At 66.6% G+C, this 57,671-nt stretch carries 48 protein-coding genes and 3 tRNA genes (2 of these 51 running past the window's edge); 24 read left to right on the top strand and 27 right to left on the bottom strand.

Annotation, left to right across the window (positions count from 1 at the left end; all coding sequences use genetic code 11):
- The 5 genes from FOB72_RS04735 to mfd form a co-directional block, all read right to left on the bottom strand.
- Positions 1–85 carry the 5' portion of a hypothetical protein gene (locus FOB72_RS04735; protein ID WP_150371465.1) on the bottom strand. The gene continues 203 nt to the left of window position 1, outside the view, so only the first 85 of its 288 coding nucleotides appear in the window; the start codon lies at positions 83–85; its stop codon lies beyond the left edge, outside the window.
- On the bottom strand, positions 82–384 hold the full coding sequence (locus FOB72_RS04740) for a hypothetical protein (protein ID WP_150371466.1): 303 nt from the start codon (positions 382–384) through the stop codon (positions 82–84). The genes FOB72_RS04735 and FOB72_RS04740 overlap by 4 nt, the downstream gene beginning before the upstream one ends.
- Positions 385–511: 127 nt before the next feature.
- Entirely contained in the window at positions 512–1,363 is an 852-nt protein-coding gene (gene serB, locus FOB72_RS04745; protein WP_150371467.1) for a phosphoserine phosphatase SerB, read from the bottom strand.
- A gap of 101 nt (positions 1,364–1,464) precedes the next feature.
- Positions 1,465–2,676, bottom strand: a complete 1,212-nt coding sequence (gene argE, locus FOB72_RS04750; protein ID WP_150371468.1) for an acetylornithine deacetylase — start codon at positions 2,674–2,676, stop codon at positions 1,465–1,467.
- Between the two features lie 60 nt (positions 2,677–2,736).
- Complete coding sequence (gene mfd, locus FOB72_RS04755) at positions 2,737–6,189, bottom strand: transcription-repair coupling factor (protein ID WP_150371469.1); 3,453 nt, start codon at positions 6,187–6,189, stop codon at positions 2,737–2,739.
- 199 nt (positions 6,190–6,388) lie between these two features.
- Between mfd and ispD the strand changes: the two genes are divergently transcribed.
- Entirely contained in the window at positions 6,389–7,180 is a 792-nt protein-coding gene (ispD, locus tag FOB72_RS04760) for a 2-C-methyl-D-erythritol 4-phosphate cytidylyltransferase (protein ID WP_223851413.1), read from the top strand.
- Positions 7,181–7,213: 33 nt separating this feature from the next.
- Positions 7,214–7,720: a 2-C-methyl-D-erythritol 2,4-cyclodiphosphate synthase gene (gene ispF, locus FOB72_RS04765; RefSeq protein WP_150371470.1), complete on the top strand. Its 507-nt coding sequence runs from the start codon at positions 7,214–7,216 to the stop codon at positions 7,718–7,720.
- 6 nt (positions 7,721–7,726) lie between these two features.
- Here ispF and FOB72_RS04770 read toward each other — a convergent pair whose 3' ends face one another.
- From FOB72_RS04770 to ompR, 6 genes are all read right to left on the bottom strand, one after another.
- Positions 7,727–8,311, bottom strand: coding sequence for a GNAT family N-acetyltransferase (locus FOB72_RS04770; protein WP_150371471.1), 585 nt, complete (start codon positions 8,309–8,311; stop codon positions 7,727–7,729).
- 210 nt (positions 8,312–8,521) lie between these two features.
- A complete protein-coding gene (locus tag FOB72_RS04775; protein WP_150371472.1) occupies positions 8,522–9,043 on the bottom strand; it encodes a carboxymuconolactone decarboxylase family protein in 522 nt (173 codons plus the stop codon).
- A 94-nt stretch (positions 9,044–9,137) separates the two neighbouring features.
- Complete coding sequence (locus FOB72_RS04780; RefSeq protein ID WP_109580860.1) at positions 9,138–9,686, bottom strand: peroxiredoxin; 549 nt, start codon at positions 9,684–9,686, stop codon at positions 9,138–9,140.
- Positions 9,687–9,934: 248 nt separating this feature from the next.
- The gene (locus tag FOB72_RS04785) at positions 9,935–11,254 is read right to left on the bottom strand and encodes an MFS transporter (protein WP_150371473.1); all 1,320 of its coding nucleotides are present in this window, start codon (positions 11,252–11,254) and stop codon (positions 9,935–9,937) included.
- A 174-nt stretch (positions 11,255–11,428) separates the two neighbouring features.
- The gene (locus FOB72_RS04790; RefSeq protein WP_150371474.1) at positions 11,429–12,781 is read right to left on the bottom strand and encodes an ATP-binding protein; all 1,353 of its coding nucleotides are present in this window, start codon (positions 12,779–12,781) and stop codon (positions 11,429–11,431) included.
- 24 nt (positions 12,782–12,805) lie between these two features.
- Entirely contained in the window at positions 12,806–13,528 is a 723-nt protein-coding gene (ompR, locus tag FOB72_RS04795; protein ID WP_006576352.1) for a two-component system response regulator OmpR, read from the bottom strand.
- A gap of 270 nt (positions 13,529–13,798) precedes the next feature.
- Here ompR and FOB72_RS04800 point away from each other — a divergent pair, with 270 nt between their 5' ends.
- Positions 13,799–14,125, top strand: a complete 327-nt coding sequence (locus FOB72_RS04800; RefSeq protein ID WP_223851414.1) for a hypothetical protein — start codon at positions 13,799–13,801, stop codon at positions 14,123–14,125.
- 21 nt (positions 14,126–14,146) lie between these two features.
- Here FOB72_RS04800 and FOB72_RS04805 read toward each other — a convergent pair whose 3' ends face one another.
- Together FOB72_RS04805 and hpnD are read right to left on the bottom strand one after the other, a co-directional pair.
- Entirely contained in the window at positions 14,147–15,418 is a 1,272-nt protein-coding gene (locus tag FOB72_RS04805; RefSeq protein WP_150371476.1) for a Zn-dependent hydrolase, read from the bottom strand.
- A gap of 67 nt (positions 15,419–15,485) precedes the next feature.
- Positions 15,486–16,328: a presqualene diphosphate synthase HpnD gene (gene hpnD, locus FOB72_RS04810; RefSeq protein WP_150371477.1), complete on the bottom strand. Its 843-nt coding sequence runs from the start codon at positions 16,326–16,328 to the stop codon at positions 15,486–15,488.
- A 285-nt stretch (positions 16,329–16,613) separates the two neighbouring features.
- Between hpnD and FOB72_RS04815 the strand changes: the two genes are divergently transcribed.
- From FOB72_RS04815 to FOB72_RS04835, 5 genes are all read left to right on the top strand, one after another.
- Positions 16,614–17,777, top strand: a complete 1,164-nt coding sequence (locus tag FOB72_RS04815; RefSeq protein ID WP_223851475.1) for an efflux RND transporter periplasmic adaptor subunit — start codon at positions 16,614–16,616, stop codon at positions 17,775–17,777.
- A gap of 10 nt (positions 17,778–17,787) precedes the next feature.
- Positions 17,788–20,910 carry an efflux RND transporter permease subunit gene (locus FOB72_RS04820; RefSeq protein ID WP_150371479.1) on the top strand — a complete coding sequence of 1,041 codons (3,123 nt, stop codon included), beginning with the start codon at positions 17,788–17,790 and terminating at the stop codon, positions 20,908–20,910.
- Between the two features lie 56 nt (positions 20,911–20,966).
- Positions 20,967–21,902, top strand: coding sequence for a LysR family transcriptional regulator (locus tag FOB72_RS04825; RefSeq protein ID WP_150371480.1), 936 nt, complete (start codon positions 20,967–20,969; stop codon positions 21,900–21,902).
- An 86-nt stretch (positions 21,903–21,988) separates the two neighbouring features.
- Complete coding sequence (locus FOB72_RS04830) at positions 21,989–22,420, top strand: CidA/LrgA family protein (RefSeq protein ID WP_150371481.1); 432 nt, start codon at positions 21,989–21,991, stop codon at positions 22,418–22,420.
- Position 22,421: 1 nt separating this feature from the next.
- Positions 22,422–23,132: an LrgB family protein gene (locus tag FOB72_RS04835; protein ID WP_150371482.1), complete on the top strand. Its 711-nt coding sequence runs from the start codon at positions 22,422–22,424 to the stop codon at positions 23,130–23,132.
- Positions 23,133–23,139: 7 nt separating this feature from the next.
- Here the strand turns inward: FOB72_RS04835 and FOB72_RS04840 are convergent, their stop codons facing one another.
- The 7 genes from FOB72_RS04840 to FOB72_RS04870 all read right to left on the bottom strand — a co-directional run bounded on the left by FOB72_RS04840 (position 23,140) and on the right by FOB72_RS04870 (position 30,587).
- The gene (locus FOB72_RS04840) at positions 23,140–23,550 is read right to left on the bottom strand and encodes a DUF3830 family protein (protein WP_150371483.1); all 411 of its coding nucleotides are present in this window, start codon (positions 23,548–23,550) and stop codon (positions 23,140–23,142) included.
- 55 nt (positions 23,551–23,605) lie between these two features.
- Positions 23,606–24,796, bottom strand: a complete 1,191-nt coding sequence (locus FOB72_RS04845; RefSeq protein WP_150371484.1) for an amidase — start codon at positions 24,794–24,796, stop codon at positions 23,606–23,608.
- A 29-nt stretch (positions 24,797–24,825) separates the two neighbouring features.
- Positions 24,826–25,851 (bottom strand): ABC transporter ATP-binding protein, encoded by a 1,026-nt coding sequence (locus tag FOB72_RS04850; RefSeq protein ID WP_150371485.1) that lies wholly within the window; start codon positions 25,849–25,851, stop codon positions 24,826–24,828.
- 15 nt (positions 25,852–25,866) lie between these two features.
- A complete protein-coding gene (locus FOB72_RS04855) occupies positions 25,867–26,949 on the bottom strand; it encodes an ABC transporter ATP-binding protein (RefSeq protein WP_150371486.1) in 1,083 nt (360 codons plus the stop codon).
- 2 nt (positions 26,950–26,951) lie between these two features.
- Positions 26,952–27,839, bottom strand: coding sequence for an ABC transporter permease (locus FOB72_RS04860; RefSeq protein WP_150371487.1), 888 nt, complete (start codon positions 27,837–27,839; stop codon positions 26,952–26,954).
- Positions 27,840–27,870: 31 nt separating this feature from the next.
- On the bottom strand, positions 27,871–28,821 hold the full coding sequence (locus FOB72_RS04865) for an ABC transporter permease (RefSeq protein WP_150371488.1): 951 nt from the start codon (positions 28,819–28,821) through the stop codon (positions 27,871–27,873).
- Positions 28,822–28,892: 71 nt separating this feature from the next.
- A complete protein-coding gene (locus tag FOB72_RS04870; protein WP_411859811.1) occupies positions 28,893–30,587 on the bottom strand; it encodes an ABC transporter substrate-binding protein in 1,695 nt (564 codons plus the stop codon).
- Between the two features lie 146 nt (positions 30,588–30,733).
- On the opposite strand from FOB72_RS04870, the gene FOB72_RS04875 reads away from it, so the two are divergent.
- Positions 30,734–31,981, top strand: coding sequence for a Zn-dependent hydrolase (locus FOB72_RS04875; RefSeq protein ID WP_150371489.1), 1,248 nt, complete (start codon positions 30,734–30,736; stop codon positions 31,979–31,981).
- A 40-nt stretch (positions 31,982–32,021) separates the two neighbouring features.
- Here FOB72_RS04875 and FOB72_RS04880 read toward each other — a convergent pair whose 3' ends face one another.
- The gene (locus FOB72_RS04880) at positions 32,022–32,795 is read right to left on the bottom strand and encodes an IclR family transcriptional regulator (protein WP_150371491.1); all 774 of its coding nucleotides are present in this window, start codon (positions 32,793–32,795) and stop codon (positions 32,022–32,024) included.
- Between the two features lie 246 nt (positions 32,796–33,041).
- Here FOB72_RS04880 and FOB72_RS04885 point away from each other — a divergent pair, with 246 nt between their 5' ends.
- The 6 genes from FOB72_RS04885 (at position 33,042) to FOB72_RS04910 (ending at position 37,977) form a co-directional block, all read left to right on the top strand.
- Complete coding sequence (locus FOB72_RS04885; RefSeq protein ID WP_150371493.1) at positions 33,042–33,752, top strand: GntR family transcriptional regulator; 711 nt, start codon at positions 33,042–33,044, stop codon at positions 33,750–33,752.
- A 32-nt stretch (positions 33,753–33,784) separates the two neighbouring features.
- Positions 33,785–34,462, top strand: coding sequence for a DUF2848 domain-containing protein (locus FOB72_RS04890; RefSeq protein ID WP_150371495.1), 678 nt, complete (start codon positions 33,785–33,787; stop codon positions 34,460–34,462).
- 45 nt (positions 34,463–34,507) lie between these two features.
- Complete coding sequence (locus tag FOB72_RS04895; RefSeq protein ID WP_150371497.1) at positions 34,508–35,839, top strand: amidase; 1,332 nt, start codon at positions 34,508–34,510, stop codon at positions 35,837–35,839.
- A 99-nt stretch (positions 35,840–35,938) separates the two neighbouring features.
- Positions 35,939–37,264, top strand: a complete 1,326-nt coding sequence (locus tag FOB72_RS04900; RefSeq protein WP_150371499.1) for an MFS transporter — start codon at positions 35,939–35,941, stop codon at positions 37,262–37,264.
- Between the two features lie 95 nt (positions 37,265–37,359).
- Positions 37,360–37,446, top strand: a tRNA-Leu gene (locus tag FOB72_RS04905).
- A 171-nt stretch (positions 37,447–37,617) separates the two neighbouring features.
- Positions 37,618–37,977 carry a VanZ family protein gene (locus tag FOB72_RS04910; protein WP_150371500.1) on the top strand — a complete coding sequence of 120 codons (360 nt, stop codon included), beginning with the start codon at positions 37,618–37,620 and terminating at the stop codon, positions 37,975–37,977.
- On the opposite strand, the gene FOB72_RS04915 is transcribed toward FOB72_RS04910, so the two are convergent.
- Entirely contained in the window at positions 37,974–38,822 is an 849-nt protein-coding gene (locus tag FOB72_RS04915) for a 23S rRNA (adenine(2030)-N(6))-methyltransferase RlmJ (RefSeq protein WP_150371502.1), read from the bottom strand. The two genes, FOB72_RS04910 and FOB72_RS04915, sit on opposite strands and share 4 nt — an antisense overlap.
- Positions 38,823–38,934: 112 nt before the next feature.
- Here FOB72_RS04915 and mnmC point away from each other — a divergent pair, with 112 nt between their 5' ends.
- The 8 genes from mnmC (at position 38,935) to FOB72_RS04955 (ending at position 50,076) form a co-directional block, all read left to right on the top strand.
- Positions 38,935–41,040, top strand: coding sequence for a bifunctional tRNA (5-methylaminomethyl-2-thiouridine)(34)-methyltransferase MnmD/FAD-dependent 5-carboxymethylaminomethyl-2-thiouridine(34) oxidoreductase MnmC (gene mnmC, locus FOB72_RS04920; protein ID WP_150371504.1), 2,106 nt, complete (start codon positions 38,935–38,937; stop codon positions 41,038–41,040).
- A gap of 187 nt (positions 41,041–41,227) precedes the next feature.
- A complete protein-coding gene (gene tig, locus FOB72_RS04925; protein WP_150371506.1) occupies positions 41,228–42,583 on the top strand; it encodes a trigger factor in 1,356 nt (451 codons plus the stop codon).
- Positions 42,584–42,690: 107 nt separating this feature from the next.
- Positions 42,691–43,341 carry an ATP-dependent Clp endopeptidase proteolytic subunit ClpP gene (gene clpP, locus FOB72_RS04930; RefSeq protein ID WP_150371508.1) on the top strand — a complete coding sequence of 217 codons (651 nt, stop codon included), beginning with the start codon at positions 42,691–42,693 and terminating at the stop codon, positions 43,339–43,341.
- Positions 43,342–43,505: 164 nt separating this feature from the next.
- The gene (gene clpX, locus FOB72_RS04935; RefSeq protein WP_150371510.1) at positions 43,506–44,786 is read left to right on the top strand and encodes an ATP-dependent Clp protease ATP-binding subunit ClpX; all 1,281 of its coding nucleotides are present in this window, start codon (positions 43,506–43,508) and stop codon (positions 44,784–44,786) included.
- Positions 44,787–45,073: 287 nt separating this feature from the next.
- Positions 45,074–47,485, top strand: coding sequence for an endopeptidase La (gene lon, locus FOB72_RS04940; RefSeq protein ID WP_150371512.1), 2,412 nt, complete (start codon positions 45,074–45,076; stop codon positions 47,483–47,485).
- A gap of 178 nt (positions 47,486–47,663) precedes the next feature.
- A tRNA-Val gene (locus tag FOB72_RS04945) sits at positions 47,664–47,739 on the top strand.
- A 27-nt stretch (positions 47,740–47,766) separates the two neighbouring features.
- Positions 47,767–47,843 (top strand) — tRNA-Asp (locus tag FOB72_RS04950).
- Between the two features lie 292 nt (positions 47,844–48,135).
- Positions 48,136–50,076, top strand: coding sequence for a SurA N-terminal domain-containing protein (locus FOB72_RS04955; RefSeq protein WP_150371514.1), 1,941 nt, complete (start codon positions 48,136–48,138; stop codon positions 50,074–50,076).
- A gap of 90 nt (positions 50,077–50,166) precedes the next feature.
- On the opposite strand, the gene FOB72_RS04960 is transcribed toward FOB72_RS04955, so the two are convergent.
- Positions 50,167–50,775 carry an arylesterase gene (locus tag FOB72_RS04960; RefSeq protein WP_223851477.1) on the bottom strand — a complete coding sequence of 203 codons (609 nt, stop codon included), beginning with the start codon at positions 50,773–50,775 and terminating at the stop codon, positions 50,167–50,169.
- A gap of 103 nt (positions 50,776–50,878) precedes the next feature.
- Between FOB72_RS04960 and FOB72_RS04965 the strand changes: the two genes are divergently transcribed.
- Complete coding sequence (locus FOB72_RS04965) at positions 50,879–51,577, top strand: ABC transporter ATP-binding protein (protein WP_150371516.1); 699 nt, start codon at positions 50,879–50,881, stop codon at positions 51,575–51,577.
- Here the strand turns inward: FOB72_RS04965 and pgi are convergent.
- From pgi to FOB72_RS04985, 4 genes are all read right to left on the bottom strand, one after another.
- On the bottom strand, positions 51,553–53,223 hold the full coding sequence (gene pgi / locus FOB72_RS04970; RefSeq protein ID WP_150371518.1) for a glucose-6-phosphate isomerase: 1,671 nt from the start codon (positions 53,221–53,223) through the stop codon (positions 51,553–51,555). The genes FOB72_RS04965 and pgi overlap by 25 nt on opposite strands.
- Before the next feature lie 258 nt (positions 53,224–53,481).
- Complete coding sequence (locus FOB72_RS04975) at positions 53,482–55,740, bottom strand: NAD(P)H-hydrate epimerase (protein WP_150371520.1); 2,259 nt, start codon at positions 55,738–55,740, stop codon at positions 53,482–53,484.
- 132 nt (positions 55,741–55,872) lie between these two features.
- Entirely contained in the window at positions 55,873–57,168 is a 1,296-nt protein-coding gene (locus FOB72_RS04980) for a D-amino acid dehydrogenase (RefSeq protein WP_150373748.1), read from the bottom strand.
- A 45-nt stretch (positions 57,169–57,213) separates the two neighbouring features.
- Positions 57,214–57,671, bottom strand: partial view of a TRAP transporter large permease gene (locus tag FOB72_RS04985; RefSeq protein WP_109580896.1) — the 3' end only. 853 nt of this gene lie beyond the right edge of the window; the window shows 458 of its 1,311 coding nt (coding positions 854–1,311); its start codon lies off the right edge, out of view; it ends in the stop codon at positions 57,214–57,216.

The following is a 57,671-nucleotide window of genomic DNA, read 5'->3' on the forward strand; positions in this document are numbered from 1 at the left end:
GCAGCCAGAGGATGCCCAGCGTGCAGAGCGCCATCGCGAGCGGCAGGCCCAGCAGCGCGCCCGCGAGCCATTTGGTGCCCATCATGATGCGGTCCCTTCGTCGGCGGTGTCGCGCACCCCGCGCCGGTGGTTGACCCAGGTGCCGAGGAACGGCCACAGCGACAGGCAGCAGGTGAGGGTGATCAGCGTGGCGGCGATGGCCACGGCCCAGCCCTCGGGCACGCTCATGATCCACGCCGACGCGACGGTCAGCCCCAGCGCAAGCAGGCAGAGCGCGCGCGGCGACAGCGGCCGGCGCGAGGCGGGAATCAGGACCTGGTTCGGCGCGGCCAGATACAGGCACGCGGCGGCCACCAGTCCAAGCAGGACAGCAATGCCTTGCATGAACATCCGTTCATTGGAAATCGGGAAGCTGAAATAGTAATGATTCCCATTAATTTCCACAAGGAAATCAAGGCAATGCGACAATTTTGTAATGTTCGAGGCGCGCCGCTGGCGCCCCGAAAAGGCGCTATTTCAGCAGTTCCAGCAGGCCGTCCAGCCCGACGTGATTGAACGCGACGCTGGCCTGCGCGCGGACCACGGGTTTGGCGCGGAACGCCACCGAGAGGCCGGCGATGGCCATCATCTTGAGGTCGTTGGAGCCATCGCCCATGACGATGGCCTGCGACGGGTCGGCGCCGATCTGCGCGCAGACTTCGCGCACGGTGCGGGCCTTGACGTCGGCGTTGACGATCTCGCCGACGACATTGCCGGTGAGCTTGCCATCGACGATCTCGAGCGTATTGGCGCGCGTGAAGTCGAGGCCCAGGCGCGGCTTGAGCTGGTCGGTGAAGTGGACGAAGCCGCCCGACACCAGCAGGGTGCGGATGCCGGCCGCCTGCACGCCCGCCAGCATGCGCTCGGCACCGGGGGACAGGCGCAGGCGCTCCGCATAGACGCGGTCCAGCACGGACGCGTCGAGCCCCTTGAGCAGGGCCACGCGGCGGCGCAGGCTTTCGTTGAAATCGGTGATCTCGCCACGCATCGCGGCTTCGGTGATGGCCGAGACTTCGGCCTTGAGCCCGCAGAAGTCCGCGATCTCGTCGATGCACTCGATGGTGATCAGCGTCGAGTCCATGTCCATGGCCACGAGCCGGAAATCGGACAGCTTGCGCGCGGTGGCGAGGATGGCCCAGTCGATGCCGCGCGGCACGCAGTACGCGTCGAGGCTCTCGTGCAGCGCCGGCGTCAGCGGGGCGCTGGTCTCGGCCACGGCCACGGTATCGCTGCGGGGGACCAGCGGCGAGGCGCTGGCCAGCGCGCGCACGGCGTCGAGGTCGGCGGTGGCGATCGGGGAGAGGCTCTGAAGAATCAACGGCATGGCGAAAAAGCGGATGGGGCTGGCGAAGGCGCTATTGTAACGGCCCGCCAGCAGCCCACCAGCGGCCCGCCGCGCCCATCGTGCCCCCGGGCCCTGCGCGCTTATGCCGCGCGCAGGCTGCCCACCACCTTGTGCAGGAAGCGCTCGCACGCCTCGAGCTGGTCCAGCGCGACGAATTCGTCGGGCTTGTGCGCCTGCTGGATATCGCCGGGGCCGCAGACCACGGCCGGCACGCCCATTTGCTGGAACAGGCCGGCCTCGGTCGCATAGGCCACCTTGTTGATCTCGCGATCGCCGGTGAGCGCGCGCACGAGCTGCGTGATCGCATCCTGCTCCGCGGCATCGAGCGACGGCGCCGTGGCGATCTCCGTGATCACGAGGTCCGCATCGGCGTGCTCGCCGCGCATGCGCGGCAGCAGCACGTCGCCCGCGTAGGCCTGGATGCGCGAGATGATGCCCTTGGGATCCACGCCCGGCAGATTGCGGAACTCGAACACGAACTCGCACAGCGCGGGAATCGTGTTGATGGCGATGCCGCCCTGGATCGTGCCCGTGGAGGCCGTGGTGAACGGCACGTCGAACGCCTGATCGTACGGACCCTGCGCCTTGAACTCGTCGGCGATATCGCGGATGAAGCAGATGAGCCGCGCCGCGTACTCGATGGCATTGACGCCCTTGGGCGTCAGCGACGAATGCGCGGCCTGGCCCGTCACGCAGCAGCGATAGGCATTGATACCCTTGTGCGCGACGATCGTGCGCATGCTCGTGGGCTCGCCCACGATGCAGCCCGCGGGCTTTACGCCGAGGTCGCGTAGTTGCGCGAGCATGAACGGCGCGCCCATGCAGCCCACTTCCTCGTCGAACGAGAGCGCGTAGTGCACGGGCTCGCGCAGGCGCGTCTCGAGCAGCGTGGGCAGCAGCGACAGCGTGGTGCCGATAAAGCCCTTCATGTCGCAGGTGCCGCGGCCATAGAGCCTGCCATCGCGAATCACGGGCTGGAACGGATCGCTGGACCAGTCCTGGCCGTCCACGGGCACCACGTCGGTATGGCCCGACAGCACGATACCGCCATTGGTCTCGCCATTCGCGGCCGGCACCGTCACGAACAGATTGGCCTTGTTCTTCTGCGGGTTGTAGCTCAGGTGTGGCTTCAGGCCGCGCGCGGCAAAGTGGTCGCGCACGGTCTCGATCAGGCCGAGGTTGGAGTTGCGCGAGGTCGTATCGAACGCGACCAGTCGCCTGGTCCATTCCAGCGCGCCGATGGCCGCATCGGTAGTGGTGGGGGCGTTCTCGCTGAGCGTTTCGGCTGACATTGGGGCGGTGTCCGGTTGAGTCGGTAGGAATAATGGTCGATGCTACACCCGCGGCGGCCGTCAGGCCAACTGACGCAGCGTGTGCTTGATCGTCTGGGCGCGCACGGCGACATCGGGCATCTTCGCCTCGATGCGCAGCTTGTCCTGCCCCGCCAGCTTGATATGGCGGTTCTTCTGCACGAGGTCGATGATGCGAATGGCGTCGATGGGCGGGTTCGGCACGAACTGCATGCTGATGCTGGCCTCGCCCGCATCGATCTTGCGCACGCCGAGCGGCGCGGCCGCGATGCGCAGCCGGTGCGTTTCCACGAGCGCCTGCGCCTGCGCGGGCAGCCGGCCGAAGCGGTCGATGAGTTCTTCCTGAATATCGTCCACGCGCTCGGCCGTCTCGCAGTTGGCCAGGCGCTTGTACAGCGACAGGCGTTCGTGCACGTCGGCGCAGTAGTCGTTCGGCAGCAGCGCGGGCGTGCCGAGGTTGATCTCGGTGGTCGCCGCGAGCGGCGCCATCAGGTCGGGTTCCTTGCCCGCCTTGAGCGCCTTGACCGCGGCGTTGAGCATATCCGTGTACAGCTGGAAGCCGATCTCGTGGATCTCGCCCGACTGCTTGTCGCCGAGCACTTCGCCCGCGCCGCGGATCTCCAGATCGTGCATGGCGAGGTAGAAGCCCGCGCCGAGTTCCTCCATCTGCTGGATGGCCTCGAGGCGGCGCTGCGCCTGCTTGGTCAGGCCCTCGGGGTCGTGCACGAGCAGATACGCATAGGCCTGATGGTGCGAACGGCCGACGCGGCCGCGCAGCTGGTGCAGCTGCGCAAGGCCGAACTTGTCGGCGCGGTGGATCAGGATCGTGTTGGCCGTGGGGTTGTCGATACCGGTCTCGATGATCGTCGTGCACAGCAGGATATTGTCGCGCCGCGCCACGAAGTCCCGCATCACGCGCTCGAGCTCGCGCTCGTGCATCTGGCCATGCGCGACCGCGATGCGCGCTTCCGGCACCAGGTCCGCCAGCTTCGCGCGCTTGTTTTCGATGGTCTCCACCTCGTTGTGCAGGAAGTAGACCTGGCCGCCGCGCTTGAGCTCGCGGAGTATCGCCTCGCGAATGACGCCGTCTTCCTCGCGGCGCACGAACGTCTTGATGGCCAGCCGCTTCTGCGGCGCCGTGGCGATGACCGAGAAGTCGCGCAGGCCTTCGAGCGCCATGCCGAGCGTGCGCGGAATCGGCGTCGCGGTCAGCGTCAGCACATCGACCTCCGCGCGCAGCGACTTCAGCGCTTCCTTCTGCCGCACGCCGAAGCGGTGTTCCTCGTCGATGATCACGAGCCCCAGGCGCTGGAATTTGACTTCCTCCGACAGCAGCTTGTGCGTGCCGATGACGATATCGACGGTGCCTTCGTTGATTTGCTTGATGGCGGCGTCGATCTCCTTCTTCGTCTTGAAGCGCGACAGCTCGACGATGCGCACCGGCCATTCCGCAAAGCGGTCCGACAGCGTCTGGAAATGCTGCTCCGCGAGCAGCGTGGTGGGCGCGAGCATCGCCACCTGCTTGCCGCCAAGCACGGCCACGAAGGCCGCGCGCAGGGCGACCTCGGTCTTGCCGAAGCCGACGTCGCCACAGACCAGGCGATCCATGGGCTTGCCCGAGGTCATGTCCGCGATGACGGCGGCGATCGCGGCCGCCTGGTCGGGCGTTTCCTCGAAGCCGAAGCTCTCGGCAAACGTCTCGTAGTCCTTCGGCGACAGCGGGAATGCAAAGCCCTCGCGCAGCGCGCGGCGCGCGTACAGGTTCAGCAGTTCGGCCGCGGTATCGCGGATCTGCTGCGCGGCGCGGCGCTTGGCCTTGTCCCACTGGCCGGAGCCGAGGTGATGCAGCGGCGCGGTATCGGGATCCGCGCCCGAATAGCGCGAGATCACGTGCAGCTGATGCACGGGCACGTAGAGCTTCGAGCCCTTGTCGTAGTCGAGGTGCAGGAACTCTTCCTCGCCATTGCCCATGTCGAGCGTGACGAGTCCCTGATAGCGGCCGATGCCGTGCTCGCTATGCACGACGGGGTCGCCCACCTTGAGCTCGGCGAGGTCGCGCACCATCGAGTCGACGGCGCTCGCCTGCTCCTGCTTGCGGCGGCCCGCGCGGCGCGCGGTGCCCGCGTACAGCTCGGCCTCGGTGACGAACGCGAACGGTCCCGCGGGTAGCGCGAAGCCCGTCTGCAGCGGCGCCACCGCGATCGAGAAATGCGCATCGCCGGCGAGGAACGCGGCGAAGTCATCGACCGGTTGCGGCCGCAGGCCGCTTTCCGCGAACAACTGCAGCAGCGTTTCGCGGCGGCCGGCCGAATCCGCGCACATGAGCACGCGCGTGGCCTTGTTCAGCAGCAGCGATTCGAGGTTGACGAGCGGATCTTCGGCGCGGCGATTGACCGAGACGTCGGGCAGGGCGGTAGCCGGGGACGGCACGCCAGCCTCGGCCTCGCGCTGGAGCACGAGGCGCGCGAGCGGCTTGGCGCCGACGAAGAACTGCTCCTCCGAGAGGAACAGGTCCGACGGCGGCAGCAGTGGGCGCTCGCGGTCGTGCCGCATGAACGTATAGCGCTGCGTCGTATCGGCCCAGAACCGGCGGATCGCCTCATCGACATTGCCCGAGAACGCGAGCTGCGTATTCGCGGGCAGGTAGTCGAACACCGTCGCGCTCGATTCGAAGAACAGCGGCAGGTAGTACTCGATACCGGCCGACGGCACGCCGTTGCCGATGTCCTTGTAGATCGGGGACTTCGTGGGGTCGCCCTCGAACAACTCGCGCCAGCGGCCGCGGAACGCGGTGCGCGCGGCCTCGTCGAGCGGAAACTCGCGGCCCGGCAGCAGCCGTACTTCCTTGACCGGATAGAGGCTGCGCTGCGTATCGGGATCGAACGCGCGGATGGTCTCGATCTCGTCGCCGAACAGGTCGATCCGGTACGGCAGCGCGGAGCCCATCGGATACAGGTCGATCAGGCCGCCGCGCACGCTGTATTCGCCCGGGCGCATCACCGCGCTCACATGCTCGTAGCCCGCGAGCGTGAACTGCGCCTTGAGCGCGGATTCGTCGAGCCGCTCGCCCTGCTTGAAGAAGAATGTGTACGCCGCGAGGAACGACGGCGGCGCCAGCCGGTACAGCGCCGTCGAGGCGGGCACGATCATCACGTCGCACTGGCCGCCCTGGATATCGTGCAGCGTCGCCAGCCGCTCCGAGACCAGATCCTGGTGCGGGGAGAAGCTGTCGTACGGCAGCGTTTCCCAGTCTGGCAACAGCCGCACGCGCAGTTCGGGCGCGAACCATGGAATTTCCTCGGCCAGCCGCTGCGCGTCCGTGGCATTGGCGCAGACCACGGCGAGCATCGGCACCTGCGCGCGATGGGCGCGCATGTACGCGGCCACGAGCAGGGCATCGGACGACCCGGTCAGGCCGGTCACGGCATGACGCATGCCGGGCTTGATCAGCGGCAGCGGGAGAAAACCAAACGAAGCGGATGTGGTGTCGGGCATTGGCAACTGGGGCGCAACCTGGGTGAAGCAAAAGGGGCGATACAAAACGACAACGCCCCGCCGGCAGTGCGGGCGGGGGGTCATCGATTCGGCGTGCCCGGGGGCGCCGGTGTGGCGGCGGGCGAAGGCCATATTATAGAATGCGGACCGGCCACACTGCTGGCCGCTACCGAACCCGAACATCGCCCCCCGGAGAACCGTGTCCCATCCGCGTCCCGATAGCCGCCCCGAGCGCCCCGACCGAAGATTCGCCCTGATTCCCTGCGCGGGCACCGGCAGCCGCGCGGGCGGCACGGTCGCCAAGCAATACCAGACGGTCGCCGGGCGTCCGATGATCTGGTATGCGCTGGCGGCCTTCTCGGCATGCGACGCGATCTCCGCCACGGCGCTGGTGCTCGCGCCCGACGATATGCCGCTGGAATCGCGCTTCGGCGCGGCCACGTTTGCCGGCCTGCGCTTCGACACCGCGTTCGTCGGCGGCGACAGCCGCCATGCATCGGTGCTGGCGGGCCTGCATCACCTCGCGCAACTGGGTGCCGTCGATACCGACTGGGTGCTCGTGCACGACGCCGCGCGGCCGGGGCTGACGCCGGCCATGATCCATGCGCTCGTGCGCGCCGTGGAAGCCGATGGCGACGACGATCCCGATGCCGCCATCGGCGGCATTCTCGCGGTGCCCGTGCCGGATACGCTCAAACGCGCGGACGATGCCGGTATCGGGGCCAGCGTCGGTGCCAGAATCGGCACCACGGTCCCGCGCGACGGCCTGTGGCAGGCGCAGACGCCGCAGATGTTCCGCGTCGGCGTCCTGCGCGAGGCATTGCGCGACGCGATGGCGGCGGGCGCGGTGGTGACCGACGAAGCGAGCGCGATCGAACGGCTGGGGCTGCATCCGCGCCTCGTCAACGGATCGCTGCGCAATTTCAAGGTCACGTATCCCGAAGATTTCGCTTTGGCAGAAGTCCTGCTTGGCACCGGTGCCTCGCAGTAAGCTGCCCATTTTCAAGATTCGCAAGGAGTTGCATTGAATCCGTTCGATATCCGCGTGGGGCAGGGCTATGACGTGCACGCCCTGGTGCCGGGACGCAAGCTGATTCTCGGCGGCGTGGACATTCCCCACGATCGCGGCCTGCTGGGCCATTCCGATGCCGACGCGCTGCTGCACGCCGTCACCGATGCGCTGTTCGGCGCGGCGGGGCTCGGCGATATCGGCCGTCATTTCCCCGATACCGACGCGCAGTTCAAGGGCGCGGACAGCCGCGTGCTGTTGCGCGAGTGCGCGAAGCGCGTGCGCGCGGCGGGCTACGAAATCGGCAACGTGGACGCCACCGTGATCGCGCAGCAGCCGAAGCTCGCACCGCATATCACGGGCATGGTCACCAACCTGGCCGAGGATCTCGGGATCGATCCGACGCGTTGCAACGTCAAGGCCAAGACCAACGAGAAGCTCGGCTTCGAGGGCCGTCAGGAAGGTATCGTCGCGCAGGCCGCGGTGCTGATCTGGCGCCGCGGCGGCGACGCGCAGGACTGAGCCGCGTCAGGGAGCGGGCGCCGGCGATGGCGCCGCCGGCTCCTCGGGCGTGATCGGGTACACGTAGTCGATCAGACGGGCCATCGCGCCGCTGCGCGCGCCGGCCTCGGTCCGCTTGGTGAAGCCCATCTGCTGGCAGAGCCGGTTGGCCGATTCCATCTCCGGCATCGCGCGCACGACCAGCGTGGTCGCGCCGATATCGCGCGCGCGCTGGATGCAGATCTGCATGAGTGTATGGCCAAGGCCCAGTCCGCGTGCCTGCGGACTGACCGACAGCAGCCGCGCCTCGGGCTGCGTCAGCGTGATCGTGCTGCCGTCGAGCGCGGGCAGCGTGGCGCCGGGATGGCAGAACAGCACCGCGCCGCTGATGCCGTGATCGCTCTCCGCGACCCACCACTCCATATCGGCGTTCTTCGACGCCGCCAGCACGGACTGCATGCCGCGCTGGAACGACGCACGGCAGTCTTCCATGATCTCGAGTTCGTACTGCGCGTAGGCCTGCTGCGTGACCGCGGCAATATCGCCCCAGTCGTGCGCGGCCGCGAGGCGGTACCGGAAACGGGGCGAGTTATGCGAAGGCAGGGTGCTCATGGTGAGGTGGTTTTGCCAGTCGTGCCGTCGATTGTATGCCTATCGACATGCCCGTGCAGCCTCGCAAAAACCTGTATTGCGAGAGAAAACAAAAAAGCCCGCTCCCCAATGCGGGGGCGGGCTGCGGGGGCCGCTCTGTGGCGGAGCGCTCGTTGTGCCGGGCGCCGATTGTGACGTACGTGACTGTGACGTCGATTACTGTGACGTCGATTACTGTGCGGCAATGACGTTGGCGGCCGCGCCGATCACGGCGGCGATGCGGCCCACGTCGCGCAGCTGCTGCGCGGACATGCCTTGCTCGTTCTTGAGCAGGTGATAGTGCGACTTCACGCAGAAATGGCACTTGCCGATGATCGACGCCGACAGGGCATACATCTCGAAGCGGCGCTTGTCCACACCACCATGGGTAGCGTAGGCATTCATGCGCAGGCCGGCCGGCTGGCTCGCCAGATCGGGATCGTCGGCCATCTCGATATACGGATACCAGACGTTGTTCATGCCCATCAGCGCGGCCGCGGTCAGCGCGGCGTTGGTTTCCTCGGGCGACAGCACGTTCGCGTTGCGGATCGCATCGACGATCACACGGCTTTGCGCGGCAAACGCGGCGGCCAGCGCCACGCCCACGGCATCGTTGCCTTCCAGCGACGAACGCGCGATCGTTCCGTCGATGTTCAGGCGGATGTCCTTCGCGTAATCGGGAATCAGGTTCTTAATCGTGCTAAGGAATTCCATTTATTTCTCCTATCGGCAAGGGCTCAAAAAACCCGCATGTAGCGGGTTTCCGCGCGTGAAGCGGTCGGAGACCCCTTCACGCGATCGATGGCTATTACAGCGTGGCGCCGCCAACAGCGCGGTTGCACGGGCACAGCTCGTCCGTTTGCAGACCGTCCAGGATACGCAGCACTTCTTCCGGGTTGCGGCCGACGTTCAGGTTGTTCACCGAAACGTGCTGGATCACATTGTCCGGATCGACGATGAACGTGGCACGCAGGGCCACGCCAGCAGCCTTGTCACGCACGCCCAGCTGGTCGATCAGCGAGCCGGTCACGTCGGCGAATTGCCATTGGTCCAGCTTGTTCAGGTCCTTGTGTTCACGACGCCATGCGAGCTTCACGAACTCGTTGTCGGTCGAACCGCCCAGGACGATCGCGTCGCGGTCGGCGAAGTCGCCGTTCAGCTTGGCGAAGGCCACGATTTCGGTCGGGCACACGAAGGTGAAGTCCTTCGGGTAGAAGTAGATGACCTTCCACTTGCCTTCGAACGACTTTTCGGTGATGTCTTCGAACGCCGATTGGCCGTTCTCTTCGTGGTTGTTGAAACCAGGCTTCACACCAACGATCTGGAAGGCTTCGAGCTTGTCACCAACGGTCTTCATCAGACTTCTCCTAAATACGGTTGAAAAGAGAGGCTAGCGTTACGCGATTCGGTGAAATTCTCATGAATCGTGACACGCAACAGGGCCGAATTATGCGCGGTCCTGCACCGGGGGGCCAATTGATAATCTCAAACAGGCCGATAGGCGCTGCACAATGACACCGCGCCGAGGCGATGTCTTGCGGCTTGCGAAGAGGGAAGTATGCCATGTGCGGACGCACATGGCATGGCTGCGAGGGAGGGGGAGATTCAGGCGGCGCGGAAGGCCTGTGCCTGGTTGCGCTGGCGGAAGATCGCCAGCGTGGCCCCGAGGCCGCACGCGGCGGCGAACATCAGCCAGAGGCCCGGCGCGGCCTTGTTGCCGGTGGCGTGGATCAGATACGTCGAGACGGCCGGCGTGAAACCGCCGAACAGCGCCGTGGCGAGGCTGTAGGCCAGCGAGAAGCCCGTCGTGCGCACCGCGGGCGGCATGACCTCGGCCAGCGCCACGACCATCGCGCCGTTATAGCTGCCGTACAGGAACGAGAGCCAGAGCTCTACCGTGAGCAGGCGGCCGAACGATGGTTCGGCGACGAGCCACGTCACGGCCGGATACGCGGTCAGCAGCGTAAGGATCGTGAACGTCACGAGCAGCGGCTTGCGGCCGATGCGGTCGGACACGGCGCCCATCAGCGGCAGCCAGATAAAGTTGGACAGGCCCACGCACATGGTCACGACGAGGTTGTCCACCTCGTCGAGATGCAGCACGGTCTTGCCGAACGTCGGCGTGTAGGCGGTGATCATGTAGAACGACACCGTGGTCATCACGACCATCAGGCAGCCCGCGATGATGATGCGCCAGTTGTCGAGCATCGAGCGGTAGATCTCGCGCGGCGTCGGGCGATGCTTGCGCGCGCGGAACGCTTCGGTTTCCTCGAGCGAACGGCGAATCAGGAACAGGAACGGCACGATCAGGCAGCCGATGAGGAACGGCACGCGCCAGCCCCATGCATCCATTTCGGCGGGGGCGAGCGTCGCGTGCAGCAGCACGCCGAGCAGGCCCGCGAAGATCACCGCGACCTGCTGGCTGGCCGACTGCCAGGCCACATAGAAGCCCTTGTGGCCGGGCTTGGCGATCTCCGACAGATACACGGACACGCCGCCGAGTTCGACGCCGGCCGAGAAGCCCTGCAACAGGCGGCCGGCCAGGACGAGCAGCGGCGCGGCCACGCCGATCGTCGCGTATCCGGGCACGAGCGCGATCAGCAGCGTGCCGGCCGCCATCATGATCAGCGTAAGGATCAGGCCCTTGCGGCGGCCGTGATGGTCGATATACGCGCCGAGCACGATGGCGCCGAGCGGCCGCATCAGGAAGCCCGCGCCGAACGTCGCGAGCGACAGCATGAGCGAGGCGAACTCGTTGCCGCTGGGGAAGAACGTACGGGCGATGGCGGCGGCGTAGAAGCCGTACACCATGAAGTCGTACATTTCGAGGAAGTTGCCGCTGACGACACGGAATACGGTGCGGAAACCGTGCTGCGGTGCGGACGTGGCGGGGGTGTCGGCGGTGCCGGGGGTGCTGATTGACATGGGAGCGTCTCTCGCCATCGTCGGGACCGATGGCATCGTTATGTTGATGCCATGCAGTCTGCGCGCCGCCGCTGTCATTCCGCTGTCAACAGCCTTTCAACTTGATTTCAATGGCTGTCGAAAACCTGTCAATGGGCACGAATGTGCGCAAGACCGGTGCCCAACGCCAGGGGCTCAGGCGCGCCGGAAGTACGCGCTGATCACGAGGCCGCTGGCCGGCGCCTGCCGGTTGGCCAGCACGAGGCGGCCGCCGTTGCGCTGCAGGATGCGGTTCACGATCGACATGCCGAGGCCCGCGCCCTTGGCCTCGCTGCGCGCCGCGTCCAGCCGGTAGAACGGCCGGGTGAGCAGCGGCAACTGCGCCTCGGGCACGCCGGTGCCGTGGTCGGACACGGTCATGACCGCTTCCTTGTCCTCGGTGCGCGTGGTGATCTCCACCACGGCCATGCCGGTTTCCTCGTCCTTGGCATAGCGCCGCGCGTTCTCGACGAGGTTGTCGAGAATCCGCTGCACCTCCATGCGGTTGGCCATCGCCATGACGGGGCCCGTGCTGCGCACGTGCACGCGCACGTCGTCGTGCGCGGCCGCGTAGACGCCCACCGCGTCCTGCACGAGCGCGGACAGGTCCACCGGTTCCAGCGTTTCCTGCGCGGGACGCGCGTAGTTCAGGAACTGCCCGATGATCGCGTCCATCTGCTCGATATCGGAGATCATGGCCTCGCGCGTGGCCGCGTCGGCGGGCGAGAGCTCGGTCTCCAGCCGCAGGCGCGTAAGCGGCGTGCGCAGGTCATGCGAGATGCCCGCGAGCATCACCACGCGATCGTCGTCGAGCTGCCGCAGGTCGCGGACCATCTGGTTGAAGCTGTGGTTGGCCTGCGCCACCTCGCTCGCGCCATCCTCGTTGAGCAATGGCGCTTCGCCGCCGGTACCGATCTGGCGGGCGGCATTCGCAAGCCGCTTGAGCGGGTAGTTCACGCGCGCGGTGATGAACGCCGCGCCGAAGATCGACAGCAGCAGCGCGGCGATGGTCCACCAGAGCCACTGGATACCGGACACGCGTTCGAAACGCTCGGGACTGATCGCGACCCAGTAGTCGTCGCCCTCGATCTCGAAGCTGACCCAGACACCGGGAATATCGTTGACCGTGGTCGCGATGACGGTGTCCTCGCCCAGGCGCCCGCGAATTTCCTGCTGCACGAGCTGCGTGAGGAACGGGTTCGCGGTGGGCACGGCGAAGTCGTCGTCCTTCTCGCGCGGATAGACCTTGATGCCTTCGTTCTGCACGAGGTCGAGCAGAAGGAACCGGCGCCGCGCGGGGTCGGAGTAGAGGAGAGCGGCACGCGTGAGCTTGACCACGCTGACGACCTGCATGGCGATCTGCTGGGCACGCGGTGCGCGTTCGAAGAGCCGATAGCTCTGGAACCAGATACCCAGCGAGATCGCCAGCAACAGGGCGATCAGCATGAAGGTTCGCCAGAATAGCGAACCGAAGAACCGCGTTGCGGTACGGCCTAGGGCGGTCGCCACGATACAGACTGTGGACGGACCGAATTACTTCACGCCATCGGGGATGAAGACGTAGCCGAGCCCCCAGACCGTCTGGATGAACCGGGGGTTGCCCGGATCCGGCTCGATCAGCTTGCGCAGGCGGGAGATCTGGACGTCGAGGCTGCGATCGAAGACTTCGTATTCGCGGCCGCGCGCCATTTCCATGAGCTTTTCGCGCGAGAGCGGCTGGCGCGGATGGCGCGCGAAGACCTTGAGCACCGAGAACTCGCCCGTGGTGAGCGTGATTTCCTCGTCGTTCTTGGTCAGCGTGCGCGTGGCCAGGTTGAGCACGAAGTCGCCGAACGCGAACGTCTCGGGCGTCTCCGACGGGGCGCCCGGCACTTCCGCCGGACCCTTGCGGCGCAGCACCGCGTGAATGCGCGCGATCAGCTCGCGCGGATTGAACGGCTTGGGCAGGTAGTCGTCCGCGCCCATCTCGAGGCCGACGATGCGGTCGACATCCTCGCCCTTGGCGGTGAGCATGATGATCGGGGTCTGGTCGTTGGCGCCGCGCAGGCGTCGGCAGATCGAGAGGCCGTCCTCGCCCGGCATCATCAGGTCGAGCACCAGCAGGTCGAAACGCTCGCGCAGCCAAAGCTTGTTCATGGCCGTGGCGTTCTCAGCGACCAGCACCGTGAAGCCCTGTTCGCCGAGGTAGCGGCGCAGCAGGTCGCGCAGGCGGGGGTCGTCGTCCACGACGAGAATCTTGTGGCTCGTATTTTCCATGGCGGTATCTTAGCGACTATCGGTTTTGCTCAAAATGGCTTAACAAAACGTTACATACTTTACCCCGTGGTATGGCGGCGTGCATCAATAGTGCATTTACACTCCGCACACCGTTTAGGCAGGCAAGGATTTATGCCGCCCCGCCACGGGACAGACGATGGGAAGACGGCGGGAAATCGAAACCGACATTATCCAATGAAAGTGAAGCAATACCGGCACGGGCAAACCCTGCGTCGCGCAACATGCGCGCGGGCTGCGTCGATTGCCGGCATGGTCATTGCCGTTTGCCTGCTGCCGCACGCCGCGCGCGCCCAATCGGCGGGCATGGCCAATTTGCTCCACCATCCTCCCGCGCCGGCCTCTCCGGCTTCCCCTGCCTCCGACGGACGTGCCCATGCCAACGCCGCGCATGAACGGGCCGACCAGCGCGAGGCACGCGCCCGCGCCGAGAAATACCGTACCGAACGCGACATGGCCGAACGCGCGACGCGTCAGGGCCCCGGTGGCGGCAATCCCAAGCTGTCGCCCGACGAGCGCAAGACGCTGCGCAAGAATCTGTTCGACCTCAGCAAGGAAATGTACTCCGGCGGAGGCTGACCCGGTTTCACGCCCTGCGTTTTATCCGGCGTTCGCCCGGAAATGCCGCAGGAAGTCCACGAACGTCTCGGCCGCCAGCTGCGCATCTTCCGCCGTGATCGTCTCCAGCGGGTTATGGCTGATGCCGCCATTGCCGCAGCGCACGAACAGCATGGCCACGTCGGTGATCCGTTGCATCATCATCGCGTCGTGCCCGGCGCCCGACGGCAGCTCGAATGCCTCGAGCCCGCGCTTCTTCAGCACCGCCCCGAACTGATCCATGAGCCAGCGCGCGCACGGCGCGTTGTTGACCGGCGTGACGCGGTCCACGGTCGCCGACAGGCCACGCCGCGCGGCAATGGCCTGGATGCCCGCGAGGATATCGGCAATGGCCGCTTCGCGAATGCCGTCCTCGCCCGCGCGAATGTCCATCGAGAACACGCACGCGCCCGGAATCACGTTGCTGGAGCCGTTGGGCACCTGGAGCTGGCCGACCGTGCCGACGAGCGTGGGCACCTGCGCGCAGCGCGACTCCACCAGCAGGGTCATTTCCGCGGCGCCCGTGGCCGCATCGCGGCGCATGTCCATGGGCGTGGTGCCCGCATGGCTCGCGAGGCCTTCCACGCGCACCTGAAAGCGGCTGCTGCCCGCGATCTGCGTGACGATGCCGAGCGGCAGGCCGCGGTTGAGCAGCACCGGACCCTGTTCGATATGCACTTCGACGAAACCGGCCAGCGTGGCGGGATCGACGGCCGCTGCCCGCAATGCCGCCGCCTGGGACTCCGCCGAACTGGCTGCACCCGGAAAGCCCGCGGCGCCGAGCGCGTCGCGCATCGAGATGCCATCGGTATCCTCGCGGTCCAGCAGCGCTTCGTCGAACCGGCCCGCGAGCACACTGCTGGCGAGAAAGCTCGTCTTGAAGCGCAGGCCTTCTTCCTCCGCGAAGCCGACCACCTCGAAGTGATAGGGCAGGCGGATGCCGGCGGCGTTCAGCGCGCCCACCACGACGATCGGCAGCAGGATGCCGAGCCGGCCGTCATAGCGGCCGCCGTTGCGCACGGTATCGAAGTGCGAGCCCGTCATCAGGACTTTGGGATCGGTGGCGGACGGGTCCGCCGCGTAGCGGCCGATCACGTTGCCGATGGCGTCGATGCGCACCTGCATGCCGGCGTCTTCCATCCACTTGACGAGCTGCGCCTGGGTGGCGCTGTGCGCGGGCGTCAGGAACGCGCAGGTGAGCCCGTCTTCCATGTCGGAGAAGCGCGCGAGCGCGGCGGCGTGATCGAGGATCGTCTGGCCGAGAGTGGGGGTCATGATGTCTGGCGAAAGAGTTTGGGAGCGTGCGTGGGGGAGCGTGCGTGGGGGAGTCGTGCGGACGCGATCACGCAAATTTCATCCACGTGCGCCATGCGATCCACAGCTTGCGCAGCGGTGTCAGCGCGATGCGCTGATGCAGCACCTGGAAGTCGCTGGCCTCGATTTCGTCGAGCAGCTTGTGCGAGATCGCGCTGAGCACGAGCGCGGCACGCTGCGCGCGGCGGTCCCGGCGCGGCAGCAGCGCCATGGCCTCGTCGCGCAACGCGCGGGCGCGCGCGGCCTGTTCCTTCATTAGCGCGACAAAGCGATCGGAGTGGCGCGACTGCAGGATATCTGCCGCGGGGACTTCGAAGCGCTGGAGCGTATCGACGGGAATGTAGATGCGGCCGCGCCGCGCGTCCTCGCCGATATCGCGCACGATATGCACGCGCAGCAGCGAGAGCCACAGCTTTTCCGCATGGGCGAGCGTGGCATCGTCCTGATACCCGAGCACGCGCGCGTTCAAACGGCCGAATGCACCGGCCACGCACTGACAGAATCGCTGCAGGCCGATATCGTCGAGATAGCGCGACTGGTTCAGATCCATCTCCATGCCGTCGAGCACCTCGCTCATGTCGGCCTCGGTCAGCGCCGAGCGATGGGGCAGCAGCGCCTGCGTGATCGGATGCGTCGGCGGCTGCGACGGATCGTCGCGGAACAGCCGGCGGATCTCGCCGCGCCACCAGTCCAGCCGCTGGTGGGCCACGCCCGCGTCATGCGTGTCGTGGACGAGGTCGTCCAGCTCGCGGCGCCATGCGTGCAGGGCCGTGATCGCACGCCGGCGATCCTGCGGCAGGAACAGGAAGCTGTAATACAGGCTGGAGCCGCTCTGGGCGGCCTTGTCTTGACAATACTGATCGGGCGTCACGCCGGCCTCGGACTTTGTGGGGGCTGCGGGCCAGCATTTAACCATAGGTTGCGCCGCGCATGCGGCCGGCGGTGGCTTGTCAACCGCTCGCGCCCCCAATCGCGCGTTCGGTCGCACTGGCGTTTGACGCACCTCGGGCGGATCGTTATATTACTGACCGGCAAGTTATTTACTGGTTTTCGCAACGATTTTCCGATCGATCCCTTGATGCCTGCACCGCCTTCCGGGCCTCGGTCCGACTCTCCCCGGTATCCCGTCCCTTCCGCGCGTGTGGGCGGGGTGCTGATGGCGGGCGCGCTGGCACTGGCGCTCGCGGGCTGCGGCAAACCGAAGGAAGCGGAGCCGGAGGTACGCCCGGTCCGGCTGATGCAGCTGCATCCGGCCGCCGGACAGACCGCGTTCGAGTTTTCCGGCGAGGTGCGGCCCCGCGTCGAGTCGCGGCTCGGCTTTCGCGTCAGCGGCAAGATTGCGGCGCGCCTCGTGGACGTGGGCGCCAACGTGCGCAAGGGCCAGCCGCTGGCGCGGCTGGATCCCACAGACCTCGCGCTGGCCGAGCAGGGCTCGCGGGCGCAATACGACGCGGCCAAAACCGATCGCGATCTCGCGGCTTCCGATCTCAGGCGCTACAACGAACTGTTCAACCGCGGCTTTATCAGCGCGGCCGAGCAGCACCGCCGGCAGGCCACCTTCGACGCCGCGGCCTCGCGCCTCCAGCAGGCCGAGGCCGGGCTGCGCAACCAGGCGAACCAGACCGGTTACGCGGTGCTGGCCGCCGACGCCGATGGCGTGGTCACCGCGATCGATGCCGAAGTGGGGCAGGTGGTGACGCCGGGCCAGCCCGTGACTCGCGTGGCGCAGACGGCCGAGAAGGAGGTGGCGATCGGCCTGCCCGAGGATCAGGTCGAGATGCTGCGCGCGGTCGGCGACGTGACGGTCCATACGTGGGCCGAGCCCGATCGCAAGCTGCCCGCGCGCGTGCGCGAAATCTCCGCCGCGGCCGATCCGGTGACGCGGACTTACCCTACGCGCGTCTCGGTGCCGAATCCGCCGGCCGATCTGCGCATCGGCATGACGGCCGTGGTGACGTTCCTGCGGACCGCGGAGACCGCCGCGATCCGCGTGCCGCTGACCGCGTTGCTGCAGGATCAGGGACGGAACTTCGTCTGGATCTATGAGCCCGCGAAGGTGGAACCGAAGGCCGAAACGAAAGCGGAACTGCGGGCCGATGGCAAGGTGCCCGACGAAAGCGCGCGCGGCACGGTGCGTCCGGTGCCCGTGACGCTGGGCGAGGCCATCGGCAACGATATCGTGGTACGGCAGGGCCTCGCGCCGGGGCAGACCATCGTCACGGCGGGTGTCCATCTGCTCAAGGCAGGGCAGACCGTCAAGCCGATGCAGAGCGTGACACCGGCCACGCCCGTTGCCGCCTCGGGCGGCGGCCCGAACTGACGGGCCGCGCATGGATCATTCGCGCTTCAATCTGTCGCGGTGGGCACTCGAGCACCAGCCGCTCACGCGTTATCTGCTCGTGGTGCTGCTGATCGGCGGGCTGCTCGCGTTCTTCCAGCTGGGTCAGGACGAAGACCCGCCGTTCACGTTCCGCGTGATGGTCGTGCAGGCGTTCTGGCCCGGTGCCACGGCCGAGCAGATGGCCGTGCAGGTGACCGACAAGATCGAGCGGCAGCTGCAGGAGGTCCCTTACGCGGACAAGATCCGCAGCTTCTCCAAGCCCGGCGAGACCACGGTGATCTTCCAGCTCGCCGACGATTCGCCGGCGAAGGACACCGCGCAGATCTGGTACACGGTGCGGAAGAAGATCGGCGATATCGTGCAGACGCTGCCGCAGGGCGTGCGCGGGCCGTACTTCAACGACGAGTTCGGCGATGTCTATGGCTCCATCTACGCGCTGTCGGCGGACGGGTTCACCTACAAGGAGCTGCGCGAATACGCGGACCTCGTGCGGCAGGCGCTGCTGCGCGTGCCGGCCGTGGCCAAGGTCACGCTGCTGGGCCTGCAGGACGAGAAGGTCTATATCGAATTCAACCAGGCGCGCTTCGCGCAGCTGGGGCTCGATATCAACGCCATCGCCAACCAGATCACCGAGCAGAACAATCCCACCGGCAGCGGCGTGCTGGTGACGCCCACCGACAATCTGCAGGTGCGGCTCACGGGCCAGTTCGCCGATGTCAGGGACCTCGAGGACCTCGTGCTGCGCGGGCCCAACGGCATCGCCAATATCCGCCTTGGCGATATCGCGCACGTCTATCGCGGCTATATCGATCCGCCCGCGTCGCGTATGCGCTTCAACGGCAAGGACGTGATCGGGCTCGGCATCTCGATGGAGAAGGGCGGCGACATCATCGCGCTCGGCAAGGCGTTACGGCACGTGGTGGACGGCCTGCGCGGGCAGTTGCCCGTCGGCGTCGAGATGGATCAGGTCCAGGACCAGCCGCAGGCCGTCAAGCGTTCGGTCGGCGAGTTCGTGCACGTGCTGATCGAGGCCGTGGTGATCGTGCTCGGCGTCAGCTTCGTCTCGCTGGGTCTGCATACGAAGCCGCTGCGGCTCGACGTGCGGCCCGGCCTCGTGGTCGCGCTCACGATTCCGCTGGTGCTCGCGGTGACGTTCCTGTTCATGGATATCTTCGGCATCGGGTTGCACAAGATCTCGCTGGGGGCGCTGATCGTCGCGCTCGGGCTGCTGGTGGACGACGCGATCATCGCGGTCGAGATGATGGTGCGCAAGCTGGAAGAGGGCTTCTCCAAGATGGAGGCGGCGACGTTTGCCTATACCTCGACGGCCATGCCGATGCTGACGGGCACGCTGATTACCGCCGCGGGCTTTCTGCCCGTGGGGCTCGCGCGTTCGACGGTCGGCGAATACACGTTCGCGATCTTTGCCGTGACCGGGCTCGCGCTGGTGCTGTCCTGGTTTGCCGCCGTTTACTTCACGCCGTACCTCGGCTATCTGCTGCTGAAGACGCGGACCGACAAGGGGCAACAGGGCGCCGGCCATCACGAGGTGTTCGATACGCCGTTCTACGCGCGTTTTCGCCGGCTCGTCGATTGGTGCGTGACGTGGCGCAAGACCGTGATCGCCATCACGCTCGTGGCGTTTGCGTTGGGGATCTTTGCGTTCAAGTTCGTGGAGAAGCAGTTCTTCCCGGACTCCAGCCGGCCCGAGCTGATGGTCGAGTTGTGGATGCCCGAGGGCACGAGCTTCGCGAACATGGAGGCCGAGGCGAAGCGCTTCGAGCGCGCGATGCAGCGGGACCGCGACGTGCAGAGCCTGACCACGTTCGTGGGCACGGGGGCGCCGCGTTTCTATCTGCCGCTCGATCAGATCTTTCCGCAGAGCAACGTCGCGCAGGTCATCGTGATGCCGAAGAGCAGCGAGGTGCGCGACGCGCTGCGGCAGCGCGTGGTGAACGTGCTGGCCACGCAGTTTCCGCAGATGCGCGGGCGCGTGAAGCTGCTGCCGAACGGGCCGCCGGTCGCGTATCCGGTGCAGTTCCGGGTGATCGGCCCCGATGCGGCCACCGTGCGCAAGCTGGCGGACCGGGTCAAGGCCGTGATGAACGACAACCCCAACACGGTTGGCGTGAACGACAACTGGAACGAGAACGTGAAGATGCTGCGTCTCGAGATCGACCAGGACAAGGCGCGGGCGCTCGGCGTCACCACGAATGCGATTGCGCGGGTGACGCAGACCGTGCTGACGGGCGTGGCCGTGGGGCAGTATCGCGATGCGGACAAGCTCATCGACATCATCATGCGGGCGCCGGTCAACGAGCGCGATGCGATGTCCGACCTGACCAACGCGCTCGTGCCGACCAATACGGGGCGCGTGGTGCCGCTGACGCAGATTGCGCGCGTGACGCTCAAGTCCGAGCCGGGGGTGATCTGGCGCGAGAACCGCGACTTCGGGATTACCGTGCAGGCGGACGTGGTGGAAGGCATTCAGGGGCCGACCGTGACCGCGCAGATCAATCCGAAGCTCGATGCGTTGCGGGCCAGTCTGCCGCCCGGCTATCTGATCACCATCGCCGGGGCGGAGGAAGAGAGCGGCAAGGCGGGCGCGTCGATTGCCGCGCAGCTGCCGCTCTGCATCTTCCTGATCTTTACGCTGCTGATGCTGCAGCTGCACAGCTTCTCGCGCGCCGTCATGGTGTTTCTGACCGGGCCGCTGGGGTTGATCGGCGCGGCGGCGACGCTGCTGCTGCTGCATGCGCCCATGGGGTTTGTCGCGCAGCTCGGGATTACGGCGCTGCTGGGCATGATCATCCGGAATTCGGTGATTCTGGTCGATCAGATCGAGCAGGACATCGCGGCGGGCGCCGCGCCGTGGGATGCGATCGTGGAGTCGGCGGTGCGGCGGTTCCGGCCGATCATCCTGACGGCCGCCGCCGCGGTGCTGGCGATGATTCCGCTGTCGCGGTCGCTCTTCTGGGGGCCGATGGCCGCGGCGATCATGGGGGGGCTGATCATTGCCACGGTGCTGACGCTGCTGTTCCTGCCGGCGTTGTATGCGGCATGGTTCCGGGTGCGGCGGCCCGAGGCGCATGGCGGCGTGATGGCCGGTTGATGGCCGGTTGAGCGGATCGCGACGGTATGATTCGGCGTTGACTGGAGAATCCACGCATGCCGAGCCGGCCGCCGAAAGAGAACTGGGACGACTTCCGCTATTTCCTCGCCGTGGCCCGCACCGGGACGCTCAGTGCCGCGGCCGAGCAGCTGGGGACCGAGCACACCACGGTGGCGCGCCATGTCCAGTCGCTCGAGCGCGCGTTGAACAGCCGGCTGTTCCACAAGAGCAACGTCGGCTACGAACTCACCGAAGCCGGCAACCGGCTGATGGAAGCCGCGCAGGGTATCGAGAGCGCGCTCGTGGCCACGCGGGCCGTGGCCGAGGGGGGCCATGAGATCGGAGGCACCGTGCGCATCGGCGCGCCCGACGGGTTCGGAACCTATTTCCTGGCGCCGCGCATCCACAAGCTGCTCGAGAAAAACCCGCGGCTCGAGATCGAACTGATTGCGGCGCCCCGGCTATTCAGCCTGGCCAAACGCGAGGCCGATATCGCGATCGGGCTCTCCAGCGCCGAGCATCTGCGCGTGGCCTCGCGCCGCCTGACCGAGTACAGCATGCTCGTCTACGGTGCCCGCAGCTACCTGAAGTCAGCGCCGCCGATCCGCGACCAGCGGGATCTCGCGGGACATCCGTTTATCGGATACATGGAAGACCTGCTGTTCACGCCGGAGCTCAATTTCCTGGGGGTCACGGAGGTACCGCTGCATCCGCGGCTGCGGTCGTCGAACCTGGTGACGCAGGTGCAGGCCACGCTGGCCGGCCGCAGCCTCTGCATTCTGCCGGCCTACGTCGCCGCAAACTTCTCCGAGCTCGTGCCCGTGCTGGCCGACGAGGTGCGGGTGCAGGCCACATTCCACATGCATGTGCACGTCGATCACCAGCGCGCCGCGCACGTACGCGAGGTAGCGCGGTTTATCGCCGACGAGGTCGATGCCCATCGCGCCACGTTCCTGGGTCCGGCCGCGACAAGAAAGCCGGCAAACAAATAGGCGAGGCCGGTCATTGTGCAAATTTGCACAATGATTGCGGAAACGTCGTCTTGGCGGCGCATGGGCCGCGACCAATAATCAACCCCATGAAAACCCTGATACCCCTCGCGCTGACGCGGCGGCTGGCGCCGCCCGCATCGATGCGCGTCGCCCTGCAGATCTCGATGATGGTCGCGATCTGGTTTGCCGCGTCCGAGCTCACGCGCGTGACGGGCCTGGGCATGTCGCCCGGGGTAGTGGGTCTGCTGGCCGTGCTCGCGCTGCTGCTGTCCGGCCGCGGCAACGTGGTCTGGTTCCGCGATGGCGCCAACTGGCTGCTCGGCGAACTCGTGCTGTTCTTTATCCCCTGCGTGGTGGCCGTCATGCAATACGGCCAGCTGTTCCGCACGCAGGGCGTGCAGATCGTGATCGCGGTGGTCGTGGGCACGGTGCTCGTGATGGCCGCCACCGCGCTGGCCGTCCACGTCGGCTGCCGCCTCGAACGGTGGATTGCCGCGCGCCGGGGGCAGGAGTCCTGAGATGAGTCCCGATTCGCATGCCTACGCCGCGGCGTTCTGCATCGTATGGACGTGCGCGCTGTACTTCGCGCTCAAGCCGTTCTATCAGCGCCGCCCGCGCATCTGGCTGTCGCCCGCGATCCTGGTGCCCGCGCTGACCATCGGCCTGCTGCTGACCACCGATATTCCTTATGGCGACTATGTGGCCGATACGCATTGGCTCGTCTGGATGCTGGGCCCCGCGACGATTGCGTTTGCCGTGCCGATCTACGAGCAGCGCGCGATCGTGCGCCGCCACTGGCTCGCGCTGAGCCTCGGCGTGGTCGTGGGCATGCTGGTGGCGGTGGTCAGCGCGCGATGGCTCGCGGGCATGTTTCACTTCGATCCGACGGTGTCGAGCAGCCTGATGGCGCGCTCGATCTCCACGCCGTTCGCGATGGCCGTGGTCGAGCAGACCGGCGGCTCGGCCGAACTCGTGTCGCTGTTCACGGTGATCACGGGGCTCGTCGGCATGATCGCCGGCGACGTCGTGCTGGGGTTGATGCACCTGTCGCCGGTGGCGAACGGCGCATCGCTGGGTGCCTCCGCGCACGGCTTTGGCACCGTGCGCGCGCGGCAGCGCGGATCGGAGGAGGGCGTGGTCGCCAGCCTGACGATGGTGCTGGCGGGCGTGTTGATGGTGCTAGTCGGCCCGCAGCTTACTCACGCCGTCCTGACGGTGTTTCCGTATTGATTCCGTACTAAGCCAGTTCGAACACCACGTCCTGCGCGCCTTCCCAGAGGACCTTGGTCCCGAGCGCGCGCAGATTCTCGCGGCCTTCGACGATCGTGAGGAAGTGGTTGCCGGCCAGCTGGCCCATCTTGCTCGCGAAACAGCAGCTGCCGTACGCGAGAATGATCTCGGTCTCGCTGTAGCCACCGGGATAGAACAGGATGTCGCCGACCGACGGATGGCTCGTGTGGTTCTCGAAGCCGACGCCGAGCTTGAATTCGCCGAGTGGAATCCAGCAGCCTTCGCCGCTCCAGCGCACGTGAATCAGCTTCTGACGATACGGCAGCAGCTTCATGAACGCGGCCACGGTTTCGGGCGCGTCCGGGTTGGTTTCGGCGATAAAGGTGTGGCCAGCGGCCGTGATGCGGATTGTCGTCATGAGTCAGAGTATGGGTGCTCCCTTCCCCCGATGGGAGAAGGGAAAACCTTAGGTTTCAGGCCCAGCTTGCCAGCAGCGTCTCCGCCACGGCGATAAGGCTGCGATCGCTGCCCTTCGGGCCGATCAGCGAAATGCCATAGGGCGCGCCTTCGCGGCCCGACAGCGGCAGGCTCAGCTGCGGGAAGCCGGAGAGCGGCGTCAGGCACAGCATATGCGCGGCGGCCATGCGGTAGTCCTCGAACAGTTCCATCGGGGACGTGCGCAGCGGCGCGATATCGGGCATCGTCGGCAGCACGAGCACGCCGTCGCTGCCGAGCAGGCGGCCGAAATGCGCGGTGAACTCGGCACGGATCTGGCTCGATGTCTCGAACTGCTCGGCGCTGACCTGCTTGCTGAACGCGAAGCGTCCGGCGATGTCCGGGCCGAGCTCCAGCCCGTACTGCTCGATCAGCTCGCCCTGCGCCTGCCACGCTTCCCAGCCCTGCACATAGCGGAAGGCCCAGTACAGGTCCGACAGCGGACGGTCCGCGACGGTCACGGCCGTGCCCGCGCCGAGGATTGCCTCGATGCGCGAGACCGTGGGCGCGAGCGCGGCGCGCGCTTCGTCGGTCGGCAGCGGCATGAGGTCGCTGGCAATCAGCACGCGCGGCCTGGCCGGCAGCGGGGTGGCATCGGCGCCCAGCAGCACGTCCGCCACGCGCGCGAACGTGCCGATATCGCGCGTGAAGAAGCCGCACGTATCGAGCGTTTCGCACAGCGGTTGCGTCAGGGCCAGCGAAATACGGCCATGCGTCGGGCGAATGCCGAACAGCCCGCAGTGGCTGGCCGGGGCGCGGACGGACCCGCCCGTATCGGTGCCGAGCGCGAAGTCGCAGAGGCTGTTCGATACGGCCGATGCGGAGCCCGACGAGGAGCCGCCCGTGATGCGATCGGGCGCGCCGCCGTTGTACGGGCTGCCGTAGTGGAAGTTCTTGCCGTTCATCGAGAACGCCATCTCGTCCGTATGGCTCTTGCCGATAAACTTCGCGCCCGCATCCAGCAATTTCTGCACGGTGGGGGCCGTCGTGGTCTTGATGCCCGAGCGCGCGAGCACATGCGGATTGCCACCGCCGGTCGGATAGCCCGCCACGTCGAACAGATCCTTGGCCGCGAAGGTCAGGCCCGCAAGGGGGCCCTCCGGCGCGTTGGGGACGGCGACGTCGGGGTAGGGCATGAACGCACGGGCGGGATGGGTGGCAAAGGTCATGACGAGTCGATCCTCTTTGTGGTGGGAGTTCAGGCGGCGGCCGTCGCCGCGGTGGCGGGTTCCGACACCAGTACGCAACTGACGCGATGGCCGTTGCCGAGCGATACCGCGCGGGGCACTTCCTTCAGGCATTCGGGCCGGGCATGCGCGCAGCGCGGCGCGAACGTGCAGCCCGGCGGCAGCGCGGAGAGGTCGGGCGGCGCGCCGCCGATCGTCTCCAGCCGTTCGCCGCGCGCCATGCCGTGCTGCCGGCTCTTCAGCAGCGCATTCGTATAGGGATGGCGCGCCTCGCGCATCAGCGTGCGGATGGGACCCTCCTCGACGATGCGGCCACCGTACATCACGGCCACGCGGTCCGCGATCTCGACGGCCGCGCCGATATCGTGCGTCACGAAGACGATCGACAGGCCCAGCTCGCGCTGGAGTTCGCGCATGAGAATCAGCACCTGGATCTGCACGGTCGCGTCGAGCGCTGTGGTCGGTTCGTCGGCCAGCAGGATCTTCGGCTGGGCCGACAACGCCAGCGCGATCATCGCGCGCTGCCGCATGCCGCCCGACATCTCGTGCGGGTAGGCCGCCAGCCGCCGCTCGGGGCTCGGGATGCGTACCGACTCGAGCGCCTTCAGCGCGCGCGCGCGGGCTTCGGCCTTGGTGACCCTGGCATGCGTGCGAATGCATTCGACGATCTGCTGGCCCACGGTATAGACCGGGTCCAGCGCCAGCAGCGGTTCCTGAAACACCATGGCGACCTTGCCGCCCCGCAGGCGCGACAGCGTGCGCTTGTCCATGGCCAGCACGTCCTCGCCGTCCACGCGGATCTCGCCTTCCATGCGCGTGCGGCGCGGCGGATGCAGGCGCATGAGCGCGCGCAGCGTGACGCTCTTGCCGGAGCCGGATTCGCCGATCAGCGCCAGCGATTCGCCGGCATGGACCTCGAGCGAGACGCCGTTGACGGCCTGGATGGTCTTGCCGCCGCCATGGAAGGTCACGCGCAGGTCGCGGACCGACACCACCGGCTGGCTGGGGGTCGTGGCGGGAGATTGGGTTTCGGTCATCGTCTGTCCTCCCATTCAGGGCGTAGCCGCATGCAGGCCCGGCGTCATGCGCCGGAGCGGCAGCGAATGGCCGCCATCGGGCATGGCCATCAGGCACGACACGGGGTGTCCGGCCAGCGCGTCGGTCAGCACGGGCGCGCGGCGTTCGCACACCGGCTCCGCGCGCGCGCAGCGCGGATGAAAGCTGCAGCCCGAAGGCGGGTTGATCGGGTTCGGCGGATCGCCGGCGAGCGGCGCGGCGAGCGTGCGGTGATCGGGGTCCATCGACGGCATCGATGCGAGCAGCGCGCGGGTGTAGGGGTGGGCCGGATTGGCATAGATCGATTCGGTATCGCCGACTTCGACCACCTTGCCGAGGTACATGACCATCACGCGGTCGCACAGGTAGCGAATGACGTTCAGGTCGTGGCTGATGAACACGTACGTCAGGTCGAACTCGGCCTTGAGGTCGAGCAGCAGGTTCAGCACCTGCGCTTCCACGGACTTGTCGAGCGCGGACACGGCTTCGTCGAGAATGACGAGCCGCGGACGCAGCGCCAGTGCGCGCGCGATATTCACGCGCTGGCGCTGGCCGCCGGACAGCTCGTGCGGATAGCGGCCCGCAAACCGTGCCGGCGCCAGTCCCACACGTTCGAGCAGATAGCGCGCGCGCTCGGTCGCCTCCCGCGCGCTCACGCCATGCACGCGCGGCGTAAAGGCGATGGATTCCTCGATGGTCAGGCGCGGGTTCAGCGACGAGTAGCTGTCCTGGAACACCATCTGCACCTGGCTTCGGAACGCCTTCATCGGCAGCTGCGGCGAACCCACGCCCTGCGCGTCGAAGATCAGTTCGCCGCTGTCCTGCGCGGTCAGCTGCATCAGCAGGCGCGCGGTCGTCGACTTGCCGCAGCCGGATTCGCCGACGACGCCGAGCGTTTCGCCCTTGAGGACGTCGAAGCTCACGCCATCGACGGCACGGACCTCGCCGGCATGGCGAAAGGGGATGGCCGACTTGAGCGGGAAATGCTTGACGAGGTCGCGGGCAATGACCAATGGCTGTGCCGGGCCGCCGACGTCGCGCGCGGCAGGCAGAGCGGTCGCTTCCAGAGTGTCGTTCATGTTCAGTCCTTGATTTCCATGGCCGAGCGAATGCCATCGGCCAGCAGGTTGAAGGAGATCGACGTGAGGAAGATCATCGCGCCAGGCAGCGCGGCGACCCACGGCTGCGTATAGATCGCGGTGCGCAGCGTATTGAGCATCAGGCCCCATTCGGGCTCGGGCGGCTTGACGCCGAGGCCGAGGAACGACAGGCCCGAGGCCAGGATCATCGACACCGAGATCAGGCTCGTGGCGTAGACGAAGATCGGGCCGAGCACGTTGTTGAGCACATGCGCGCGCACGATGGTCAGCGCGGAGGCGCCCGACGCGCGCGCCGCATCGACGAATTCGCGCGCCCGCACCTGCGTGGTCACGCTTTCCGCCACGCGCACGATCTGCGGCACGAACACGATGGTCAGCGAGAGCAGGGCATTGCCGACGCCGGCGCCCAGCGTGCCCGACAGCGCGATGGCCAGCAGGACCGACGGAAACGCGTAGAGGATGTCGGTGAGCCGCATGATCACGGTATTGGTCAGGCCGCCCGCGAATCCGGCGACGATGCCGAGCGCGCTGCCGATGACGAACGCGAGCAGCACGGGCGTGATGCCCATGAACAGCGAGAGCCGCGCGCCGAGCATGAGGCGCGAGAGCATGTCGCGGCCCAGTTCGTCGGTGCCGAGCGGATAGTGCTCGGTGCCGATGGGTTTGAGGCGCTTGAGGATCGACGAGGCATACGGGTCGGCCGGCATCAGCTGCGGCGCGAACAGCGCCATCAGGATCAGCGCGATCAGGATGAACGCGGCCACCATCGCGAGCTTGTTGCGCAGCAGGCGGCGGCCGACGGTCGCCCAGTATCCGGGGGAGCGCTGCACGGCGAGCGGCGCCGTGCGTTTGTCGAGGGTCAGGTCCATGAGGCTCTCCGCGAATCGGAAAAATGGAAAATCAGTTGCGCTCGATGCGGGGATCGAACATCGTCTGCAGCGCGTCCACGATCAGGTTCAGCAGCACGAAGAACACGGCCAGCACGAGGATGGTCCCCTGCAGCAGCGGGAAGTCGCGCTGGAAGATCGCCGAATTCAGCAGGAAACCCGTGCCCGGCCACGAGAACACGGTCTCGATCAAGATCGAGCCGCCGAGCAGGTAGCCTAGCTGCAGGCCCATGACCGACAGCGCGGTGGGCGCGACGTTCTTGACCACGTGGCGGAACACGGCGAGGTCCGACAGGCCGCGCGCGCGCAGGCCGACGATGAACTCGTTGGAGAGAATTTCCGCCACCAGCGCACGGATCGTGCGCGCGACGATGCCCATCGGGATCACCGACATCGTGATGGCGGGCAGCAGCATGTACTGGAAGTGCTCCCAGTCCCACGCCCAGTCGCCCGAGCCGCCGGGCCCCGCGCCGGTCGCGGGCAGCCAGCCCAGCAGCACCGAGAATGCGATGACGAGCACCATGCCGAGCCAGTAATGCGGGATGCTGACGCCGAGCACGGACAGGAACGAGGCCACGCGGTCCGAAACGGAGTCGCGCATATAGCCCGCGACGAAGCCGAACAGGCAGCCGAACGTGAAGCCGATGAGCGTGGCCACCGAGGCCAGGCGGATCGAGTTGATCACCGCTGTCGACACTTCGCTCATCACGGGCCGGTTCGTCGCGATGGACGTGCCGAGGTCGCCGTGCAGTGCACGCAGCAGCCAATGGAAAAACTGTTCGAGGAAGGGCTTGTCGAAGCCGTACAGCGCGGTCAGCTGGCGGCGGAGCTCTTCCGAGGCATCGGGAGGCAGCACCGACACGAGCGGGTCACCGGGCGCGATATGGACCAGCGAGAAGCACAGCAGTGCCACGCCGAGCAGGATCGGCAGCGCGTAGAGGAGGCGGCGGAGCAGATAGATCATCGTGGGGCCATATCGTTATGTTCTGGTGCGGCCCCTCTCCGCGAAGAGAGGGGCCAGGGGGTGAGGCAGGGTCAATCCATCGACATCGTGGCGATATCGATGAACCAGCTCTGCGGCTGCACCACGCCCTTGACCTTCTTCGAGATCGCGCGCGGGCCGACGTCGTGCGCGATCAGCACGAACGGCGACTCCTCGACGATGCGCGCATGCAGCTTGGCCAGCGCGGCGTCGCGGCCCTTCTCGTCGAACGAGGTGCGGGCGTTCTCGATCAGCTTGTCGAACTCGGCGTTACCGAAGTAACCCCAGTTGTTCGAGACCGGCGGCTGGGTCTTGGTGCTCACGAAGCGGACCATCGCGAAGAACGGGTCCATGGCCGCGAAGCTCACGTTGATCGCGTTGGCGCCATGCGCGCTCGGATCCTTCGCGCCGATACGCCAGTTCGTGAACAGCGTGTTCCATTCCACGACGTCGAAGTCCACGTCGAAGAAGCACTCCTTCAGGTTCTGCTGCACGTACTCGTTCATCGGCAGCGGCTGCATCTGGCCCGAGCCCGATGCCGACACCTGTACCTTGACCTTCACCGGCTTGGCGGCCGAGTAGCCGGCTTCCGTCATCAGCTTGCGCGCGGCGTTCGGGTCGTACTTGATGTCGAACTTGGGGTTGCCCCACCACGGGTTGCCCGGCTCGACGATGCCCTTGGCTTCGGCCATGTAGCCGCCCAGCAGCGTCTTGAGGCCCGCGCGGTTCACGCAGAGGTTCGCGGCTTCACGCACGCGCTTGTCGAGCCACGGCGAGTTCGGCGCGAACGACAGCTGCCACGGCCACATATGGGGCTGGGCGTTGGCGTACACCTCGAAGCCGCGGCTCTTGATCTGCGCGATGGCATCGGGGGCCGGTGCCTCGATCCAGTCCACCTGGCCCGACAGCAGCGCGGCGGTACGCGCGTTGGCTTCCGGCATCGGCACCATCACGACCTTGTCGATCTTGGGCACGCGCTTCGGGTCCCAGTAGCTGGCGTTCTTCGCGAGCTCCAGGCGTTCGCGCGGGACGAAGCGCGTCATCTTGAACGGGCCCGTGCCCGAGGCGTCCGCCGCGAAGGCGACCCATGCCTGCTTGCTGCGCTCGGCGGCGTCGGTCACCGAGGCCGGCACGGCGGCCAGCTTCTTCTCCCACTGCGTGGGCGACGCCATGAACAGGTTCGACAGGTTGTACGGCAGGAACGAGTCCGGCTCCGACGTCACGAGTTCGACGGTCATGTCGTCGATCTTCTTCGCGCTGCGCAGCGTGGGCATGCGCGAGGCCGTCACGCCGACCTGGCTAGGGTCGAACTGCTTGGCGGTCTTGTCGAGGACCTTGTTGACGTTCCACACCACGGCGTCGGCATTGAACGCGGAGCCGTCGTGGAACTTCACGCCGGGACGCAGCTTGAACGTCCACTTGGTCTTGTCCTTGTCATCGACCTTCCACTCGGTGGCCAGGCCCGGAATCAGCAGGCTCGGACCGTTGCTCTTGGAGAGGTCCCATGCGGTCAGCGCGTCGTACATCGGGATGCCGGTGAACCGGTTTCCCTCGAAGCCCTGATCGGGCTGGCCGAGCGTGCGCGGGATATCGGCGGCGGTCATGCCGATGCGCAGGGTCTTCTCAGCGGCCGCGGCCACGCCGGGCAGTGCGAGCGCGCAGAAGGCAAGCGCGGCGGCCGTCGTGGCGACGATCGTGCGGATACCGGAGGGGAAACCTTTCGCGTGGGAGGACGGATGGTGGTTCACAGGCAGAGCTCCTGAGGGTGGGGAAGGGCGTGCCTTGGAGCTAGCAAGTCATGTGCCACGTGCGTCGGTACCGATGGTCTGCTTCTTGCTGACGGACAGAGCCTGCGGGCATTCGACGCCCGACCTCACCGACACAGAGAACTCACATGGACACCCTTCACACCCCACGCATCAATGGCGCACGACTGTGGCAATCGCTGATGGACCTCGGCGCGCTCGGCGCCACGCCCAAGGGCGGCGTCTGCCGCATCGCGCTGACCGAGGAAGACAAGCTCGGCCGTGACCTGGTGGTGCGCTGGTGCCGCGAGGCGGGCCTCGATATCCGCGTGGACGAGATCGGCAACGTGTTCGCGCGCCGCGCGGGAAGCGATCCGGCGGCGGCCGCCGTGGCCACCGGCAGCCATATCGACACGCAGCCGTCGGGCGGCAAGTTCGACGGCAACTTCGGCGTGCTGGCTGGCCTCGAGGTCATGCGCACGCTCAACGACCTTGGCGTGGTCACGCGCGCGCCGCTGGAAGTGGCCATCTGGACCAACGAGGAGGGCACGCGCTTCACGCCCGTGATGATGGGCTCGGGCGTGTTTGCCGGCGTGTTCGACGCGGGCTTCGCGCGCGAACAGGCGGACCGCGCGGGCGTGACCGTGGGCGATGCGCTCGACGCCATCGGCTACCGCGGCGCGCAGCCGGCCGGCGACGTGCCCGGCGGCATGTATGCCGCGTATTTCGAGGCGCATATCGAGCAGGGCCCGGTGCTGGAGGCGGCTGGGCTGCCCATCGGCGTCGTGTCCGGCGCGCTGGGCCAGCAGTGGTACGACGTGGTGGTGACGGGGCAGGACGCCCACGCGGGCCCCACGCCGCTGGCGCTGCGCCATGACGCGATGCTGGCCGCCGCGCGCATGGTGGAAGCCGTCAACCGCATCGCGCGAGACGAGGCGCCGCATGGGCGCGGCACCGTGGGCTACCTCGAGGTCAAGCCCAACTCGCGCAACGTGATTCCGGGCCGCGTGGACTTCGCGGTGGACTTCCGCAACCTGTCGCAGGACGGGCTGGACCGCATGGATGCCGCGATGCGCGCGGCGTTCGCGGGCATTGCCGAGGCGGCCGCCGTGCAGGTGGAAATCCGCCAGGTGGTGAAGTTCGAGCCGTGCGTGTTCGCGCCCGAATGCGTGGAGGCCGTGCGCAAGGCTTCGGCGCTGCTGGGCCTGCCGAGCATGGACGTGGTCAGCGGCGCGGGGCACGACGCGGTGTACGTGGCGCAGTGCGCGCCGACGGGCATGATCTTCGTGCCGTGCAAGGACGGCATCAGCCACAACGAGCTGGAGGACGCGCTGCCCGAGCATATCGAGGCGGGCGCCAACGTCCTGCTGCAGGCGATGCTGACCGTAGCGGGCTGACCCTGGCGGGAAGGGGCGAGACGCCCCTTTCATCTCGCTCTCAGTGTCCGATCGAGCGGGAAATCGCCCACGCGCATTCCACGACGAGAGGCCCCAGCTTCCGCTGCGCCTCCTCCATCGTCCACCGGCTGACCGGCGGCGACACATGCACGGCCCCCACCGCAATGCCCTGGCTGTTGATGATCGGCGCGCCAACGCCCATATCGCCGAGAAACAGCTCCTCTTCGTTGTACGCATACCCCACGCTCCGGCACGCCACGACGCGGGAAAATATCGTCTCCACATCCGTGAGCGTCGCCGGCGTGCGCGCATGCCGCGTGGACGTCTCCAGCATCGCGCGCACCTGCGCATCGGGCAGCGTGCTCAGGTAGGCGCGGCCCGAGCTCGTGCAGTACATCGGAATGCGCATGCCCACGGGCGTCAGCACGGGCATGTGCTTGGCGGTCATGAGCTGCGCCACGTAGACCATATCGAGCCCCACGGGCTCCGTGAGGTTCGCGGTCTCGCCGCTGGCATTGGCCAGCTGCGACAGATACGGGCTGGCGATCGGAATCAGCGCATCGGCGGACAGGTAGTTGTAGCCGATCTCCATGACCTTCGGCGTCAGGCGAAAGCGCCGCGTCTGCGGATGCTTGTCGACGTAGCCAAGCTGCTCGAGCGTATGCACGGTGCGTTGGGCAGAGCTTTTGGTCATGCCGGTGAGCGACGCGAGTTCCACGAGCGTCAGGGTGCGATGCACGGCGGTGAACGCGCGCAATGCCTCGAGACCTTTCTCGAGGGACTGGTTGAAGAGCGGATCGGGCCGTTCGGACATGACGAAGCCATCGACAGAAAAAGGGCACCAACGTCGTGACCCGCTGCACCACGATGGGACCGTATTGCACCAAGATATGTGCGTATCGATCATCGATACGTTGCGGGTCCCTGACCTTAGCGAGTTCAATGCCTGCGCCCCGTGGATCGTGGCTTCCTCCGCGTAAACCCTGATAAAACTCCGTCTTGTGCCCAGTGAAATATCACACTAGTATCACAACAACTTAAGACACACCGCAGCGATCCAATGACGCGTCCCATCCGACTGGTAGCGAACGACACCGCCGACGCGAGCGAAGCCAGGCTTCCGCTCACGCCCGCCCAGAGCGGGGCGGCCATGCGCGAGCAGGCGTATATCGAGATCAAGCGCCGGATCATCGCGTGCGAGTTCCGCCCCGGCGAGCCGCTCAACGAGGCGCAGGTGGCCAACCTGCTGGGGCTGGGCCGCACGCCCGTCCATCAGGCGCTGCATCGGCTGGAGGTGGAGGGCCTCGTCCAGATCCTGCCGCGCAAGGGCATTCTCGTGACGCCGCTGTCGCTGAACGACGTGCTCGACATGATCGAAGTGCGCGCGACCAACGAGGTGCTGTGCGCCACGCTGGCCTGCGAGCGCGGACACGACAGCGATTTCAAGGCGATGCGCGACATCGTGGACCGCTCGCCGGACCTGATCGCGCGCCGGGACATTCCCGCGCTGGCCTCGCTGGACCTCAAGTTCCATACCGCCATGTCGGCCGCATCGCGCAATCGCGTGCTGGCCGACCTGCTGCGCAGCCTGCACGAGAAGCAGGCGCGCTTCTGGTTCCTCTCGCTGTCCGACCCACAGCACCTCGAGAACGTCTATCAGGAACATCTGGAGATCGTGGACGGACTCGAGCGCCGGGATATCCCGGCCGTGCGCGAGGCGATCCGCGAGCATATCGACGAATTCCGGAAGAACATCATCCGGACACTCTGAACGACCCACTCTTTCGCAACAGGATTCACGCAATGCCGACACTGCAATTCCAGGTAGCCGGCGGGGGCGCACTCGCCCTCGACATCGAACGACTGATCATCGCCGGCTGGACCGGCCGCGACGCGGACGCGGTGCAACACCACATCAAGGAACTCCAGGACATCGGCGTGAAGCCGCCCTCGACCGTCCCTTGCTTCTACCCGCTGGCCGCCTCGCTGCTGACCACGAGCGACGTCCTCGAAGTGCCGCGCGACGACTCGTCGGGCGAGACCGAGTTCGTGCTGCTGCAGGGCCAGGATGCGCTGTATATCGGCATCGGCTCGGACCATACCGACCGCAAGGTCGAGGCGTACGACGTCACGGTCTCCAAGCAGATGTGCGGCAAGCCCGTCGGCCGCGAAGTGTGGCGCTTCGACGAGGTGGCCGATCACTGGGACAGCCTCGAGATGCGCTGCTGGCGCGTGCGCGACGGCAAGCGCGCGCTGTATCAGGAAGGCAAGGTCACGCGCCTGCTGGACCCGCGCGACCTCGTCCAGCGGCTGACCGGCGAGGACGCGCTGCCCCCTGGCACCGCGATGTTCTGCGGCACGCAGGCCGTGATCGGCGAACTGGGCCACGGTGAAGCGTTCGAGGTCGAACTGCACGACCCCGTGCGCAACCGCACGCTGCGCCACGCGTACCGCGTGGAAAGCCTGGCCGTCGCGGACTGACGCGCGGGCAACACCCATCATCACGAGGCTCATCAAGGGAACGACATGGACCACACGTCTACGATCGCCGCGCTTGCGGCCGAACTCGCGGCAGGCCGCACGAGCAGCGTCGCGCTGACCGAAGCCGCGCTCGCGCGCATCCAGCAGCATCAGCAGGCCGGTGGCACCGCCTTTATGCAGGTGGATGCGGAAGGCGCGCTTGCCGCAGCCCGCGCGGCCGACCAGGCGCGCGTGGCGGGGCTCGTGGCCTCGCCGCTGGCGGGGTTGCCGGTTTCGATCAAGGATCTGTTCGACGTGCGCGGCCAGGTCACGCGCTCGGGCTCGAAGGCGCTGTCCGGCGAGCCCGCCACGGCCGATGCGCCGGCCGTGGCGCGTCTGCGCGCGGCCGGGGCCGTGCTGATCGGCCGGACCAATATGAGCGAGTTCGCGTTCTCGGGCCTCGGCCTCAATCCGCATTACGGCACGCCGCGCACGCCGCTGGACCCCGAGCGTATTTCCGGCGGGTCCACGTCGGGCGGTGCGGTGAGCGTGGCGGAAGGCATGGCCGTGGCCGCGCTCGGTACCGACACGGGCGGTTCCATCCGCATTCCGTCGGCATTCTGTGGGCTCACCGGCTTCAAACCGACGGCGAAGCGCGTGCCGCTGGATGGCGCGGTGCCGTTGTCCACGTCGCTCGATTCGGCCGGCCCGCTCGCGCGTTCGGTCGCCTGCTGCGCGGCCGTGGATGCGGTGCTGTCGGGCGAGACGCTCGATACGCGCCCGGCCACGCTGGCGGGGCTGCGCCTGTATGTGACGCGCGATTTCGTATGCGATGGCCTCGACGACGACGTGGCGCAGGCGTTCGATGCCGCGCTGGCGAAGCTGTCGTCGCTGGGCGCGCAGATCGTGCCATTTGCATTTCCGGCACTGCGCAGGCTGCCCGAGATCAATGCCGCGGGCGGTCTGACCGCCGCCGAAGCGTGGCAATGGCACAAGCAGCTGCTGGCCGAGCGCGGCGATCAGTACGATCCGCGCGTGGCCATGCGCATCCGCCGCGGCGAGAAGCTGAGCGCCGCCGACTATATCGAGTTGCTGGTCGCGCGCCGCGGCATGCAGGCGGAGGCCGCGTACCTCCTGCGCGATGCCGACGCGTGGCTGATGCCGACGGTCGCCGTGCGTCCGCCGCGGCTCGATGCGCTGCAGACCGACGAGGCGTTCTTCGCCACCAACGGCCTCGTGCTGCGCAATGCCAGCGTGATCAACTTCCTCGACGGTTGCGCCGCGTCGCTGCCGCTGGGGCAGGCGGCCGGACTGGGAATCGGCCTCGGCGTGTGCGGCCTGCACGGGCAGGATGCGCGCGTGCTGCAGGTGGCCGGCGCCATCGAGGCCGCGTTGTAACGGTTCCCGCAACGCTCCAGCACAGCGTTCGCCCATCTGTCGCCCGAGGGCCGCGCCAATGTAGCGCGGCCCCGCGTACCACACCAAGGAGTTGAAACAATGTCTTCCACGTTAGCCGGCGCCCCGGGCGTCGCCGACGGGCTGCCGCCCGCCGAACTCGCCCGGCAGCGCAACGACGCGTACCGCAAGATCACGGTCCGCCTGATTCCGTTCCTCGTCTTCCTGTTCATCCTCGCCTGGATCGACCGCGTCAACGTCGGTTTCGCCAAGCTCCAGATGCTGCAGGACCTGCAGTTCAGCGAAGCCGTCTATGGCTTCGGCGCGGGCATCTTCTTTATCGGCTACTTCCTGTTCGAAGTGCCGAGCAACCTGCTGCTCGAGAAGATCGGCGCGCGCAAGACGCTCGCGCGCATCACCATCCTGTGGGGCCTGGCCTCGATGGCGATGATCTTCGTCAAGACGCCGACGCAGTTCTATGCGCTGCGCTTCCTGCTCGGTATCTTCGAGGCTGGCTTCTTTCCTGGCGTGGTGCTGTACCTCACGTACTGGTTCCCGGCCGAGCGCCGCGCGCGCATCAACGGCCTGTTCATGACCTCGTTCGCGATCGCGGGCGTGGTGGGCGGCCCGCTGGCCGGTTTCATCATGACCACGATGGACAATGTGGATGGCCTCGCCAACTGGCAATGGCTGTTCGTGATCGAGGGCATTCCGTCGGTGCTGGCCGGTATCGCCGTGCTGATGTACCTGCCGGAGAAGCCCGTCAACGCCAAATGGCTCACCGCCGCCGAGCAGACGCTGGTCACGCGCGACGTGGAAGCGGAGGCCCGCGACCCGGCCAAGCATTCGTCGCTGCGCGACGCGTTCTCCAACTCGCGGGTGTGGATCTGCGCGGCCATTTACTTCTGCGTGGTCAGCGGCAACGCGACCATCGCGTTCTGGTCGCCGTCCATCATCAAGGAGCTGGGCGTTCAGGGCAACCTGCAGATCGGCCTCGTCTCGGCGATTCCGTTTATCGCCGGCACGATCGCGATGGTGCTCAACGGCATCCACTCCGACCGCTCGGGTGAACGCCGCATGCACTGCGCGATGGCCACGCTGCTGGCAGCCGCGGGGCTGACGATGACGGGCATGTTCCTGCAGAGCGCGACGCTGGCGCTCTGCGCGCTGACCATCGCGTCCATCGGCATCCTCGCCGCCTTCCCGGTGTTCTGGTCGCTCCCGTCGGCCTTTCTGGCCGGCACGGCAGCGGCGGGCGGCATCGCGCTGATCAACTCGATCGGCAACCTGGCCGGGTTCGTGGCGCCGTACATGATCGGCTGGTTCAAGACGACCACGGGCCAGCTGTCGTCGGGCCTGTACTTCGTCGCCGCACTGGAAGCCTGCGCCACGGTGCTGGTACTGGCGTTCATCCGCGTGAAACGGTGATCGAGCGGGGAGGGGACTGGATTCCCCTCCCGCGTTGCGCTACAATCCGCAGCCTCGTTTTCGGCCATGTGGCACAGGCCAGCGAGACAGGGACTGCGAGGGTGGCGAAATTGGTAGACGCACCAGGTTTAGGTCCTGACGCCAGCAATGGTGTAGGGGTTCGAGTCCCCTCCCTCGCACCAAAATCCTCCTGAATCCTCCTGAATCCTCCTGAATCCTCCTGAATCCGTTCTGCATCCCTTCCGAATCCGCTTCGGATTCTCTGCGCCCACGAACCGGGGTGCGCCCACGAACATATAGCGGCGCCGACTTGCGGTAACGTTACGTTCGTGTCTTCTTTTCTGAGCCCGGCCATGACCACGACGCTTCGCTCGATCGGGATGTTTCGTCTGATGTTCTGGGGCTGTGCGGCGGCCATTCTCGTGCTGGCGCTGTTGCCCCCGTCGACGCCGATGCCCACGACCGGGTGGGACAAGTCGAATCATATGCTCGCGTTTGGCACGCTGGCGGTGCTGGGGTCGCGCGCCTGGCCGGGGCGGATGTGGGGGATTTTGCTCGGGCTCATCGCGTATGGCGTGCTGATCGAGATTCTCCAGAGCTTGACACCCTACCGCGATGCCGATGCGATCGATGTGGTGGCCGATACGATCGGGGCGTTGATCGGGTTTGGCGTCAACGCCCTGATGGCGCGCTTTGGCGCGCGCTCCGCCTAGCTGTCCAGCGATTCCAGCGTAAACGACGCCCCGTCGTCCTGTCCTAGCATTTCCACGAGTTTAGGCAGCGCAGCCTCGAGGTCGGCCTTCAGGGTCCACGGCGGGTTGATCACGAACATGCCGCTGCCGTGCAGTCCGAGGCCGCCGGGAACCGGGTGCTTGACGGTCAGCGACGCGTGGACCCAGCTCTTGACCGGCAGGCGCTTCAGTTGCTCGGGCAACTGCGTCGACTCGCGGCGCTGCACCTGCGGATACCAGACCGCATACATGCCCGTGGCAAAGCGCTGCAGGCCGTCCTGCACCGCGCGCACCGTGCGCGCGTAGTCGTTCTTGTCTTCGTAGGCGGGGTCGATCAGCACCAGCGCGCGGCGCGGTGGTGGCGGCAGGATGGCCTTGAGGCCTTCGAAGCCGTCGGCGTCATAGAGCATGACCCGGCGGCCCGCGCCGCGGAAGTTGTCGCGCAGGACCTGGATCTCGGTCGGATGCAGCTCGAACAGCCGCAGGCGATCGGCATCGCGCAGCATCTGCCATGCGAGCCAAGGCGAGCCCGGATAATGGTTGAGTTCGCCGTCGGGGTTCAGTTCGTCCACCTGCTCGAGATAGGCCTCGAGCATCGCCGGCAGTTCCTCTTCCGATTCCCATAGCGGCCCGATGCCGGTCTCGAACTCGGCGTTCTTCTGCGCGTAGGCATGTTCCAGCGAGTACCGCCCGGCGCCTGCCTGCGTATCCACGTACCAGAACGGCTTGTCCTTGCGCGTCAGATAGTCGAGCAACTGCACGACGATCGCGTGCTTGAGCACATCGGCGTGGTTGCCGGCATGGAAGGCGTGGCGGTAGCTGAACATGGCATAAGCGGGCGAACGCGGCGTCGGCGATCGCCCGGGGCGGGGCACAAGGGGCCGCTATGCTACCATCCGCCGCCCCCGATTCCCTCAATGGAAAGCGATAATCGCGCCCATGCCGCGTGCTCTCGAGCCTGCCGAGCCGATCGTTGACGGTGACGGCACCCCCTATTCCCCACGCTACGGCGACGTGTATCACAGCAGCCGTGGCGGCCTCGCGCAGGCGCATCACGTGTTCCTGGGCGGCAACGGGCTGCCCGAACGCTGGCGCGACCGCCGGCAGTTCGTGATCGTCGAGACCGGTTTCGGGCAGGGGCTCAATTTCCTGGCGACGTGGCAGGCCTGGCGTGACGATCCGCAGCGCTGCGGTCGGCTGCATTTCGTCTCCATCGAGAAACATCCATTTACGCGCGACGGTCTGCGGCAGCTGCACGCGGGGCTTGGCGCATTGTTGCCGCTGGCCACCACGTTGCAGGCCGCCTGGCCCGACGTGTTGCCGGGGCTGCACCGGCTCGAATTCGAGGGCGGGGCGGTGACGCTGACGCTGGCGTTCGGCGATGCGGAGGCGCTGCTGCCCAGGCTGGCCGTGGGCGCCGATGCGTTCTATCTCGACGGGTTCTCGCCGTCGCGCAACAGCGATATGTGGTCCGACACGGTGTTTCGCGGCCTGTCGCGGCTGGCGCGCGCGGATGCGACGCTGGCGACGTACACGGCCGCGGGCTTCGTGCGGCGCGGGTTGCAGGCGGTGGGATTCGCGGTGCGCAAGGTACCGGGATTCGGTGGCAAGCGCGATATGACCGTGGCGCGGTTCGCGCCCGCCTGGAAGACGCGCCGCCATGCGCCGCCCGCGGCGGCATCATGGCCCGAACGGCATGCGATCGTGATCGGGGCGGGGCTCGCGGGATGCGCGGTGACCGAGCGGCTGGCCACGCGCGGCTGGCGGGTGACGCTGATCGATCGCCATGCGGGGCCGGCGCGGCAGACGTCCGCGCATCGGGCGGCGGCGATGCATCCGCATGTGTCGAGCGACGACAGCCTGCTGTCGCGGCTGTCGCGGGCGGGCAATCTCTACGCGCTGCGCGCGTGGGAGGCGCTGGCCGCGGCCGGGCATCCCGTGGGGTGGCATGGCTGCGGTGTGCTGCATGTCGGCGAGGACGCGGCGGACAACGCGGCGCAGCATGCCGCGCTGGCGGCACTGGGCTTTCCGGAGTCGTTCGCGCGCTGGATGCCGGCCGAGGAGGCCGCTGCCGTGCATGGCGCGGCGGTGCCGGCGGGCGGGCTGTGGTTCGCGCAGGGCGGCTGGGTCGCGCCGCCCGATATCTGCGCGGCGCAACTCGCCCACGCGGGCCCGGCCGTGACCGCGCGCTTCGGCTGCGAAGCCGCGCGCCTCGCCCGCGTGCCCGCACCGCGCGGCCCCTCGGTGGACACGGAGGACACGGAGGACACGGAGGACACGGAGGACACGGAGGACACGGCGGACACGGTGCCGGACTGGTGGCAGGTGCTCGCCGCCGACGGCAGCGTCATCGCCACCGCCCCGGTCCTCGTGCTGGCCAACGCCTACGAGGCCGGGCAGCTCGTGCCGTCGGCCTACCGCGAGCTCCGGCGCGTGCGTGGACAACTGACGGACCTGCCGGCCGACGCGATAACGGCGCTCGGCAGCTGGCCCGACTGCGTGGTCACGGGCAACGGCTACCTGCTGCCGCGCGCCGAAGACGGCAGCGCGCGCGTGGGATCGAGCTACGACGCCGACGACGGGCCACGGGTCGCGCGGCCAGAAGTCCACGCGGACAACCTCGCGCGCGCGGCCGCGCTGCTGCCCGAACACGCCGGCAGACTCGCCACGATGGACCCGAAGCAACTCGATGGCTACGTCGGCGTCCGCACGGTCACGCACAATCGCCTCCCGCTGATCGGCCACCTGCCAGACGAGGCGCAGGCCCTCGCCCATGCCGCCGCGCTGCGCGGCGCGCACCTGCGCGATCTGCCGCGCCTGCCGGGGCTGTACGCGGCCCTTGCGTTCGCCTCGCGCGGCCTCACATGGGCCGCACTGGCCGGCGAACTCGTCGCAAGCCAGATCGAGGGCGAACCGCTGCCAGTGGAGAGCGACCTGGCCGACGCCGTCGATCCCGCGCGCCTGCTGCTGCGCGCATTGCGCCACGGGCAGGCCCCGGCCGCCACGGGCGTGGCCGGCGAGGGCGCGGATTCCCGGTCAGGGTAAAAACTGCCGGAAGCGGATCGAAATCATGCGATAATCCGCGTTTTCCGTCCGCACGGAGCCCGCCGGATGCGTATCTGGGGCCGTCGATGATCGACCCCGAAATTGGCGCCATCCCGGAAATTGGGTGCACGTGAGCCGGACGTGAAGTAGGCAGAGACAACAACATTTCTGGATTGGATCAACGACCATGTCGAACGTCATTGAAAATCTCGGCAAGCTGGACCGCAAGGTGACCCTGGCCATCCCCAAGGCTGAAGTGCAGAAGGAAACGCAGGAACGCCTGGTTCGCCTGTCGAAGACGGTGAAGATGTCCGGCTTCCGCCCGGGCAAGGTGCCGATGAAGATGGTCGAGAAGCAGTACGGCCAGCAGGTCGAGTTCGAAGTCCGCTTCGACAAGGCCGCACGCGCCTTCTTCGACATCACCCAGGCGCAGGACGTCAAGGTGGCCGGCCAGCCCAAGTTCGACCTGAAGACCGACGGCGTCGCTGACGACGAAGTGGCCTTCGAGGCAACGTTCGAGGTGTATCCGGAAGTCAAGATCGGCGAACTGACCGGCGCCGAAGTGACCCGCACGAAGACCGAGATCGGCGACGCCGAGATCGACAAGACCGTGGACATCCTGCGCAAGCAGCGCGTGCACTACCACGTGCGCGGCGAAGCCGGTGACCATGGCGACGGTGGCAGCGATGTCGCCGCCAAGAATGGCGACCGCGTGACCGTGGACTTCGTGGGCAAGATCGACGGCGTGGAATTCGCCGGCGGCAAGGCCGAAGATTTCGCGTTCGTGCTCGGCGAAGGCCGCATGCTGCCCGAGTTCGAAGCCGCCGCCATCGGCCTGAAGGTCGGTGAGAGCAAGACCTTCCCGCTCGCGTTCCCGGCCGACTACCACGGCAAGGAAGTGGCCGGCAAGACCGCCGAATTCACGATCACGCTGAAGCGCGTCGAGTGGGCCCACATGCCCGAAGTGAACGACGAGTTCGCGAAGTCGCTCGGCATCGCCGACGGCAGCGTCGAGAAGATGCGCGCCGACATCCGCGAAAACCTCGAGCGCGAAGTCAAGCGCCGCACGCACGCCATGCTGAAGGACGAAGTCATGGAAGCGCTGATCAAGGTGAGCGAACTGGACGTGCCGAAGGCCCTGGTGGACCAGGACAAGGAACGCCTGGTCGAAATGGCCCGCCGCGACCTCGAGCAACGTGGCATGCCGAACGCCAAGGACATGCCGATTCCGGCCGACATGTTCACCCAGCAGGCCGAGCGCCGCGTGAAGCTGGGCCTGATCCTGGCCGAGATCGTCAAGGCCAACAGCCTGCAGGCCAAGCCCGAGCAGATCAAGGCCGAAATCGAGGACTTCGCGAAGAGCTACGAAGACCCGAAGGAAGTCATGCGCTGGTACTACGGCGACCAGCAGCGCCTGGCCGAAATGGAAGCCTACGTGCTCGAAAACAACGTGGTAAATTTCGTGTGCGAGAAGGCCAAGGTCACGGACAAGACGGTGTCGTTCGAGGAACTGACCGCCGAGTCGAATCCGCAACAAGCTTGATTCGGGCCTGATTCGCGTGAAGCGGCCGGCAAGGGTTTGGCCGGGGTTGAAAACCCCCGGCAGGGACCCAAGCTGGCCGTCATCCCCTGAATACCTGGAGAACCTGCATGACCCGCAATGATTTGCTAGACCGTCTGGCCACGACGCAGGCTTCGGCCCTGGAGACGCAGGGTCTCGGGCTGGTGCCGATGGTGGTCGAGCAGTCCGGCCGCGGCGAGCGCGCGTACGATATCTACTCGCGCCTGCTCAAGGAACGCGTGGTGTTCATGGTTGGCGAAGTGAACGACCAGACCGCGAATCTGGTCGTGGCGCAATTGCTGTTCCTCGAGAGCGAGAATCCCGACAAGGACGTGTCGCTCTACATCAATTCGCCGGGTGGCTCCGTTTCCGCGGGCCTCGCCATCTACGACACGATGCAGTTCATCAAGCCGGACGTGCAGACGCTGTGCATGGGCATGGCAGCGAGCATGGGCGCGTTCCTGCTGGCCGCCGGTGCCAAGGGCAAGCGGTCCGCGCTGCCGAACTCGCGCATCATGATCCATCAGCCGCTCGGCGGCGCGCGTGGCCAGGCCTCGGATATCGAGATCCAGGCGCGCGAGATCCTGTACCTGCGCGAACGCCTCAACAGCATCCTGTCCGAAGTGACCGGCCAGCCCGTGGAGAAAATCGCGCGCGATACCGATCGCGACAACTTCATGAGCGGCGACCAGGCGGTGGATTACGGCCTGATCGACAAGGTCATCGCGCGGCGCGGTTGAGCGCGCGTCGGCCAGCCTACCTTGGAACGAGGCCATGTGCCTCGTTTTTTGCTTTCAAGCAACACCGGTCGGCCCAATTGTTTTGGCGTATGATGCGTTTCATGCGTTTCCCGCGGAGGCCAGCCCGGCTCCGTGTGGCCACACTGCTAATGTGACTGAATCCTATGGCGGACAAAAAGAGTTCTTCCAGTGAAAAGCTTCTGTACTGCTCGTTCTGCGGCAAGAGCCAGCACGAGGTCAAGAAGCTGATCGCGGGCCCGTCGGTCTTCATCTGCGATGAATGCATCGACCTCTGCAACGAGATCATCCGCGACGAGGCAGCCGCGTCCGAAAAGGACGCCGCGGCCGCTACCCGTTCCGACCTGCCGACCCCGCACGAGATTCGCGAGAGCCTCGACCAATACGTGATCGGTCAGGAACAGGCCAAGAAGATCCTGGCCGTGGCGGTGTACAACCACTACAAGCGCCTGAAGCACCTCGGCAAGAAGGACGACGTCGAGCTGTCGAAGAGCAACATCCTGCTGATCGGCCCGACCGGTTCCGGCAAGACGCTGCTCGCCCAGACGCTGGCCCGCCTGCTCAACGTGCCGTTCGTGATCGCCGACGCGACCACGCTGACGGAAGCCGGCTATGTCGGCGAGGACGTCGAGAACATCATTCAGAAGCTGCTGCAGAACTGCAACTACGAAGTCGAGAAGGCGCAGCGCGGCATCGTCTATATCGATGAAATCGACAAGATTTCGCGCAAATCGGACAATCCGTCCATCACGCGCGACGTGTCGGGCGAGGGCGTGCAGCAGGCGCTGCTGAAGCTGATCGAAGGCACGATGGCTTCGGTGCCCCCGCAGGGCGGCCGCAAGCACCCGAATCAGGACTTCCTGCAGGTCGATACGACGAACATCCTGTTTATCTGCGGCGGTGCGTTCGATGGCCTGGAGAAGGTCATCATGCAGCGTTCGGACAAGACCGGCATCGGCTTTGCCGCGCAGGTCCAGAGCAAGGAAGAGCGTGACGTCAGCGAGGTGCTGCCGCAGACCGAACCCGAGGATCTGATCAAGTTCGGCCTGATTCCGGAACTCATCGGGCGTCTGCCGGTAGTGGCAACGCTGGCCAAGCTGGACGAAGCCGCGCTGATGCAGATCCTGGTCGAGCCGAAGAACGCGCTGGTCAAGCAGTACCAGAAGCTGCTGGCGATGGAAGGCGTGGAGCTGGAGATTCGTCCGGCCGCGCTGTCCGCGATCGCCCGCAAGGCCATCCGCCGCAAGACGGGTGCCCGTGGCCTGCGTTCGATCCTCGAACAGTCCCTGATGGACGTCATGTACGACCTGCCGAACTACAAGGGTGTGCACAAGGTGGTGATCGACGAAAACACGATCACCGGCGACGCGCCGCCGCTGCTGATCTACGAAGAACCGCAGCAGCCCAAGGTAGCCGGCTCGAACTGAGGGACGCGAATCGATGCCCATGTCGTCCGAGTGGTGGATGCCAGACCGGCGATAAATTCAAGGAGCCGTTCGCGTCGAAGCGAGCGGCTTTTTTTCTTCATTTCAAACGACGAACGGGAGCAAACGCGGGTATGCTGTTCAGGAGCGGGTCGCAAGTGCAGGGTGAGGCATGTGACGGAAATGCTTTTTTCGGCATATTGTTTTCTTGCACCGAAATCGATGATAGCTGTCTTGTAATCGATTCCCGCGGCCCTATTTACGCCTTAAATGACTGACTGGGGAAAATGATGTCCGGAACACAACTCCTCCCGGCTGAGCCGATTCGCCTCCCACTGTTGCCCCTGCGCGACGTGGTGGTGTTTCCGCACATGGTGATCCCGCTGTTCGTGGGTCGCCCGAAGTCCATCAAGGCGCTTGAGACTGCGATGGAGTCGGGCAAGAGCATCATGCTCGTGGCCCAGAAGACGGCGGCGAAAGACGAGCCGACGGCCGATGACCTCTACGAGGTCGGCTGCATCGCCAATATCCTGCAGATGCTGAAGCTGCCCGACGGTACCGTGAAGGTGCTGGTCGAGGGTACCCAGCGTGCGAACATCACCGAAGTGAGCGAGGACGACTCGCACTTCATGTGCGAAGCCGTGCCCGTGCCGCCCGCACCGGTCGAAAGCGCCGAAACCGAGGCCCTGCGCCGCGCGATCGTGTCGCAGTTCGACCAGTACGTGAAACTCAACAAGAAGATCCCGCCCGAGATCCTGACGTCGCTGTCGGGTATCGACGAAGCCGGCCGCCTGGCCGACACGATCGCCGCGCATCTGCCGATCAAGCTCGAGCAGAAGCAGAAGATCCTCGAGATGGTCAATGTGACCGAGCGTCTCGAGAGCCTGCTGTCGCAGCTCGAAGGCGAGATCGACATCCTGCAGGTGGAAAAGCGCATCCGTGGCCGCGTCAAGCGCCAGATGGAGAAGTCCCAGCGCGAGTACTACCTGAACGAGCAGGTCAAGGCCATCCAGAAGGAACTGGGCGAAGGCGAAGAGGGCGCTGACCTCGAGGAACTCGACAAGCGCATCAAGGCTGCCCGGATGCCCAAGGAGGCCAAGAAGAAGGCCGACGCCGAGTTCAAGAAGCTCAAGCTGATGTCGCCGATGTCCGCGGAAGCGACCGTCGTGCGCAACTACATCGACACGCTGGTCAACCTGCCGTGGCGCAAGAAGAGCAAGGTCAACAACGACCTTGCGAACGCCGAGCGCGTGCTGGATGAAGACCACTACGGCCTCGAGAAGGTGAAGGAACGCATTCTCGAGTACCTCGCGGTGCAACAGCGCGTGGACAAGGTGAAGGCGCCGATCCTGTGCCTGGTCGGGCCCCCCGGTGTGGGCAAGACCTCGCTGGGCCAGTCGGTGGCGCGTGCGACGAACCGCAAGTTCGTGCGCATGGCACTGGGTGGCGTGCGGGACGAGGCCGAGATCCGCGGCCACCGCAGGACCTATATCGGCTCCATGCCGGGCAAGATCCTGCAGAGCCTGTCGAAGGTCGGCGTACGCAATCCGCTCTTCCTGCTCGACGAAATCGACAAGATGGGCATGGATTTCCGTGGCGACCCGTCGTCGGCGCTGCTCGAGGTGCTGGACCCGGAACAGAACCATACGTTCCAGGACCACTACATCGAGGTCGACTTCGATCTGTCGGATGTGATGTTCGTGGCGACGTCGAACTCGCTGAACATTCCGCCGCCGCTGCTGGACCGGATGGAAGTGATTCGCCTCTCGGGTTACACCGAGGACGAGAAGGTCAACATCGCCGAGCGTTACCTGCTGCCCAAGCAGATCAAGAACAACGGTCTGAAGGTGGGCGAGATCGAGGTGACCGACGCGGCGATTCGCGACATCATCCGCTACTACACGCGGGAAGCCGGTGTGCGTTCGCTGGAACGCGAGGTCTCCAAGATCGCGCGCAAGGTGGTCAAGCTGCTGCTGCTGAAGAAGGAGTCGGGCTCGGTGAAGGTAGATTCCGAGAACCTCGACAAATTCCTCGGCGTGCGCAAGTACGACTTCGGTCTTGCGGGCAAGGAGAACCAGGTGGGCCAGGTGACCGGTCTGGCGTGGACGGAAGTGGGCGGCGATCTGCTGACCATCGAAGCCGCGATCATGCCGGGCAAGGGCAACATCACGCGTACGGGTTCGCTCGGTGACGTGATGAAGGAATCGGTCGAGGCCGCGCGCTCCGTGGTACGTTCGCGGGCACGTCGTCTGGGCATCACGGACGAGATGTTCGAGAAGCGCGACATCCACATCCACGTGCCGGAAGGCGCGACGCCGAAGGATGGTCCGTCGGCGGGCGGTGCGATGACGACGGCGCTGGTGTCGGTGCTGACCGGTATTCCGGTGCGTGCCGATGTCGCGATGACGGGCGAGATCACGCTGCGCGGCGAAGTGCTGCCGATTGGCGGTCTCAAGGAGAAGCTGCTGGCGGCCCATCGTGGCGGTATCAAGCTGGTGCTGATTCCGGAAGAGAACGTCAAGGACCTCGCCGAGATTCCTGACAACGTGAAGAACGCGATCGAGATCGTGCCGGTGCGGTGGATCGACAAGGTGCTGGAGCTCGCGCTCGAGCGCAAGCCCGAGCCGCTGCCCGAGGAAGTGGAGAAGCCTGCCGATGTGGCGGACAAGTCCAAGTCCACGGTCGAGATGACGCATCACTGATCGCGCATAGCCGAAGACGAGAAACGCCACGGGAAACCGTGGCGTTTTTTTCTTGTGCGCAAGGCTTGGCAAATCGCAAACACCTGGATTACAATCGCGGCCTCGCAACGCAAACAGCGGCAATCGAAGCAGTACCTGCCGAGCCGTGCGAAGCGAGATTGACTCGTGTCACGCATGCGGGTGCTTAGCTCAGTTGGTAGAGCGGCGCCCTTACAAGGCGTAGGTCGGGGGTTCGAACCCCTCAGCACCCACCACCGCTGCGTTGCATGGGTACCGATTCAGGAGTGGTAGTTCAGTTGGTTAGAATACCGGCCTGTCACGCCGGGGGTCGCGGGTTCGAGCCCCGTCCACTCCGCCAGTTTCAAGAAAACACCCGCGACAGCGGGTGTTTTTCTTTATGCGGAGTGGAGTGAGCCGCCTGCGCGGCTCACGGCGGGGATCGAAGGGCCGCGCTTGCAAGCGCGGCAGCGGCCTGCGGGATGTAGGCGAGCCCCGTCCACTCCGCCAGTTATGAAGGACGCCCGCTAACGCGGGCGTTTTTTATTTCTGCGTCCAATTCCGCCATACCCCCGAATCTGACGGGTATCGGTTGTCTCTCCTGATAGAATCGCGAAGTTTGTCCTTCGTGCCAACCCTTTACCCGAATCAGCATGCTTGATTTCGTACGCAACAACCGGCGCCTGATGCTTCTGCTGCTGCTGGTGCTCGTCTTTCCGTCGTTCGTGTTCTTCGGCGTGGAAAGCTATTCGCGCTTCATGGACAGTTCGCATGACGTCGCGAAGGTCGATGGCCGCGCCATCTCGGTTCAGGAAGTGGACAACGTCGTGCGCGATCAGACCGAGCGCATGCGTCAGATTCTTGGCGCCAGCTACGATCCGCGTCAGTTCGAAGGTGCCGCCGCGCGCCAGGCCGTGCTCGACCAGCTGATTCTGCAGCGCGTGGTGTCCGCTACCGTCGCGCGCGAACATCTGACCGTGTCCGATGCCGAAGTGGCCGCCGCGATCCAGAGCATTCCCGCGATCGCGCAACTCAGGACCGCCGACGGCAAGTTCGACGAGAAGGCCTACGTGCAGTTGCTGGCCGCGCAGGGCATGACGCCGGAGCAGCTCGATTCGCGCATGCGCTTCGACCTGGCCACGCAACAACTGAGCGCCGCCGTGGCAACCACGGGCTTTATGCCGAAGTCGCTGCTGGACCGCCTGCTTGCCGTCCGCGATCAGGAGCGTGACGTGCAGGCCCTCGTGGTCAAGCCCGCCGACTTCACCGCCAAGGTGACGCCCGATGCGGCGGCACTGAAGGCCTACTACGACGCGCACACCTCGGCCTATACGATTCCCGAATCGGCCAAGGTCGAATACGTGGTGCTGTCCGGCGACGCGCTCGCCGCATCGCAGACCGTGACGCCGGAACAGCTGAAGTCCTACTACGACAGCAATATCCAGCGCTTCAAGACCGACGAGCAGCGCCGCGCGAGCCATATCCTGATTTCGTCGCCGAAGGACGCACCGGCCGCCGATCGTGCCGCCGCGAAGGCGCGTGCCACGAAGCTGCTCGAGGAACTGCGCAAGCATCCGGAAACGTTCGCCGCCGTGGCGAAGAAGGAATCGCAGGATCCCGGTTCGGCGGAGAAGGGTGGCGATCTCGGCTTCATGGGCCATGGCGCGCTGGTCAAGCCGTTCGAAGACGCGATGTACGCGCTCAAGCCGGGTCAGATCAGCGACGTGGTGGAGACCGACTACGGCTATCACATCATCAAGCTCGACGAGATCAAGCCGGCCGCCGTGCAGCCGCTGGAAGCCGTGAAGGCCGAGCTCGAAGGCGAACTGCGCAAGCAGCTCGCGGCCAAGGCGTATCAGGAGCAGGCCGACGCGTTCGGCAATCTCGTGTACGAACAGTCGGAAAGCCTGAAGCCGGCCGCCGACAAGTTCCACCTGCAGATCCAGACCGCGGACGACGTGACGCGTCAGCCGAATCCGAAGCTCGGCGCGCAGAACCCGCTCAACAACGAGAAGGTGCTGAAGGCCCTGTTCAGCGATGACGCGCTGAAGAACAAGCGCAATATCGAGGCCGTGCAGGTGGGCCCGACCACGCTGGTGTCGGCACGCGTCGTGGACTATCGTCCTTCGTCGGTGCGCAAGTTCGAAGAGGTGGAAGCACAGGTGCGTGCCGCGTATGTCGCGCAGCAGGCCGCCGAGCTGGCGCGCAAGGATGGCGAGGCGAAGCTCGAGGCGCTGAAGAAGGATCCGGCCACGGCTGGCTTCGGTGCATCGGTGACGGTGTCGCGCACGCGTGGCGACAATATCCCGCCGAAGGCCGCGGAAGCGATCATGCGCGCCGATGCGCTGAAGCTGCCGGCGTTCGTGGGTGTGGATCTCGGTAACGACGGATATGCGATCTATCGCATCAACAAGGTCAGCACGCCGACGCAGCCGAAGCCCGAGCAACGTCAGGCCGAAGCGCAGCAGCTCGCGCAGCTCGTGGGTCAGGCGGATCTGAACGCCTACTACGAGAGCCTGAAGGCCGAATCGAAGGTGAAGATCCTGCGTCCGATTGCCGCGGCGTCCGACGCGGGCGAAGGCCAGTCGCAGTAATCTCCCTCAGCCCCTCTCCGTCGCGAGAGGGGCGACCCCCCTTTATCGTTCCCTTTATCGTTCCCTTCATCGTTTCCCTCCGCAGCGCCCTCAGCGCTTCGTTTTCAGCAACGGCTTGAGTTGCGGCCACACGTTGTCCAGCAACGTGGGCTGCGCGGCGGCGGTGGGGTGAATGCGGTCTTCCTGGAACCAGTCGGGGTGTGTAATCACCTTGTCGAGGAAGAACGGCACCAGCGCGGCGCGATACTCCTGCGCCAGCTTTCCATACAGCGCGTAAAACTTCTCGGTGTAGTCCTGCCCGTAGTTCGGCGGAATGCGCATGCCGACGAGCACCACGCGCGCGCCTGCCTTCTGCGCGCTGCCCAGGATGCCGCGCAGGTTGGTCTCCGTGCTTTGCAGCGAGAGGCCGCGCAACGCGTCGTTGGCGCCCAGTTCCACGATGACCACCGCGGGTTTGTGGCGGGCCAGCAGATCGGGCAGGCGCGTCTTGCCGCCGACCGTGGTCTCGCCGCTGATGCTTGCGTTGACGACGCTATAATCGAACCGCTCCGCGCGCAGGCGGTCCTGCAGCAGATTGACCCAGCCGGTGCCGCGCGTGAGGCCGTATTCGGCGGACAGGCTGTCTCCGAGCACGACAATGGCGGGGCCCGCTGTGGCGGGAGTGGTCGGCGATGCCGCGGTCGCGGCCTGCGCGGGCATCACCGATAACCATGCGGCGCCGATGCCGATGGCCATGCCAATGGCGACGCCGCATGCTACCTTGGCGGCATTCCTCAAATTTATGCTCCCGGATTTCTTGCCCATGTCTTCTTCCATTCTCGCTGTCGAGTCACTAGGAAAGACCGTAGCCGACGCGACGGGTTCGCTGACGATTTTGCACGACGTCTCGTTTTCCGTCACGCCGGGCGAGACGCTGGCCATCGTCGGCGCCTCGGGATCGGGCAAATCGACGCTGCTCGGCCTGCTGGCCGGGCTCGATCTGCCGAGCACCGGCGCGGTCAAGCTGCATGGCCAGGACCTGTTCGCGCTCAACGAGGACCAGCGCGCCGCGCTGCGCGGCCGCCATGTGGGATTCGTGTTCCAGTCGTTCCAGCTCGTGGGACATTTGACCGCGCTCGAGAACGTGATGCTGCCGCTGGAGTTGCGCGGGGAGACCGATCGCGTGCGCGAGCGCGCGGTGGAGATGCTGGAGCGGGTGGGGCTGGGCAAGCGGCTCTCGCACTATCCGCGCACGCTGTCCGGCGGCGAGCAGCAACGCGTGGCGCTGGCCCGCGCGTTCGTGGCGCGGCCCGATATCCTGTTTGCCGACGAGCCGACGGGCAGCCTCGATACGACCACGGGCGAGGCCGTCATCGCGCTGATGTTCGAACTCAATCGCGATGCGGGCTCCACGCTGGTGCTCGTGACGCACGATCGATCGGTGGCCGCGCGCTGCGGCCGCATGCTTACGATCGAGGCCGGCCGCGTCGCCAGCGATCAGTTGCTCGGTACGGAGGTCTGACCCGAGGCGGGACGCGCGAGCACCTCGCGCGCGCGGGCGATCAGCGCGCGCGTGGAGGCATCGTGCGCGCCGGCCGCGTCGCCCTTGAGTTCGGCTTCGATCGGGCGCGCGAGGATCTTGCCGAGCTCCACGCCCCACTGGTCGAACGAGTTGATATTCCAGATGACGCCCTGCACGAACGTGCGGTGCTCGTAGAGCGCGATCAGCGCGCCCAGCACGTGCGGGGTGAGGTCTTCCATCAGCAGCGTATTGCTGGGACGGTTTCCCTCGAACACCATATGCGGCACGCGGGCCGGGTCGGTCACGCCCGCAGCGTGCAGTTCTTCCGCGCTGCGGCCGCGCATCAGCGCTTCTGCCTGCGCGAAGCAGTTGGCGAGCAGCTTGGCATGATGGCCGGGCAGATTGCGCGGCGGCACGAGCGGGGCGACGAAGTCCACGGGCACGATCTGCGAGCCCTGGTGGATCATCTGGAAGTAGGCATGCTGGCCGTTCGTGCCCGCGGTGCCCCACACCACCGGCGACGTATGCGAACGCACGCGGCGGCCGTCGAGCTGCACGGATTTGCCGTTGCTTTCCATCTCCAGCTGCTGCAGGAACGCCGGGAACAGTTCGAGCGACGTCGAATAGGGCGCCATGCAGCTGGTCGGCATGTTGAAGAAGTTGCGGTACCAGATGCCGAGCATGGCCATGATCACCGGCATGTTCTGCGCGAGTGGCGCGGTGCGGAAGTGATCGTCCATTGCGCGGCCGCCGCGCAGCAGGTCTTCGAACGCGTCGAAGCCCACCGCGAGCGCGATCGACAGGCCGACCGACGACCATAGCGAGAAGCGGCCGCCGATCCAGTCCCAGAACTCGAACATGTTGGCCGGGTCGATGCCGAACTTGCGGACCGCTTCGGTGTTGGTCGAGACCGCGACGAAATGGCATGCGAGCTGATGCTCGGGCACGCCCTTCGCGAGAAACCAGTCGCGCATGCTGCAGGCGTTGGCCATCGTCTCGAGCGTCGTGAAGGTCTTGGAGCAGACGATGACGAGCGTGCGGGCGGGGTTGAGGCGCACGAGCGTTTCGGCGAGTTCGGTGCCGTCGACGTTCGAGACGAAATGCATGTTCGGGCCGACGCGGTCCGCAAGATGGGCGAGGGCGCGGCAGACCATGCGCGGGCCGAGATCGGAACCGCCGATGCCGATATTGACGACGTCGGTGATGGTCTCGCCCGTGTAGCCGGTCCACTGGCCGCTGCGCACGCGCTCGGAGAAGCTCTGCATGCGACGCAGCACGTCGTGGATGCCGGGCATGACCGAGGTGCCATCGACGCGGAACGGCGCATCGGGCAGCGCGCGCAGGGCCACGTGCAGCGCGGCGCGGTCTTCGGTGGCGTTGATGTGTTCGCCCGCGAACATCGCTTCGCGGCGGCAGGGCACGCCGGCTTCCTCGGCCAGGCGCATCAGCAGGTCGAATGTTTCGTCGGTGATGCGGTTCTTCGAGAAATCAAGATACAGGCCCGCGGCCTCCACGGAGAACGTCGACACGCGGCGATCGGCGTCACCGTTGTCGTTCCCCTTGTCGAACCATTCGCGCATCGGCGTGTCGCGGATGGTGTCGTGATGCTGCAGGAGGGCATTCCAGGCGTGTAGATCTGTCGGCATGCAATCTCGAAATAAGGTCAACGGCGTCCGCGCCGCGTGGGGCACGGACAGCGGAAGTATATCGCCAGCGCGCGGCGCTAATCGCGGGAAATCGGTGCGATGTCGGCCGCTGTTCACCGGCGGTTGTGTCTGGCACTTGCGTGTGCGGCCAAGATAGCAGGCAATCGGGTCGGTCCCTATCGGGCGTTGTCCGACGAATGGTGACATCCTGTTACGGATTGCACTGTGCGGGGCCGCGCAAAAAGTGGAACGTCGTTCTCAGGCGGGTTCGCCGCGCAGCAGGGCGTTGAGGATCTGCCGGGCGGGGCCGTAGAGCTCGCTGGCGGTCATGCCAGCCGGACCCTGGCCGGCGGAGACGAAGGCATCGGCCGCACGACCGTGGATCCAGACGGCGGCGCATGCGGCTGCGTGGGGAGGCATGCCTTGCGCGAGCAGCGCGCCGGTCATGCCGGCGAGCACGTCGCCGGTGCCGGCGGTGGCGAGGGCGGGGTTGCCGGTGGGGTTGATGGTGAGGGGGGGAGGGGGTGGTAACGATGCGCCCGAAGCGGACGATGCGCCCGACGCGCCCGACGCGCCCGACGCGCCTGACGCGCCCGATACGCCCGATACGCCCGATACGCCCGGCACGACCGACACGACCGACGCGGACGATGCGGACGACGCGGAAGGCGCGGACGACGCGGACGACGCGGACGATGCGGACGACGCGGACGATGCGGACGACGCGGACGATGCGGACGATGCGGACGACGCGGAAGGCGCGGACGACGCGGACGACGCGGACGATGCGGACGACGCGGACGATGCGGACGACGCGGACGATGCGGACGATGCGGACGATGCGGACGATGCGGAAGGCGCGGATGATGCGGACGACGTGGGCGACGTAGGCGACGTAGGCGACGTGGGCGACGTGGGCGACGTGGGCGACGTAGGCGACGTGGGCGGCGTAGGCGACGTGGGCGACGTGGGCGACGTGGACGGCGCGGATGGCATGGATGGCATGGATGGCATGGACGGCATGCATGGCCCGGCGACGATGGTGCCGGATCCTTTCAGCACGACCACCGCGCGCCACCGCGTGGCCAGCGTTCTCGCGGAGGCCAGACGGTCGCGCTGTACCTCGGCGACATGCGTGCCGAGCAGGCGCGCCGCTTCGAGCGGATGCGGCGTCAGCACCATGCCCAGGCCGCTCGCGATAAAACGCGCGGCGAGCGCGGCGTCCGCGGCGAGCACGTTCAGCGCGTCGGCATCGAGCACGAGTGCCGGCGGCGTACCCGCGGCGAGGCTCGCATCGAGCAGCGTCTCCAGTGCCGCGGCGCTATCGGTGCCCGTGCCCATGCCGGGGCCTGCCACCAGCGCGGACATGGCGCCGATGGCGACGCGCGCGACGGGATGCAGCATCAATTCCGGATGCACGAGATCCGCCGCGGGCGCATTGTCCGCGAGAAAGCCGATATGCACGCGGCCCGCGCCCAGATACAGCGCGGCGCGCGCGCCGAGCAGCGGGGCACCGGTCATGCCCACGTTGCCACCGATGACCGCGAGTTGCCCGAAATGGCCCTTGTTGGCCGCATGCGCGCGCGCGGGCAGCGATGCCGCGAAGCCGGCGGGCTGATTGACGATCGCCACGGGTGCTGGCGGGGCGGGCTGCGCGGACGATTGTGCGGTTGATGGGGAGGTCAGTGTCGAGGCCGACGGTGAAGCCCACTGTACGGGTGCATCCGCCGGCGGATACGGCAATCCCAACGGCGCGATATCGATCTCGCCCGCGCAGTCGCGGCCATCGAGTGTCAGCAGGCCAGGCTTGGCGGCGAGGAATGTCAGCGTGCGTTGCGCGCGCACGGCGGGTTGGCCCGCGCCCGTGTCCGCGAACAGTCCGCTCGGGATGTCGAGCGCGAACACCGGGATGCCCGACGCGTTGATATGCGCGATCCAGCGCGCGGCCTGCCCCTGCGCCGGGCGATTGAGGCCGATGCCGAGCAAGCCGTCGAGGATGGCCGTGCAGTCGGCGGGCCACGGCGGGAGGGCAGCCGATTCGTCCTGCGGCATCGCCAGCACCGGTACGCCCGCCGCGCGGGCTTCGGCCCATGCGCGTGCGGCGTCGGCCGGGAGCTTGTCGGGCACGCCGGTCAGCCACGCCTCCACGCGGCGGCCTGATTGATGCAGGCGCGTGGCGGCAACCAGGGCATCGCCGCCGTTATTGCCGCTGCCCGCGAGGCAGAGCACCTTGCCTGCGGGGGCATGCCGCGCGACCCAGTCGGCCGCCGCGGCACCGGCGCGGGCCATCAGCGTGAACGGGGGCAAGCTGTCGAGCCCCGCCCGCTCGATCGCGCGGATGGCGGCGACGTCGTAGAGCGGGGTGGACGTATGCGGATGGGCGGGGTCGAGCGGGATCCAGGCTTGCGACGGTGATGCCGATGTCGCGAGCGGATCGGGGACGCTTGTTGCGTGGGCGGAGGCTGAGACCGTGCCCGGTGTTGCGGACGACGCCGCGGAGGCGGATGTGGTGTTCATGCTTGGGCTCTCAGGCGAGACGATGGCGCGCGGGCGTTAGGCTGGCCATGTCTTGCGACGGGGACGCCGATGTTGCGAGCGGATCGGGGCCGCCTGTTGTGTGGGCGTGTGCTGGTGTTCATGCGTAGGCTCTCAGGCAAGTCGATAACGCGCGGGCGTCAGGCCCTCCATGTCGATGGCCGGACCGTCGCCTTCCCCCACGCTCGCGGCGATCTGGTCCGCGGCGATTTTGCCCGAGCCGCATGACATCGCCCACCCCGTCGAACCATGGCCGAGGTTCAGGAACAGTCCCGCTACCGAAGTGGCGCCGATCAGCGGCGGACCGTCCGGCAGCATCGGCCGCGCGCCGGCCCACAACGTCGCTTCCTGATAGCTGCCCGCCACCGGAAACCAGTCGCGGGCCACGCGGATGAGCGTGCGTACCGCATCGTGCCGCAGATCCATCCTGCGCGTGCCGAGCTCGGCCGTGCCCGCCACGCGCAGGCGATTGCCCATACGCGTGATGGCGACCTTGAACGATTCATCCATGAGCGCGGCCAGCGGGGCCTGCAGTTCGTCGCGCACCATGACGGTGGCGGAGTAACCCTTGACCGGGTAGAGCGGCACGCGCAGGCCGAGCGGACGCAGCAACGCCGCGCTGCCCACGCCCGCGCAGACCAGGACGCGGTCGGCGGTCAGCGTTTCTGCCGTGGCGCCGCGCTTCGCGGCCGCCAGTTCGACCTTGATGCCACCGCTGCCACCCGAGGGCGCGCGCAGCCGCGCCACGGACGTATCGAACCGGAAGCGCACCCCCGCGGCTTCCGCGTGCTGGTGCAGCCGGCGCACGAACAGCGGGCAATTGCCCGATTCGTCCTCGGGCAGGTGCAGGCCGCCCGCGAGCGCCGTGTCCTGTGCCAGCCCCGGCTCGATACGCCGGCAGCCCTCGGCATCCACGAGCGTATGCACGACCTTGTTCTCGCGCAGCAGCGCGAGGGCCGGCGCGGCCAGGTCGAGATCCCGCGCCGTGCGGAACAGCTGAAGATACCCGCGCGATTGTTCGTACTCGATCTCGAGCTCGCCGCGCAGCCGATGCAGGCAATCGCGGCTGTAGAACGCAAGCCGCTGCATGCGCAGCTTGTTGGCGCGGTAGCGCTCGGGATGGCATTCGCGCAGCCAGCGCGCGATCCATCGCCACATGGCGGGGTCGAGGCTCGGGCGGAAGCGGACCGGGGTCTCTTTCGCGAACAGCATGCCGAGCAGCTTGCGCGGCATGCCGGGCGCCGCCCACGGCGTGACGTAGCCCGGCGCGATCACGCCGGCATTGCCGAAGCTGCTCTCCTGCGCCGGCGCGCCGCGAGCTTCCAGCACGGTCACGTCGAATCCGGCCTGGCGCAGGTACCACGCTGAGCAGACGCCGATGGCGCCGGCCCCAATCACGATGACGTGCATATTGGCTCGCATCTCCCTGCCGGCGCCCCTCCGGCAGGGGCGCGGCTATTTGAGTTCTTTCTGCATGACCTGATCGGGCAGCCACGTCACGATGGACGGCCACACGGTCACCATGGCGATGGCAAGCACCATCATCATGAAGAACGGCAGCGAGACTCTGGCGATGTAGTTACTGTCCTTGCCGGTCATGCTTTGCAGCACGAAGAGATTGAATCCGACCGGGGGTGTCACCTCGGCAATCTCGACGAGCAGCACGATGAAGATTCCGAACCATACCAGATCGAAGCCGGCCGCCTGCACCATCGGCAGCACCGTGGCCGTGGTCAGCGCGATCATCGAGATACCGTCGAGGGCAGTGCCGAGCACGATATAGATGATGGTCAGCACCGCGATGAGCGCCCACGGCGACAGGTGCAGCGCGGCCACCCACTCGGCCAGCGCGCGCGGAATGCCGGTGAAACTCATGGTCACGGACAGGAACGACGTGGCACCGAGCACGAACA

Origin of the sequence: Cupriavidus pauculus (assembly GCF_008693385.1) — a bacterium.
In the GTDB taxonomy this organism is placed as follows: Bacteria; Pseudomonadota; Gammaproteobacteria; order Burkholderiales; family Burkholderiaceae; genus Cupriavidus; species Cupriavidus pauculus_D.

What these genes read in the sequence shown, in the direction of transcription:
- FOB72_RS04830 (WP_150371481.1), top strand. Translation starts at nt 21,989, where the DNA reads ATGAAAACCCTGATACCCCTCGCGCTGACGCGGCGGCTGGCGCCGCCC.
- pgi (WP_150371518.1), bottom strand. Translation starts at nt 53,223, where the DNA reads ATGCCGACAGATCTACACGCCTGGAATGCCCTCCTGCAGCATCACGAC.
- FOB72_RS04840 (WP_150371483.1), bottom strand. Translation starts at nt 23,550, where the DNA reads ATGACGACAATCCGCATCACGGCCGCTGGCCACACCTTTATCGCCGAA.
- FOB72_RS04845 (WP_150371484.1), bottom strand. Translation starts at nt 24,796, where the DNA reads ATGACCTTTGCCACCCATCCCGCCCGTGCGTTCATGCCCTACCCCGAC.
- FOB72_RS04915 (WP_150371502.1), bottom strand. Translation starts at nt 38,822, where the DNA reads ATGTTCAGCTACCGCCACGCCTTCCATGCCGGCAACCACGCCGATGTG.
- FOB72_RS04855 (WP_150371486.1), bottom strand. Translation starts at nt 26,949, where the DNA reads ATGAACGACACTCTGGAAGCGACCGCTCTGCCTGCCGCGCGCGACGTC.
- FOB72_RS04895 (WP_150371497.1), top strand. Translation starts at nt 34,508, where the DNA reads ATGGACCACACGTCTACGATCGCCGCGCTTGCGGCCGAACTCGCGGCA.
- FOB72_RS04805 (WP_150371476.1), bottom strand. Translation starts at nt 15,418, where the DNA reads ATGACCCCCACTCTCGGCCAGACGATCCTCGATCACGCCGCCGCGCTC.
- FOB72_RS04785 (WP_150371473.1), bottom strand. Translation starts at nt 11,254, where the DNA reads ATGTCAATCAGCACCCCCGGCACCGCCGACACCCCCGCCACGTCCGCA.
- FOB72_RS04875 (WP_150371489.1), top strand. Translation starts at nt 30,734, where the DNA reads ATGGACACCCTTCACACCCCACGCATCAATGGCGCACGACTGTGGCAA.
- FOB72_RS04835 (WP_150371482.1), top strand. Translation starts at nt 22,422, where the DNA reads ATGAGTCCCGATTCGCATGCCTACGCCGCGGCGTTCTGCATCGTATGG.
- mnmC (WP_150371504.1), top strand. Translation starts at nt 38,935, where the DNA reads ATGCCGCGTGCTCTCGAGCCTGCCGAGCCGATCGTTGACGGTGACGGC.
- mfd (WP_150371469.1), bottom strand. Translation starts at nt 6,189, where the DNA reads ATGCCCGACACCACATCCGCTTCGTTTGGTTTTCTCCCGCTGCCGCTG.
- FOB72_RS04825 (WP_150371480.1), top strand. Translation starts at nt 20,967, where the DNA reads ATGCCGAGCCGGCCGCCGAAAGAGAACTGGGACGACTTCCGCTATTTC.
- FOB72_RS04890 (WP_150371495.1), top strand. Translation starts at nt 33,785, where the DNA reads ATGCCGACACTGCAATTCCAGGTAGCCGGCGGGGGCGCACTCGCCCTC.
- clpX (WP_150371510.1), top strand. Translation starts at nt 43,506, where the DNA reads ATGGCGGACAAAAAGAGTTCTTCCAGTGAAAAGCTTCTGTACTGCTCG.
- serB (WP_150371467.1), bottom strand. Translation starts at nt 1,363, where the DNA reads ATGCCGTTGATTCTTCAGAGCCTCTCCCCGATCGCCACCGCCGACCTC.
- ompR (WP_006576352.1), bottom strand. Translation starts at nt 13,528, where the DNA reads ATGGAAAATACGAGCCACAAGATTCTCGTCGTGGACGACGACCCCCGC.
- lon (WP_150371512.1), top strand. Translation starts at nt 45,074, where the DNA reads ATGTCCGGAACACAACTCCTCCCGGCTGAGCCGATTCGCCTCCCACTG.
- FOB72_RS04800 (WP_223851414.1), top strand. Translation starts at nt 13,799, where the DNA reads ATGGTCATTGCCGTTTGCCTGCTGCCGCACGCCGCGCGCGCCCAATCG.
- FOB72_RS04955 (WP_150371514.1), top strand. Translation starts at nt 48,136, where the DNA reads ATGCTTGATTTCGTACGCAACAACCGGCGCCTGATGCTTCTGCTGCTG.
- FOB72_RS04960 (WP_223851477.1), bottom strand. Translation starts at nt 50,775, where the DNA reads ATGCCCGCGCAGGCCGCGACCGCGGCATCGCCGACCACTCCCGCCACA.
- FOB72_RS04980 (WP_150373748.1), bottom strand. Translation starts at nt 57,168, where the DNA reads ATGCACGTCATCGTGATTGGGGCCGGCGCCATCGGCGTCTGCTCAGCG.
- FOB72_RS04965 (WP_150371516.1), top strand. Translation starts at nt 50,879, where the DNA reads ATGTCTTCTTCCATTCTCGCTGTCGAGTCACTAGGAAAGACCGTAGCC.
- FOB72_RS04820 (WP_150371479.1), top strand. Translation starts at nt 17,788, where the DNA reads ATGGATCATTCGCGCTTCAATCTGTCGCGGTGGGCACTCGAGCACCAG.
- tig (WP_150371506.1), top strand. Translation starts at nt 41,228, where the DNA reads ATGTCGAACGTCATTGAAAATCTCGGCAAGCTGGACCGCAAGGTGACC.
- FOB72_RS04865 (WP_150371488.1), bottom strand. Translation starts at nt 28,821, where the DNA reads ATGATCTATCTGCTCCGCCGCCTCCTCTACGCGCTGCCGATCCTGCTC.
- FOB72_RS04770 (WP_150371471.1), bottom strand. Translation starts at nt 8,311, where the DNA reads ATGAGCACCCTGCCTTCGCATAACTCGCCCCGTTTCCGGTACCGCCTC.
- FOB72_RS04775 (WP_150371472.1), bottom strand. Translation starts at nt 9,043, where the DNA reads ATGGAATTCCTTAGCACGATTAAGAACCTGATTCCCGATTACGCGAAG.
- FOB72_RS04910 (WP_150371500.1), top strand. Translation starts at nt 37,618, where the DNA reads ATGACCACGACGCTTCGCTCGATCGGGATGTTTCGTCTGATGTTCTGG.
- FOB72_RS04815 (WP_223851475.1), top strand. Translation starts at nt 16,614, where the DNA reads ATGGCGGGCGCGCTGGCACTGGCGCTCGCGGGCTGCGGCAAACCGAAG.
- FOB72_RS04780 (WP_109580860.1), bottom strand. Translation starts at nt 9,686, where the DNA reads ATGAAGACCGTTGGTGACAAGCTCGAAGCCTTCCAGATCGTTGGTGTG.
- FOB72_RS04880 (WP_150371491.1), bottom strand. Translation starts at nt 32,795, where the DNA reads ATGTCCGAACGGCCCGATCCGCTCTTCAACCAGTCCCTCGAGAAAGGT.
- argE (WP_150371468.1), bottom strand. Translation starts at nt 2,676, where the DNA reads ATGTCAGCCGAAACGCTCAGCGAGAACGCCCCCACCACTACCGATGCG.
- clpP (WP_150371508.1), top strand. Translation starts at nt 42,691, where the DNA reads ATGACCCGCAATGATTTGCTAGACCGTCTGGCCACGACGCAGGCTTCG.
- FOB72_RS04885 (WP_150371493.1), top strand. Translation starts at nt 33,042, where the DNA reads ATGACGCGTCCCATCCGACTGGTAGCGAACGACACCGCCGACGCGAGC.
- FOB72_RS04975 (WP_150371520.1), bottom strand. Translation starts at nt 55,740, where the DNA reads ATGAACACCACATCCGCCTCCGCGGCGTCGTCCGCAACACCGGGCACG.
- FOB72_RS04740 (WP_150371466.1), bottom strand. Translation starts at nt 384, where the DNA reads ATGCAAGGCATTGCTGTCCTGCTTGGACTGGTGGCCGCCGCGTGCCTG.
- FOB72_RS04850 (WP_150371485.1), bottom strand. Translation starts at nt 25,851, where the DNA reads ATGACCGAAACCCAATCTCCCGCCACGACCCCCAGCCAGCCGGTGGTG.
- FOB72_RS04860 (WP_150371487.1), bottom strand. Translation starts at nt 27,839, where the DNA reads ATGGACCTGACCCTCGACAAACGCACGGCGCCGCTCGCCGTGCAGCGC.
- FOB72_RS04900 (WP_150371499.1), top strand. Translation starts at nt 35,939, where the DNA reads ATGTCTTCCACGTTAGCCGGCGCCCCGGGCGTCGCCGACGGGCTGCCG.